This window comes from Microbulbifer rhizosphaerae (genome assembly GCF_014191725.1).
GTDB lineage: Bacteria > Pseudomonadota > Gammaproteobacteria > Pseudomonadales > Cellvibrionaceae > Microbulbifer > Microbulbifer rhizosphaerae.
Genome location: NZ_JACHWZ010000014.1, coordinates 57,348 through 114,880 on the forward strand (window position 1 = coordinate 57,348; position 57,533 = coordinate 114,880).

Annotated in this window: 54 protein-coding genes (2 of these 54 cut by a window edge); 33 read left to right on the forward strand and 21 right to left on the reverse strand. The window is 61.0% G+C overall.

Annotation, left to right across the window (positions count from 1 at the left end; translation table 11 throughout):
- Positions 1 to 914: the 5' portion of a UDP-glucose 4-epimerase GalE gene (gene galE, locus FHS09_RS14865; RefSeq protein WP_183461292.1), read on the reverse strand. 115 nt of this gene lie to the left of the window's left edge; only the first 914 of its 1,029 coding nucleotides appear in the window; it begins with the start codon at positions 912 to 914; its stop codon lies off the left edge, out of view.
- 374 nt (positions 915 to 1,288) lie between these two features.
- On the opposite strand from galE, the gene FHS09_RS14870 reads away from it, so the two are divergent.
- From FHS09_RS14870 to FHS09_RS14880, 3 genes are all read left to right on the forward strand, one after another.
- Positions 1,289 to 3,211 (forward strand): PrkA family serine protein kinase, encoded by a 1,923-nt coding sequence (locus tag FHS09_RS14870; protein WP_183461437.1) that lies wholly within the window; start codon positions 1,289 to 1,291, stop codon positions 3,209 to 3,211.
- A gap of 211 nt (positions 3,212 to 3,422) precedes the next feature.
- Entirely contained in the window at positions 3,423 to 4,703 is a 1,281-nt protein-coding gene (locus tag FHS09_RS14875; RefSeq protein WP_183461294.1) for a YeaH/YhbH family protein, read from the forward strand.
- Positions 4,703 to 6,280, forward strand: coding sequence for a SpoVR family protein (locus FHS09_RS14880; RefSeq protein ID WP_183461296.1), 1,578 nt, complete (start codon positions 4,703 to 4,705; stop codon positions 6,278 to 6,280). The genes FHS09_RS14875 and FHS09_RS14880 overlap by 1 nt, the downstream gene beginning before the upstream one ends.
- A 67-nt stretch (positions 6,281 to 6,347) precedes the next feature.
- Here the strand turns inward: FHS09_RS14880 and FHS09_RS14885 are convergent, their stop codons facing one another.
- Entirely contained in the window at positions 6,348 to 6,914 is a 567-nt protein-coding gene (locus FHS09_RS14885) for a response regulator (RefSeq protein ID WP_183461298.1), read from the reverse strand.
- Positions 6,915 to 7,374: 460 nt separating this feature from the next.
- On the opposite strand from FHS09_RS14885, the gene FHS09_RS14890 reads away from it, so the two are divergent.
- The 7 genes from FHS09_RS14890 (at position 7,375) to FHS09_RS14920 (ending at position 13,127) form a co-directional block, all read left to right on the forward strand.
- Entirely contained in the window at positions 7,375 to 8,595 is a 1,221-nt protein-coding gene (locus tag FHS09_RS14890) for a multifunctional CCA addition/repair protein (RefSeq protein WP_183461300.1), read from the forward strand.
- Complete coding sequence (locus FHS09_RS14895) at positions 8,588 to 9,316, forward strand: pteridine reductase (protein WP_183461302.1); 729 nt, start codon at positions 8,588 to 8,590, stop codon at positions 9,314 to 9,316. Before FHS09_RS14890 ends, FHS09_RS14895 begins: the two co-directional genes overlap by 8 nt.
- A gap of 16 nt (positions 9,317 to 9,332) precedes the next feature.
- Entirely contained in the window at positions 9,333 to 9,935 is a 603-nt protein-coding gene (locus FHS09_RS14900) for a phosphoribosyltransferase family protein (protein WP_183461305.1), read from the forward strand.
- Positions 9,936 to 10,040: 105 nt separating this feature from the next.
- The gene (locus tag FHS09_RS14905) at positions 10,041 to 10,730 is read left to right on the forward strand and encodes a response regulator (RefSeq protein ID WP_183461307.1); all 690 of its coding nucleotides are present in this window, start codon (positions 10,041 to 10,043) and stop codon (positions 10,728 to 10,730) included.
- Positions 10,720 to 11,301 carry a hypothetical protein gene (locus FHS09_RS14910; RefSeq protein ID WP_183461309.1) on the forward strand — a complete coding sequence of 194 codons (582 nt, stop codon included), beginning with the start codon at positions 10,720 to 10,722 and terminating at the stop codon, positions 11,299 to 11,301. Before FHS09_RS14905 ends, FHS09_RS14910 begins: the two co-directional genes overlap by 11 nt.
- Positions 11,302 to 11,311: 10 nt before the next feature.
- Complete coding sequence (locus tag FHS09_RS14915) at positions 11,312 to 11,971, forward strand: sensor histidine kinase (RefSeq protein WP_183461311.1); 660 nt, start codon at positions 11,312 to 11,314, stop codon at positions 11,969 to 11,971.
- Between the two features lie 73 nt (positions 11,972 to 12,044).
- A complete protein-coding gene (locus FHS09_RS14920; RefSeq protein ID WP_183461312.1) occupies positions 12,045 to 13,127 on the forward strand; it encodes a type 1 glutamine amidotransferase domain-containing protein in 1,083 nt (360 codons plus the stop codon).
- Between the two features lie 153 nt (positions 13,128 to 13,280).
- On the opposite strand, the gene folK is transcribed toward FHS09_RS14920, so the two are convergent.
- From folK to tsaD, 3 genes are read right to left on the reverse strand one after another with little or no spacing between them, the layout of a single operon-like run.
- Positions 13,281 to 13,772 (reverse strand): 2-amino-4-hydroxy-6-hydroxymethyldihydropteridine diphosphokinase, encoded by a 492-nt coding sequence (gene folK / locus FHS09_RS14925; protein ID WP_183461314.1) that lies wholly within the window; start codon positions 13,770 to 13,772, stop codon positions 13,281 to 13,283.
- A gap of 2 nt (positions 13,773 to 13,774) precedes the next feature.
- Positions 13,775 to 14,179: a dihydroneopterin aldolase gene (gene folB / locus FHS09_RS14930; RefSeq protein ID WP_183461316.1), complete on the reverse strand. Its 405-nt coding sequence runs from the start codon at positions 14,177 to 14,179 to the stop codon at positions 13,775 to 13,777.
- 18 nt (positions 14,180 to 14,197) lie between these two features.
- Positions 14,198 to 15,226 carry a tRNA (adenosine(37)-N6)-threonylcarbamoyltransferase complex transferase subunit TsaD gene (gene tsaD, locus FHS09_RS14935; RefSeq protein WP_183461318.1) on the reverse strand — a complete coding sequence of 343 codons (1,029 nt, stop codon included), beginning with the start codon at positions 15,224 to 15,226 and terminating at the stop codon, positions 14,198 to 14,200.
- 172 nt (positions 15,227 to 15,398) lie between these two features.
- Between tsaD and rpsU the strand changes: the two genes are divergently transcribed.
- The 8 genes from rpsU to FHS09_RS14975 all read left to right on the forward strand — a co-directional run bounded on the left by rpsU (position 15,399) and on the right by FHS09_RS14975 (position 23,646).
- Positions 15,399 to 15,614 carry a 30S ribosomal protein S21 gene (gene rpsU, locus FHS09_RS14940; RefSeq protein WP_183461320.1) on the forward strand — a complete coding sequence of 72 codons (216 nt, stop codon included), beginning with the start codon at positions 15,399 to 15,401 and terminating at the stop codon, positions 15,612 to 15,614.
- Between the two features lie 257 nt (positions 15,615 to 15,871).
- Positions 15,872 to 16,318 carry a GatB/YqeY domain-containing protein gene (locus tag FHS09_RS14945; RefSeq protein ID WP_183461321.1) on the forward strand — a complete coding sequence of 149 codons (447 nt, stop codon included), beginning with the start codon at positions 15,872 to 15,874 and terminating at the stop codon, positions 16,316 to 16,318.
- Between the two features lie 36 nt (positions 16,319 to 16,354).
- Positions 16,355 to 18,298: a DNA primase gene (gene dnaG, locus FHS09_RS14950; RefSeq protein ID WP_183461323.1), complete on the forward strand. Its 1,944-nt coding sequence runs from the start codon at positions 16,355 to 16,357 to the stop codon at positions 18,296 to 18,298.
- A gap of 206 nt (positions 18,299 to 18,504) precedes the next feature.
- Positions 18,505 to 20,361, forward strand: coding sequence for an RNA polymerase sigma factor RpoD (gene rpoD / locus FHS09_RS14955; protein WP_183461325.1), 1,857 nt, complete (start codon positions 18,505 to 18,507; stop codon positions 20,359 to 20,361).
- A gap of 84 nt (positions 20,362 to 20,445) precedes the next feature.
- Positions 20,446 to 20,832 carry a diacylglycerol kinase gene (locus tag FHS09_RS14960; protein WP_183461328.1) on the forward strand — a complete coding sequence of 129 codons (387 nt, stop codon included), beginning with the start codon at positions 20,446 to 20,448 and terminating at the stop codon, positions 20,830 to 20,832.
- Positions 20,833 to 21,006: 174 nt separating this feature from the next.
- The gene (locus tag FHS09_RS14965; RefSeq protein ID WP_183461329.1) at positions 21,007 to 22,599 is read left to right on the forward strand and encodes an autotransporter family protein; all 1,593 of its coding nucleotides are present in this window, start codon (positions 21,007 to 21,009) and stop codon (positions 22,597 to 22,599) included.
- A gap of 350 nt (positions 22,600 to 22,949) precedes the next feature.
- A complete protein-coding gene (locus FHS09_RS14970; protein ID WP_183461330.1) occupies positions 22,950 to 23,162 on the forward strand; it encodes a ChaB family protein in 213 nt (70 codons plus the stop codon).
- Between the two features lie 31 nt (positions 23,163 to 23,193).
- Positions 23,194 to 23,646: a VOC family protein gene (locus FHS09_RS14975; protein ID WP_183461331.1), complete on the forward strand. Its 453-nt coding sequence runs from the start codon at positions 23,194 to 23,196 to the stop codon at positions 23,644 to 23,646.
- Between the two features lie 57 nt (positions 23,647 to 23,703).
- Here the strand turns inward: FHS09_RS14975 and FHS09_RS14980 are convergent, their stop codons facing one another.
- From FHS09_RS14980 to FHS09_RS14995, 5 genes are all read right to left on the reverse strand, one after another.
- The gene (locus tag FHS09_RS14980) at positions 23,704 to 24,990 is read right to left on the reverse strand and encodes an MgtC/SapB family protein (protein WP_183461332.1); all 1,287 of its coding nucleotides are present in this window, start codon (positions 24,988 to 24,990) and stop codon (positions 23,704 to 23,706) included.
- A 152-nt stretch (positions 24,991 to 25,142) separates the two neighbouring features.
- On the reverse strand, positions 25,143 to 25,853 hold the full coding sequence (locus FHS09_RS14985) for an MBL fold metallo-hydrolase (RefSeq protein ID WP_343057497.1): 711 nt from the start codon (positions 25,851 to 25,853) through the stop codon (positions 25,143 to 25,145).
- Complete coding sequence (locus FHS09_RS22575; protein WP_221192023.1) at positions 25,795 to 26,079, reverse strand: hypothetical protein; 285 nt, start codon at positions 26,077 to 26,079, stop codon at positions 25,795 to 25,797. Before FHS09_RS22575 ends, FHS09_RS14985 begins: the two co-directional genes overlap by 59 nt.
- Before the next feature lie 61 nt (positions 26,080 to 26,140).
- Positions 26,141 to 26,641: a transcription elongation factor GreB gene (gene greB / locus FHS09_RS14990; protein ID WP_183461333.1), complete on the reverse strand. Its 501-nt coding sequence runs from the start codon at positions 26,639 to 26,641 to the stop codon at positions 26,141 to 26,143.
- A gap of 4 nt (positions 26,642 to 26,645) precedes the next feature.
- The gene (locus tag FHS09_RS14995) at positions 26,646 to 28,595 is read right to left on the reverse strand and encodes a S9 family peptidase (RefSeq protein ID WP_183461334.1); all 1,950 of its coding nucleotides are present in this window, start codon (positions 28,593 to 28,595) and stop codon (positions 26,646 to 26,648) included.
- 329 nt (positions 28,596 to 28,924) lie between these two features.
- Between FHS09_RS14995 and FHS09_RS15000 the strand changes: the two genes are divergently transcribed.
- Complete coding sequence (locus FHS09_RS15000; protein ID WP_183461335.1) at positions 28,925 to 31,429, forward strand: hypothetical protein; 2,505 nt, start codon at positions 28,925 to 28,927, stop codon at positions 31,427 to 31,429.
- A 133-nt stretch (positions 31,430 to 31,562) separates the two neighbouring features.
- Here FHS09_RS15000 and yciH read toward each other — a convergent pair whose 3' ends face one another.
- On the reverse strand, positions 31,563 to 31,886 hold the full coding sequence (yciH, locus tag FHS09_RS15005) for a stress response translation initiation inhibitor YciH (protein ID WP_183461336.1): 324 nt from the start codon (positions 31,884 to 31,886) through the stop codon (positions 31,563 to 31,565).
- 102 nt (positions 31,887 to 31,988) lie between these two features.
- Here yciH and FHS09_RS15010 point away from each other — a divergent pair, with 102 nt between their 5' ends.
- Genes FHS09_RS15010 through FHS09_RS15020 form a run of 3 tightly spaced genes read left to right on the forward strand, consistent with a single transcriptional unit; the run spans position 31,989 to position 34,692 of the window.
- A complete protein-coding gene (locus FHS09_RS15010; protein WP_183461338.1) occupies positions 31,989 to 32,807 on the forward strand; it encodes an ion transporter in 819 nt (272 codons plus the stop codon).
- 4 nt (positions 32,808 to 32,811) lie between these two features.
- A complete protein-coding gene (locus tag FHS09_RS15015; protein ID WP_246395058.1) occupies positions 32,812 to 33,975 on the forward strand; it encodes a sensor histidine kinase in 1,164 nt (387 codons plus the stop codon).
- Between the two features lie 24 nt (positions 33,976 to 33,999).
- Positions 34,000 to 34,692, forward strand: coding sequence for a response regulator (locus tag FHS09_RS15020; RefSeq protein ID WP_183461342.1), 693 nt, complete (start codon positions 34,000 to 34,002; stop codon positions 34,690 to 34,692).
- A gap of 53 nt (positions 34,693 to 34,745) precedes the next feature.
- Here FHS09_RS15020 and FHS09_RS15025 read toward each other — a convergent pair whose 3' ends face one another.
- From FHS09_RS15025 to FHS09_RS15040, 4 genes are all read right to left on the reverse strand, one after another.
- Positions 34,746 to 36,209: a potassium transporter TrkG gene (locus FHS09_RS15025; protein ID WP_183461345.1), complete on the reverse strand. Its 1,464-nt coding sequence runs from the start codon at positions 36,207 to 36,209 to the stop codon at positions 34,746 to 34,748.
- A gap of 114 nt (positions 36,210 to 36,323) precedes the next feature.
- Positions 36,324 to 37,601 carry a TrkH family potassium uptake protein gene (locus FHS09_RS15030; protein WP_221192024.1) on the reverse strand — a complete coding sequence of 426 codons (1,278 nt, stop codon included), beginning with the start codon at positions 37,599 to 37,601 and terminating at the stop codon, positions 36,324 to 36,326.
- A gap of 89 nt (positions 37,602 to 37,690) precedes the next feature.
- On the reverse strand, positions 37,691 to 38,341 hold the full coding sequence (locus tag FHS09_RS15035) for a potassium channel family protein (protein WP_183461349.1): 651 nt from the start codon (positions 38,339 to 38,341) through the stop codon (positions 37,691 to 37,693).
- Between the two features lie 183 nt (positions 38,342 to 38,524).
- Positions 38,525 to 38,989 carry a PaaI family thioesterase gene (locus FHS09_RS15040; RefSeq protein ID WP_183461351.1) on the reverse strand — a complete coding sequence of 155 codons (465 nt, stop codon included), beginning with the start codon at positions 38,987 to 38,989 and terminating at the stop codon, positions 38,525 to 38,527.
- 126 nt (positions 38,990 to 39,115) lie between these two features.
- On the opposite strand from FHS09_RS15040, the gene FHS09_RS15045 reads away from it, so the two are divergent.
- The 8 genes from FHS09_RS15045 (at position 39,116) to FHS09_RS15080 (ending at position 45,324) form a co-directional block, all read left to right on the forward strand.
- A complete protein-coding gene (locus tag FHS09_RS15045) occupies positions 39,116 to 40,261 on the forward strand; it encodes a serine hydrolase domain-containing protein (protein WP_183461353.1) in 1,146 nt (381 codons plus the stop codon).
- Positions 40,261 to 40,485, forward strand: a complete 225-nt coding sequence (locus FHS09_RS15050) for a SlyX family protein (RefSeq protein ID WP_221192026.1) — start codon at positions 40,261 to 40,263, stop codon at positions 40,483 to 40,485. Before FHS09_RS15045 ends, FHS09_RS15050 begins: the two co-directional genes overlap by 1 nt.
- A gap of 642 nt (positions 40,486 to 41,127) precedes the next feature.
- Positions 41,128 to 41,778 (forward strand): YiaD family glycine zipper/OmpA-like lipoprotein, encoded by a 651-nt coding sequence (locus FHS09_RS15055; protein ID WP_183461357.1) that lies wholly within the window; start codon positions 41,128 to 41,130, stop codon positions 41,776 to 41,778.
- 241 nt (positions 41,779 to 42,019) lie between these two features.
- Entirely contained in the window at positions 42,020 to 42,472 is a 453-nt protein-coding gene (locus tag FHS09_RS15060) for a hypothetical protein (protein ID WP_183461359.1), read from the forward strand.
- Positions 42,473 to 42,630: 158 nt separating this feature from the next.
- Positions 42,631 to 43,155, forward strand: coding sequence for a MauE/DoxX family redox-associated membrane protein (locus tag FHS09_RS15065; protein WP_183461367.1), 525 nt, complete (start codon positions 42,631 to 42,633; stop codon positions 43,153 to 43,155).
- A gap of 342 nt (positions 43,156 to 43,497) precedes the next feature.
- A complete protein-coding gene (locus FHS09_RS15070; RefSeq protein WP_183461369.1) occupies positions 43,498 to 43,950 on the forward strand; it encodes a hypothetical protein in 453 nt (150 codons plus the stop codon).
- A gap of 66 nt (positions 43,951 to 44,016) precedes the next feature.
- Positions 44,017 to 44,385, forward strand: coding sequence for a SpoIIAA family protein (locus FHS09_RS15075; protein ID WP_183461371.1), 369 nt, complete (start codon positions 44,017 to 44,019; stop codon positions 44,383 to 44,385).
- Between the two features lie 135 nt (positions 44,386 to 44,520).
- Complete coding sequence (locus FHS09_RS15080) at positions 44,521 to 45,324, forward strand: class I SAM-dependent methyltransferase (RefSeq protein ID WP_183461373.1); 804 nt, start codon at positions 44,521 to 44,523, stop codon at positions 45,322 to 45,324.
- A gap of 294 nt (positions 45,325 to 45,618) precedes the next feature.
- On the opposite strand, the gene FHS09_RS15085 is transcribed toward FHS09_RS15080, so the two are convergent.
- From FHS09_RS15085 to FHS09_RS15100, 4 genes are all read right to left on the reverse strand, one after another.
- Positions 45,619 to 47,004, reverse strand: a complete 1,386-nt coding sequence (locus FHS09_RS15085; protein WP_183461374.1) for an L-serine ammonia-lyase — start codon at positions 47,002 to 47,004, stop codon at positions 45,619 to 45,621.
- A gap of 207 nt (positions 47,005 to 47,211) precedes the next feature.
- Complete coding sequence (gene cmoB / locus FHS09_RS15090) at positions 47,212 to 48,189, reverse strand: tRNA 5-methoxyuridine(34)/uridine 5-oxyacetic acid(34) synthase CmoB (RefSeq protein WP_183461375.1); 978 nt, start codon at positions 48,187 to 48,189, stop codon at positions 47,212 to 47,214.
- A 99-nt stretch (positions 48,190 to 48,288) separates the two neighbouring features.
- Entirely contained in the window at positions 48,289 to 49,026 is a 738-nt protein-coding gene (gene cmoA / locus FHS09_RS15095; RefSeq protein ID WP_183461376.1) for a carboxy-S-adenosyl-L-methionine synthase CmoA, read from the reverse strand.
- Between the two features lie 22 nt (positions 49,027 to 49,048).
- A complete protein-coding gene (locus FHS09_RS15100) occupies positions 49,049 to 51,961 on the reverse strand; it encodes an insulinase family protein (protein ID WP_183461377.1) in 2,913 nt (970 codons plus the stop codon).
- 256 nt (positions 51,962 to 52,217) lie between these two features.
- On the opposite strand from FHS09_RS15100, the gene FHS09_RS15105 reads away from it, so the two are divergent.
- On the forward strand, positions 52,218 to 52,931 hold the full coding sequence (locus FHS09_RS15105) for a DUF599 domain-containing protein (RefSeq protein WP_183461378.1): 714 nt from the start codon (positions 52,218 to 52,220) through the stop codon (positions 52,929 to 52,931).
- A complete protein-coding gene (locus FHS09_RS15110; protein ID WP_221192027.1) occupies positions 52,912 to 53,223 on the forward strand; it encodes a MazG-like family protein in 312 nt (103 codons plus the stop codon). The genes FHS09_RS15105 and FHS09_RS15110 overlap by 20 nt, the downstream gene beginning before the upstream one ends.
- An 85-nt stretch (positions 53,224 to 53,308) precedes the next feature.
- On the opposite strand, the gene FHS09_RS15115 is transcribed toward FHS09_RS15110, so the two are convergent.
- Both FHS09_RS15115 and FHS09_RS15120 read right to left on the reverse strand, forming a co-directional pair.
- The gene (locus FHS09_RS15115) at positions 53,309 to 54,517 is read right to left on the reverse strand and encodes a PepSY-associated TM helix domain-containing protein (protein WP_183461382.1); all 1,209 of its coding nucleotides are present in this window, start codon (positions 54,515 to 54,517) and stop codon (positions 53,309 to 53,311) included.
- Between the two features lie 199 nt (positions 54,518 to 54,716).
- On the reverse strand, positions 54,717 to 56,852 hold the full coding sequence (locus FHS09_RS15120) for a TonB-dependent siderophore receptor (RefSeq protein ID WP_221192028.1): 2,136 nt from the start codon (positions 56,850 to 56,852) through the stop codon (positions 54,717 to 54,719).
- 158 nt (positions 56,853 to 57,010) lie between these two features.
- Between FHS09_RS15120 and FHS09_RS15125 the strand changes: the two genes are divergently transcribed.
- On the forward strand, positions 57,011 to 57,533 hold the 5' portion of the coding sequence (locus FHS09_RS15125; RefSeq protein WP_183461386.1) for a methyltransferase domain-containing protein. Its footprint extends 254 nt past the window's final position; the window shows 523 of its 777 coding nt (coding positions 1–523); the start codon lies at positions 57,011 to 57,013; its stop codon lies off the right edge, out of view.

Consider the following 57,533-nt stretch of genomic DNA (forward strand, 5'->3'; position numbering starts at 1 on the left):
TCGGCGTAACATTCCGCAATGTCGCCGGGGCGGCGCGGGGCTATCTGATAGGGGATCTCGCGGCTGCTGGCCGTCTCGAAGGCACGCACGATTTCCAGGACCGAACTACCGCGGCCGGTACCCAGGTTGTAAGTGTAACAACCCTCGGCGGTCTCCTCCCGGCGCAGTTTCTCCAGCGCCGCCAAGTGTCCGCGGGCCAGGTCCACCACGTGGATATAGTCGCGCACGCCGGTGCCGTCGACGGTGCTGTAGTCGTCGCCAAACACCTGCAGTCGGGGCAGCCGACCCACCGCCACCTGGGCCACATAGGGCAGCAGGTTGTTGGGGATGCCCCGCGGGTCCTCGCCGATAGTGCCGCTGGCGTGGGCACCGATGGGATTGAAATAGCGCAACAGGCTCACCTTCCAGGAGCTGTCCGGCGCCGCGCACAGGTCCCGCAGGATATTCTCCACCGCCAGTTTGCTCGCTCCGTAAGGGTTGGTGGCGCCGGTGGGAAAGTCCTCGCGGATCGGCACACTGGCCGGGTCGCCGTAGACGGTGGCGGAGGAGCTGAAAATCAGCCGGCGCACGCCGAATTCCTCCATCACCTGACACAGGGCCAGGGTGCCGGCCACATTGTTCCGGTAATAACGGAGCGGCTGGGAAACGGATTCCCCCACTGCCTTGAGACCGGCGAAATGAATTACTGCATCGATGGAGTGTTCGCGAAAAATATTGCGCAATCTATCGGCATCACAGATATCCACGCGGTAGAAAGGCACATTGCGCCCGGCGATCGCCTCCACCCGCCGCAGCGCCTCTTCGCTGCTGTTGCTCAGGTTGTCCACCACCACGGGCTGTTGCCCGGCGGCCAGCAGTTCGACGCAGGTATGGCTGCCGATATAGCCGACTCCGCCGGTAACAAGAACTGTCATAGCTATTCCCTATAAACACGTGGCGCTTTTCGAAGGTGTCAAGTAGAGCGCAAAACTGCCACGCAATTCAACCTCTATTGGACGCCCCAGGCGACAGGAAAGCTATGCTCAATAGACGGGAGGAAACCCAGTTTTCCCCGCGCATGGAACGGCGGCGGCGCGCCGCCGGCGATAAAGATAGAGTTTCCCGCGCGCGAGCGCCCTCCAGTATTACGGGAGTCCGGTCTCCGGAACCCGGTCGAGACGCCAGCAAGGGAAGTTGGCACTGCAGCCTGGCCAAGGGCCTCAGCGAGATTCATAAGTGCAGTTGTACAGATGGCGCTCCGGGAATGGACGCCGTGAGCTGCCGAACACGCGACAGGGAGTTTACCGTCATGACGATTTTCAACCACTACCTGGAAAGGTATGAATCCATTCAGGAAGAGGAACTCAGTATCCAGGAGTACCTGGAACTGTGTAAAACCGACCGCAGCGCCTACGCCTCACCCGCCGAGCGCATGCTGATGGCAATCGGCGAGGCGGAATTGGTAGACACCTCCCGCGACTCGCGCCTGTCTCGCATTTTTTCCAACAAAGTGATCCGGCGCTACGAAGCTTTCAGCGAATTCTACGGCATGGAGGAGGCGATAGAACAGATCGTCTCCTTCTTCCGCCACGCCGCCCAGGGGCTGGAGGAAAAGAAACAGATCCTCTACCTGCTGGGCCCGGTGGGCGGCGGGAAATCCTCCCTGGCGGAGCGGTTGAAAGCGCTGATGGAAAAAATTCCCATCTACGCCATCAAGGGTTCGCCGGTATTCGAATCCCCCCTGGGCCTCTTCTCCCCCAATGAGGACGGCCAGATCCTGGAAGAGGACTACGGTATCCCCCGGCGCTACGTCAACACCATCATGTCTCCCTGGGCGGTAAAACGCCTGCACGAATACCAGGGGGACATCAGCCAGTTCCGGGTAGTAAAAGTTCACCCATCGATACTCGACCAGGTGGCCATCTCCAAGACCGAACCGGGGGATGAGAACAACCAGGATATCTCCTCACTGGTAGGCAAGGTGGATATCCGCAAACTGGAGGATTTCCCGCAGAACGATCCGGATGCCTACAGTTTCTCCGGCAGCCTGTGTCGTTCCAACCAGGGGCTGATGGAATTCGTGGAAATGTTCAAGGCTCCGATCAAGGTGCTGCACCCGCTGCTCACCGCCACCCAGGAGGGCAATTACAACAGCACCGAGGGCCTTGGCTGCATTCCCTTCAACGGTACCATCCTGGCGCACTCCAACGAGTCCGAGTGGCAGACCTTCCGCAACAACCGCAACAACGAGGCCTTCCTCGACCGTATCTATATCGTCAAGGTACCCTACTGCGTACGGGTGCAGGAAGAGATCCGTATCTACCAGAAACTGCTGGAAAACAGCTCGCTGTCCAAGGCGCCCTGTGCGCCGGACACCCTGCGTATGCTCGGACAGTTCTCGGTGCTGTCGCGGATCAAAAACCCGGAAAACTCCAGCATCTACTCCAAAATGCGCATCTACGACGGCGAAAACCTCAAGGACACAGATCCCAAAGCCAAAACCATCCAGGAATATCGCGACAACGCCGGTGTGGACGAGGGCATGAATGGCCTGTCCACCCGCTTCGCGTTCAAAATCCTGTCCAAGGTATTCAATTTCGACGCCACCGAAGTCGCCGCCAACCCGGTACACCTCCTCTACGTACTGGAACAGCAGATAGAGCAGGAGCAGTTTCCCCCGGAAGTGCAGGAAAACTACCTGGGATTCATCAAGGAATACATGGCGCCACGCTACGTGGAGTTTATCGGCAAGGAAATCCAGACCGCCTATCTGGAATCCTATGCGGAGTACGGCCAGAACCTGTTCGACCGCTATGTCACCTACGCAGACTTCTGGATCCAGGACCAGGAATACCGCGACCCGGAAACCGGCGAGATTCTCGACCGCGGAGCCCTGAACGAAGAACTGGAAAAGACCGAAAAGCCCGCCGGCATTTCCAACCCCAAGGACTTCCGCAACGAGATCGTCAACTTCGTACTGCGCGCGCGCGCCAACAACCAGGGAAAGAACCCGGACTGGCGCTCCTACGAAAAATTGCGCGCTGTGATCGAGAAGAAGATGTTCTCCAACACCGAGGACCTGCTGCCGGTAATCTCCTTCAACACCAAGGCCTCCGTCGACGACAAGAGAAAGCACGCGGATTTTGTCGCGCGGATGGTGGAGAGGGGCTATACCGAGAAACAGGTGCGGTTGCTTTCTGAGTGGTATCTGAGAGTGCGCAAGTCGCAGTAATGCGTTAATGCGGTCATAGGAGAATGGCACTTAGTTAAACGAAACGTAATGCGAAGGCCATGGTGTCGGGGGCTTTTTTGCGGGACTGTCTGCGAGAGGGACCTCGCGGACAAGCCCCCAGGGATGGGTTTACGGCGTGTCCTGCAAAAAAGCCCCCGGCAGCATGGCCGCCACGCCCCTAACTAAGTCCATCCCGATCAGAGGCAGTAATATGAGCTATATCATCGACCGCCGCCTCAACGGCAAGAAGAAAAGCACTGTCAACCGGCAGCGGTTTCTGCGCCGCTACAAGGCCCATATCAAGAAAGCTGTGGGAGAGGCGATGAACAGCCGCTCCATTACCGATATGGACAAGGGGGAGCGCATCAGCATTCCCACCCGCGATATCAACGAGCCGGTATTCACCCACGGCCCCGGCGGTCATGTGGAGCGGGTGCTACCCGGCAACCGGGAATTCATCGCCGGCGACCGTATTCCCCGCCAGGGACAACAAGGCGGCGGGGGAGGCAGCGGCAGTGGCGCCAGCGACAGCGGCGAGGGAATGGATGAATTTGTCTTCCAGATATCCCAGGAAGAATTCCTCGATTTCATGTTCGAAGGCCTGCGCCTGCCCAACATGATCAAGCGCCGCTTGGCCGGCAACGAATCCTTCCAGGTGGTACGCGCCGGCATCAGCAATGAGGGCACCCCCGGCCGGCTCAATGTGGTGCGTTCCATGCGCGCCGCCAACGCCCGCCGCATAGCGCTCACCGGCAGCAAGCGGCGCAGCATCCGCGAGCTGGAAAAGGAACTCGCGCTGGAGGAGAGCAAGGACCCTACCCTGCGCGACCAGCGCATAATCGACCAGTTGAACAGCAAGATCGAAGAACTGCACGCACGCATCGGCCGGGTACCCTTTCTCGACGATTTCGACCTCAAGTACAACCTGCTGATACGCCAGCCAAAACCCCGCTCGCGCGCCGTCATGTTTTGCCTCATGGACGTTTCCGGCTCCATGAACCAGGCCACCAAGGATATGGCCAAGCGCTTTTTTCTGCTGCTGTACCTGTTTTTACAACGCAGCTACGAGTACACCGAAGTGGTGTTTATCCGTCACCACACCAGCGCCAAGGAAGTGGATGAAGAAGAATTTTTCTACTCCCGGGAAACCGGTGGCACCATTGTCTCCAGCGCACTCAAATTAATGCGCCGCATCATGCGCGAGCGCTACCCCGCCAGCGAGTGGAATATCTACGGCGCCCAGGCCTCCGATGGCGACAACTGGAACGACGACTCCAGTACCTGCCACAAGATACTGATCGACGACATCATGCCCCAGGTGCAGTACTACTCCTACGTGGAAATCACCCCGCGAGACCATCAGGCATTGTGGGAGGAATATGAGAGTGTACGGGCGGTATTCCCCGATCACTTCGCCATGGAACAGATTGTCGACGTGCAGGACATCTACCCGGTGTTTCGCCAACTGTTCAGCCAGAAGGTGGCCGCCTGATGCTCGATACCTTCACCACCTCAGAACCCACCGAGCGCCGACCTATCTCCACCAGTTCCGAGTGGACCTTCGAACTGATCCAGGAGTACGACCGGGAAATCTCCGCGCTGGCGGAAGAGTTTGGGCTGGACACCTATCCCAACCAGATCGAGGTAATCTGTTCCGAGCAGATGATGGACGCCTACTCCTCGGTGGGCATGCCGGTGGGCTACAACCACTGGTCCTTCGGCAAGCAATTTATCAGCGTGGAAAACAACTACCAGCGCGGGCTCATGGGTTTGGCCTACGAAATAGTGATCAATTCCAATCCCTGCATCGCCTACCTCATGGAAGAGAACACCATGACCATGCAGGCGCTGGTGATCGCCCACGCCAGTTACGGCCACAACTCCTTTTTCAAGGGTAACTACCTGTTCCGCAGCTGGACCGATGCCAGCAGCATCATCGACTACCTGATCTTTGCCAAGAACTACATCGCCCGTTGCGAAGAGCGCCACGGAGTGGACGAGGTGGAAGCAATCCTCGATTCCTGCCACGCGCTGATGAATTACGGCGTGGACCGCTATAAGCGCCCCTATCCCATTTCCGCGATAGAAGAGGAGCGCCGGCAGAAAGAACGGGAGGAATACCGCCAGCGCCAGCTCAACGATCTGTGGCGCACCATCCCCAACCTCAGTGGCGCGGAAGAGGAAAAGGAACAGCAGCGCTTCCCCGAGGAACCCCAGGAGAATATTCTCTATTTCGTGGAAAAGCATGCACCGCTATTGGAAAACTGGCAGCGGGAACTGGTGCGCATCGTGCGTAAACTGGCACAGTATTTTTACCCGCAGCGGCAGACCCAGGTGATGAACGAAGGCTGGGCCACCTTCTGGCACTACACCCTGCTCAGCGAACTGTACAAGCGGGGCCGGGTGACCGAAGGTTTCATGATGGAATTCCTGCAGAGTCACACCAGTGTGATCTACCAACCGCCCTTCGACAGCCCCTATTACAATGGCATCAACCCCTACACCCTGGGGTTCAGTATTTTCACCGACCTGCGGCGCATCTGCGAAAATCCCACCGAAGAGGATCGCCAGTGGTTTCCGGACATCGCCGGCAGCAACTGGAAGGAAACGCTGCAATTCGCCATGCGCGACTTCAAGGACGAGAGCTTTATCCTGCAGTTTCTCTCGCCCAAGGTAATGCGCGACATGAAACTCTTCTGCATCAGCGACGACGACCGCGAAAACGAAATCGTAGTCAACGCCATCCACGACGAAGACGGCTATCGCCAGCTGCGGGCCAACCTCGCGGGGCAGTACAACCTGGGCAACCGCGAGCCGAATATCCAGGTGTTCTCGGTGGATACCCGCGGCGACCGCTCAATGACCCTGCACCACACCCAGCACCGCCGCCGCCCCCTGGGCAAGGACACCGGCGAAGTGCTGCGCCACCTGCACCGGCTGTGGGGGTTCGACGTGCACCTGCACAGCCTGCACGGAGACGAAATCACCGCCAGCCACCACTGCCCGGAACTGGGTCGCGACAGACTGGAAGGGGAAGAGGAATCGATGATGGTACCTAAGCCGATTTGACCATGACCAACGACTAATGACCAAAAGCGGTGAACCGGCTATTGGCCATTGGTCACTGATGGACTGATTACACTTCCAGCAACAACCTGGCCTTGGCCGCCAGCTCACTGCGTTCCCCCGGGTGCGCCACCAGCGCATCGGCACCGGCATCGAGCCAGCGCTGCCGGTCTGACTCCCCGGCGGGGGTTATCACCAGTACGCGCACCGTGGAGTACTCGCTACGCGAGCGCAGGTAGTCCAGTATGCGGAAGCCGTCCGCCCCCACCAGTCCGGCGTCCAGAACCAGAAGCGCCGGCTTGCAGCCGGCCATCAGGGTGCCGGCCACAAAGATGTCACCGGCGACATCCACATCACAGCCCGCTTGTTGCAGCGCCTGGCGCCCGGCGGCGGTCAATTCCGGATCGCTCGCCAGAATCAGCACCTTGCGACTGGCCGCGGCCAACTCGTTCGGCACCGGCATGGCGTTGTCGCGCAGAAAGCCGACAAAGTCCTCGACACAGATACGGTGGTCGCCGCGCCCAGGCAGTTTGTAGGCCTTCAGCTGGCCCCGCTCGATCCAGCGGATTACGGTGCGAAAGTTCACCCCGCAGTATCTGGCTGCCTCTCCAGTGGTGAGCACGTGCAGTTCGTTCATCTTATTATTTCTCCCCCAAACATCCCACGATTGCTATGTAAGTCATTGCGATAGTATTTTTTTGCACCAAATGACCAAAATCGGCACTTTGTCACAAAAAATTCTGTTATTTCGCACAAACCTTATAAATTATGCTGCTCAATACTGCAAAACCAGTCTTTAACTCGGCCTTGCTATTTGTGTGACGAACAGAAAGCCAAGCCCCTCAAAAAAACCTCGAAAGATAGAGTTGACAGTTATGACAGGTTAAATAGAATAGCCTATATTGAACGGCGAGTGGATATTCCCCTAACGATTACCCTAAGACCTGGGCCCCCTTGCAATTTCGGGGCCTTTTTTTTATCTTGCCGCATTCTTCCAATTTCCTCCCTTCGCCCCTCTGGGGCGCCAGCACCAACGAATCTATGGCAGTTCACAGCGCTACCCGGCAAACCACTCCCTCCGGCGGGACTCCCGCAACATGAAGATCTACCTGGTGGGCGGCGCAGTGCGCGACAAACTCCTCGGGCGCCCAATACATGAGCGCGACTGGGTGGTTGTGGGCGCCGACGAAGAGCGGATGCGCGACCTGGGCTTTACCCCGGTCGGCCGCGACTTCCCGGTATTCCTGCACCCGGACACCGGCGAGGAATACGCCCTGGCGCGCACCGAGCGCAAGAGCGGCCACGGCTACGGCGGCTTCACCGTGCACGCCGCAGCGGACATCACCCTGGAACAGGACCTGCTGCGCCGCGATCTCACCATCAACGCCATGGCGGAAGGGGAGGACGGCGAACTGATCGACCCCTACGGCGGCCGCGCCGACCTGGAGGCACGCCTGCTGCGCCACGTCTCCCCCGCCTTCGCCGAAGACCCGTTGCGCATCCTGCGCGTGGCCCGTTTTGCCGCCCGGTACCACCACCTGGGCTTTACCATCGCCGACGACACTATGACGCTGATGCGGCGCATGGTGGATGCAGGGGAAGTCCAGCACCTGGTGGCGGAGCGGGTTTGGAAGGAAGTTAGCCGCGCCCTCACCGAGCCCGACCCGGACGTATTCATCCGCGTACTGCGGGACTGCGGCGCGCTGGCAATCCTGCTGCCGGAGGTGAACCGCCTGTTCGGCGTCCCCCAGCCACCACAGCACCACCCGGAAATCGACACCGGAGAACATGTACTCCTGGCCCTGCGCGCCGCCCCCGCACAACTACCGGTGCGCTTTGCTGTACTGCTGCACGACCTGGGCAAAGGCATCACCCCCAGCGACATACTCCCCAGCCATCGCGGCCATGAGCGTGCCGGCCTGCCACTGGTGCGGGATGTATGCCGGCGGCTGCGCGCACCCGGGCAGCTCACCGCCCTGGCCCTGGGTGTGTGCGAATACCACCTGCACTGCCACAAGGCCTTCGAACTGCGCCCACAGACTCTGCTCAAGATCCTACGGGCCCTGGATGCCTTCCGCCGCCCCGAGCGTTTCGAGCAGTTCCTGCTCGCCTGCGAAGCCGACGCCCGCGGGCGCACAGGACTGCGGGACCGGGACTACCCGCAGGTGGACTACCTGCGCGCGGTGCGCGAGGCCGCCGCGGCAGTTTCCGCGGAGGGGCTGATGGCGCGGGGTTTCGAGGGCGCCGAACTGGGCAAAGCTCTGGACCGGGAGCGCATCGCCGCCCTCACCCGGCTGAGGAAAACCTACGATGCGTAACGCCCTTGTCACCGGAGCCGCCGCCCGCCTTGGCCGCGCCATGGCCCGTGAGCTGCACCGGGATCACCGGGTAATTGTGCACTACCGCCGCTCCGTCGCGGCCGCCCGGGGACTGGTGGACGAACTCAACGGGATTCGCCCCGACTCCGCCGCGGCCCTGCACAGCGAACTGGCCGGCGCCAGTGACTGCGAGCGACTGGCCGCGGAAGCGGTGGACCTCTGGGGCGGAGTAGATACCCTGGTCAACAATGCCTCCGCCTTCCACCCCACACCAATCGGCGATGCGGACGAGAAACAGTGGGACCAGTTGATCGGGAGCAACCTGAAGGCACCCTTCTTTCTCTCCCAGGCCCTGGCAGAGACGCTGGCCCGGGACAGCGGCTGCATCGTCAATATGGCGGACATCCACGCCGAACGCCCCATGCCCCGCCACACCCTCTACTGTGCCGCCAAAGCCGGCTTGGTGATGCTGACCAAAAGCCTCGCGCTGGAACTGGCCCCCCGGGTGCGGGTCAACGCCATCGCCCCCGGTGCGATTCTGTGGCCAGAGCAGGAAAATGTAGACGGCGCGGCCAGGACGCGAATACTCTCACGCATTCCCCTCGCCCGCACCGGCGATGAAGAGGATATAGTCCGCACCCTGCGTTTCCTGGTGAGCGAGGCGCCCTATATCAGCGGCCAGGTCATCGCGGTGGACGGCGGCCGCAGCCTCAATATTTGAAGCGGGAGCAACCGGAGTGAACAGCAAAACCTTTATCGACGCCCAGACCCTGCTGGAAGACTCCTACGGCCTGGCCCTGCAGGTATTCGAGAGCGGTTTCCGGCCCGACTATATCGTCGGCGTCTGGCGCGGCGGCGCACCGGTGGGCATCGCGGTGCAGGAAATGTTCGACTACCTGGACATGCACGCCGACCATATTGCCATCCGCACCTCCTCCTACCACGGCATCGACCAGCGGCGGAAAGAGGTCCGGGTGCATGGCCTCACCTACCTGATCAAGCGGGTGCAGTCCCACGAATCGCTGCTGATCGTCGACGATGTCTACGACACCGGCCTGAGCATCCAACAGGCCATCAGCGACCTGCGCAGCGCCTGCAAGAAAAATACCCCGGATATCCGTGTGGCCTGCCCCTACTACAAACCCGGCCGCAACCAGACCGGCCGCGTGCCCGACTACTACCTGCACCGCACCGACGAGTGGCTGGTGTTTCCCCACGAGCTGAAGGGCCTGACTCCGGAGGAAATCGCCCGGCATAAGCCCGCGTTGAACAAGCATCTGGACAAGCTGGCCGCATTGAAAGGCGAGGTGGCAACCGTGGAAGAGGAACCCGCGGCCTGAAGCGAGGACCACGGGGCAAAATTCACTTCAATTTCACCCGGAACCGGCCACAATGGCTCGGCAGCCTGTCGGACTCAGGGCTGCCGGCCATTGAGAGAAATTCCGGTGAACCCCCTCAAGATACTGCTGATCGAAGACAACCCCACCATCGCCCGCCAGATTGGCGAATTCCTCCAGGCGCACGGCTGGCAGCTGGACTTCGCCCACAATGGGCGCCAGGGCATCGGGCTGGCCCTGGACCAGATCTACGACCTGGTCATCCTCGATCTCAACCTGCCGGATATCGACGGCCTGGACGTCTGCCGGCAGATCAGGGAGGGAGCCCAGGTGAACATACCGGTGCTGATGCTCACCGCGCGGGACGCCTTTGCGGACAAGGCGCAGGGCTTTAACACCGGCGCCGACGACTACCTCACCAAACCATTCGATCCCAGGGAATTGGCGCTGCGCTGCCGCGCCCTGGCGCGCAGGAACCAGTTACACCGGAGCAACCGGATCTGTATCGGCGAATTGACCATTCGCCACCGCGAACAGTTTGCACACAGGGCCGGACGGCCGCTGAAACTCACTGCCACCGGCTTCCGCATACTGACCATCCTCGCCCGCGCCTACCCGGAAGCGGTGAGCCGCTCGGCCCTCACGCACCAGCTCTGGGGGGACAATCCGCCGGAAACCGATGCGCTGAAATCCCATATCTACAGCCTGCGCCAGTCCCTGGACAAACCCTTCGCCAAACCCATGCTGAAAACCATCACCAATGTGGGCTACCAACTGGAAACAGCCGGTGAAAATTGACCGCAGCATCCAGCGGCGCGTGTTCGCCACCTTCGGCGCTTTCACCCTGCTGCTCTGCCTTGTCTACACCGGCATCTGCGTGCTGGTGGCCTATGTCATCGAGGACCAGGTGCTGGACAACCTGCTAGCCGATGAGGCCCGCTCTATCGAACAGCGGTTTCGGGCCAGCGGGGAAATTCCCCGGCCGCGGCTTCCTTATATCGAGCTCTACTCCGAGAGCAACCCACCCCCGGCCGGTGCCCTCGCGGCACTGCCCGAAGGCGCGACAAAAGCCGAGTGGTTCAGCGACGGCAAGCGGCACTTCCACTTGCGAAGGCTGAGCCTGAACGGCGACACCTCGCCGATACTCGCCGCGGAGGTCAGCCGGCTGCTGACGGTTTCCCGCCAATCCGGCGAGCTGCTATGGCTATTGTTTGCCGCGCTGCTGGCGACCTCGGCGCTGGCACTCTGGATGGCCTACCGGCTGTCATCCAGAACCATCCGACCGGTGATCGCGCTGGCCGGGGAAGTCAAAAACCAGCAGTACGGGCGACGTGCCGCTGTCCCTGCCTTCCTGTTCCGCAGGGGATGAGATCGGTTTTTTGGCCAGGACCCTGGAAAGATCACTCAATCAACTGAAACTCGCACTGCGGCGCGAATCCGAATTTACCCGCGACGTCAGCCACGAGTTGCGCACCGCGATCACCATCGTCAGAAACACCCTGGCGCTCTCCCACCTGCGAAACCTGTCACCACAGGAGACGAAAGAGCTGCGCACTACCGTGGAAGCCATGGAGAACACCATCTCCGCGCTGCTCGCACTGGCGCGCGCCGAGTCCGTCGAACAGGGGCCATTCGACCTCCGCCCGCTGCTGGAAAACCGCATACTCGCCCTGCACCGCAGAGCTCCGGAAATGCGGCTCCAGGTGCGACTGGAGATACCGGACAACTACCCGGTTGCCGGCAACAGCCACTTGGCGACCCTGCTGATCGACAACCTGCTCAACAATGCCGTCCGGCACGCGTCCCGGCCGCAATTGCGCGTCCGGGAAGATGGACATGCCCTGATTTTTGAAAACCCGATTGGCGAGCCTTTCGATACGGATAACTCCCTGCTCCCGGGAGAAAAAAGTGAACAGAGTGACGGAATGGGCCAGGGCCTTTACCTGGTCAAAAGAATAGCCGGTGCACTGGGCTGGGACTTGTCCACCAAGTGCGATGAAGAGCTGTTCACCTGCGCTGTCTATCCGGCTGCGGCTTGACAGGCATCCATCTTTCACCGGAATTTTACCCGGCGGTTTGTAAAGTTCTCCTGTCAATCAGGAGAACTACACCATGGGTAAAAAACTGCTTTTAATATTTTCCTCTTTTGTTCTGTTGCTGCTGGCAACCGGGTTCTGGCTGAAGAGCCTGATCCCGCCGCCGCAGGATCACCACGCACTGGCGCAAACCGTCCCCGCGGACCTGGATTATCTGCGGCAGAGGCCCGAAGAAAACCGGGGCAAAATACTCGCGGTAGTCACCAGTACCGCCACCCTGGGCGACAGCGGAAAGTCCACCGGCTACGAGCTGACCGAACTGGCCCGGCCCTACTACGTGTTTGTTGCCAACGGCTTTGAAGTGGATATCGCCAGCCCCAGAGGCGGGCTGCCGTCCGTCGTTATCGACAACGACGATATGGGCCCGTTCGACTACGCCTTCCTCAACGATCCGCAAGCGCAAGGGAAATTGCACAACAGTATTCCGATAGAGCAGGTAGCCGACGAAAATTACCGGGCGGTATTTTTTGTCGGCGGCAAGGGTGCCATGTTCGATTTTCCCGACAACCCGGCGATCCAGCGCCTGGTGCGCGAGCTATACCGGGACGGCAAGGTGATCGGCGCCGTGTGCCACGGCCCGGCGGCGCTGGTGAATGTGGTGCTGGATAATGGCCGGCCACTGGTGGCCGAGCGGCGGGTCTCGGGTTTTACCAATGAAGAGGAGCTGTTTCTGATTCCCGATGCGCGGAAAATATTTCCCTTCCTGCTGGAAGACAAATTGCGCAACCGGAACGCAGTCTTCGAACCCGGCCCCGCCTACCTCCGCCAGGTCAGTATCGACGGCGGGCTGCTCACCGGGCAGAACCCTTGGTCCGTGTGGCCACTGGCCGAGGCCATGGTCCGCACTCTGGGCTACAACCCGGCTCCGAGGCAGATCACCGCGGCGGAAAATACCGTGGAAATACTGCTCGCCTACGAAACGCAGGGACTGGATTCCGCAGGCGAACGACTGTCTTCACTCGCACAGCGGGACGGGAGAGAAATTGACCGCCGGCTTATGGCAATGCACGGCATTGTTGCGGTTATACGCGGCGAGATAGGGAGGTCACTGGACCTTGTTCGGCTGCTGGCGCAGGCCAAGAAATACGAAGCTCGGTAATTCCTGTAGGAGCGGCCGTTGGCCGCGATCAGGCTTGGAGCAAACCTGAAATATCGATCGCGGCCAACGGCCGCTCCTACAGAAAATGGGGCCCGACCTGGCCCTCTCCCCCGGCCCCCCTCCCATAAATGGGAGAGGGGAGAAAAGACGAGGCTACGGCCAGATAAATTCCACCGGCCAGAGTTTCTGCTTCGACTTGTCGTACTCCGCCCACATCCGCGCAAAGGTTTTGTCGGTCAGCGGGTGTACGACCTCCGGCGCCAGCTCCGCCAGCGGCTGCAGTACAAAGGCGTTTTTCTCGATTTCAGCGCGGGGCAGTTTGACGCCGTCGACCGTACCGCTCAGGTCGTCGTAGGTGAGGATATCGATGTCCAGGGTGCGCGCGCTGAACTTGGGGCCGCTGCGCAGGCGGCCGTTGGCGTCCTCGATCTCGCGCAGGCGCAACGCCAGCTGCCCCACCGGCAGGTCCGTGTGGATACCCACCACCAGGTTGTAAAAGTTGTCGCCTTCGAAACCCACCGCCTCGCTCTCGAAGACGCGGGAAATCTGCAGTTCGCCGAACCGCGCTGCGAGCGCGGTCAGCCCCGCGCGGATATGGCGCTCGCGGTCGATATTGCTGCCCAGACTCAGAAATATTTGTGCCACGGTTATCCGGCCCCGGTCGGTTTGGCGTCTGCGGCCGATAAAGCGCCCGCGGCTGATAAATAGCCGCGCTCGATAAGTACCCCCACATCCCGCGAGCCGCGCACGGCGCCGGGCTTGGACAGGCGCAGGCGCAGCCAGGGTACCTCGAACTCATCGCGCACTATAGCCGCGATCTTTTCCGCCATGGTCTCCACCAACAGGAACTCGCTGCCCTCGATAAAGGCGATCAGGCGCTTGGCCACCGCCTTGTAGTTGAGCGTGTGTTCGATATTGTCGGTGCGCGCAGCCTCGGCAATATTGAACGCCATCTCCAGGTCCAGACTCACCGTCTGGCGCACTTCCCGCTCCCAGTCGTAGATACCGATAATGGTGTCCACCTTCAAATCGCGTATATAGACGATATCCAACTCAACTCTCCATCCAACTCAACTCTCCGCCAGTTCCGTCAGCGGCCAGCGGGGCCGCACTGTAATGTCCAGGTTCTCGCGCTGGCCCCCCTTCAGGCGCAGGCAGCCGGCGTAGGCGATCATCGCGCCGTTGTCGGTGCAGAATTCGTGGCGCGGGTAGTAGACGCCTGCACCCTCCTGCGCCAGGCGTGCCTCCAGCCGCTCGCGCAGCAGCCTGTTGGCGGACACGCCGCCGGCCACCACCAACGTCTTGCGCCCGGTGGCCCGGATCGCCCGGCGGCACTTGATCACCAGGGTATCCACCACCGCCTCTTGAAAAGCGGCGGCGATATCCGCACAGGTCTGCGGGTCCGGCAGGCCGTCTTCGAGGACGTGATCGCGCACGGTGTTCAGGGTGTAGGTCTTGAGCCCGGAGAAGCTGAAATCCAGGCCCGGCCTGTCGGTCATCGGGCGGGGGAAGGTAAAACGCCGCGGGTCACCCTTTTCCGCCAGCGCCGCCAGGCGCGGGCCGCCGGGGTAGTCCAGGTCGAGCATCTTGGCGGCCTTGTCGAAGGCCTCGCCGGCGGCGTCGTCCAGGGATTCCCCCAGAAGCCGGTATTCCCCCAGGCCGCACACGTCCACCAATTGAGTGTGGCCGCCGGAGACCAGCAGAGCCACAAACGGGAAGCCGGGGGGATTCTCCTCCAGCATGGGCGCCAGCAGGTGGCCCTCCATATGGTGCACCGCCACCGCCGGCAGGTTCCAGCCGTAGGCCAGGGCACGGCCGGCACAGGCGCCCACCATCAATGCGCCGATCAGGCCCGGCCCGGCGGTATAGGCGACGCCGTCCAGGTCACCGGGGCGGGTTCCGGTCTGCTGCATCACCCGGCGCACGAGCGGCAGCAGCTTGCGCACATGGTCGCGGCTGGCCAGTTCCGGCACCACACCGCCGTAGTCCGCGTGCAGGTCCACCTGACTGAACAGCGCGTGACCGAGCAGCCCCTGCTCGCTGTCGTACAGCGCGACGCCGGTTTCATCGCAGGAGGTTTCAATACCGAGGACTCGCACTTCGACTCCGTTGGGGACCATTTTCGAGGCCGGCTATCATACCCGAAATGAGGCTTGCGATCGCCGGGGCGAGTGTATAGAATTTGCGCCCTCGCTGTGGACCGGCCTCCGGAATGCAGCTGCGAGACGCAATTGCCGGAAAGGCCGAGAGAAACGAATTACAGGTAAACCAATGCCATCAGTACGACTGAAAGACAACGAACCTTTTGATATCGCCCTGCGCCGCTTCAAGCGCTCCTGCGAAAAAGCCGGTGTACTGTCTGAAGTGCGCCGCCGCGAGTTCTACGAAAAGCCCACCGCTGTGCGCAAGCGCAAGGCGGCCGCGGCTGTGAAGCGCCACGCCAAGAAGCTGCAGCGCGAGAACCGCAAGTTCCAGCGTCTCTACTAAAAGAGGCTGCAGGCGCCATTAAAAGGGTCTGCTGACGCCACTGGCCAGAAGCCAGAGGCCCGGAACAGAACACAGAACGGCGCGCGGGCCGAACCCGCGCGCCGTTTTTTGTTGGGAAAAGCGTTATTCTTGGCACTTTACACACCCAGCCCCCGTAGGAGCGGCCGTTGGCCGCGATCGATCTCGCTTCTAAACCGCTATCGATCGCGGCCAACGGCCGCTCCTACAATAGGGAAACATCACCAGGGAAAAGACCAATGAGCACACTGAAGGACTCCATCACCCAAGCCACCAAGGACGCCATGAAAGCCCGCGCCAAGGAGCGCCTGGCCACCCTGCGCCTGATCAATGCGGAGATCAAGCGGGTGGAGGTGGACGAGCGTATCGAGCTGGACGACGCGCGTATTCTCGCCCTGCTGGACAAAATGACCAAACAGCGCCGCGATTCCATCGCCCAGTATGAGAAAGCCGGCCGCACGGAACTGGCGGCGGTGGAACAGGCGGAAATCGACGTGATCCAGGAGTTCCTGCCGGAGCAGCTCTCCGAGGCGGAGATCAGTGAAATCGTCGCCACCGCGGTAAAAGAAACCGGCGCCAGCGGCATGGCGGACATGGGCAAGGTAATGGCCCTGGTTAAGCCCCAGGTGCAGGGCCGCGCGGACATGGGCGCGGTGAGCAGACTGATTAAGGCGCAGCTCGGCTAGGGACGCAACTCTTTTACTACACGACATCGAGAACCTATGGCCGGCAAGATCCCCCAGCACTTTCTCGACGACCTGCTCGCGCGGGCGGATATCGTCGAGGTGATCGACAGCCGGGTCAAACTACGCAAGACCGGGAAAAACTATTCCGCCTGTTGCCCGTTTCACGATGAAAAGACCCCGTCTTTTACCGTCAGCCCGCAAAAGCAGTTCTACTACTGCTTCGGCTGCGGCGCCAATGGCAACGCGGTCGGTTTCCTGATGGAGTACGACCGCCTCGGCTTCCCCGAGGCGGTGGAAAAACTGGCCGCCAGCCAGGGGCTGGAAGTCCCGCGAGAGCAATTGGCCCCGGGTCAAGAGCAGCGCCAGCGCCGGAGCCAGTCGCTGTACCAGATCACCGAAAAGGCTGCGGACTACTTTCGCGCGCAATTGCGCGAGCATCCGGCCGCCGGCCGCGCGATCGCCTATCTCCGACAGCGCGGCCTGTCCGGCGAGATAGCCCGGGACTTCGGCATCGGCCTGGCGCCGCCGGGCTGGGACAACCTGCTCAACCACCTGGGCGACAGCGCCGAGAAGGCCGACCAACTGGAGCTCGCGGGCCTCGCCATCCGCCGCCAGGACAGCGACGGGACCACCAAACCCGGCACACGCCACCACTACGACCGCTTCCGCAACCGCATCATGTTCCCGATCCGCGACCGCCAGGGGCGCGCCATCGCCTTCGGCGGGCGGGTGCTGGGAGACGAAAAACCAAAATACCTGAACTCCCCCGAGACCCCCATCTTCCACAAGGGGCGCGAACTCTACGGCCTCTGGGAGGCCCGCCAGGCCAACCGCGAACTGGAGCGTTTGATCCTGGTGGAGGGCTATATGGACGTGGTGGCCCTGGCCCAGTTCGGCATCTGCTGCGCCGTGGCCACCCTGGGCACCGCCTGCGGCGAAGAGCATATCCAACTGGCCTTCCGCCACGCACCGGAGCTGGTGTTCTGCTTCGACGGCGACCGCGCCGGGCGCAGCGCCGCCCGCCGCGCCATGGAATCCGGCCTGCCGCAAATGCAGGACGGGCGCAGCCTGCGCTTCCTGCTGCTGCCGGAGGGCGAGGACCCGGACACCCTGGTGCGCCAACTGGGCGGGGAGCGCTTTACCCGGCTGATCGAAGAGCAGGCGCGCCCCCTGGAGGACTTCCTGTTCGACCTGCTAGCCGAGGGCATCAACCTCCAGACCATGGACGGCCGCGCGCGCCTGTCCAAACTGGCCGCGCCACTGCTCGACCTGCTGCCCGCCGGCGTTTACCGACAACTGATGTTCCAGCAACTGGCTGCGCGCACCGGCCTGGACAGGGACACCCTGGAAGAAGTGATCATCGCGGAAAAGGCCAGGGCCCAGGCGGCCCAGGCCCGGCGCGAACCGCAGCCGGAACAGACCGGGGCCGAGCCGCCCCCCAACCCCGAGGACCACGGCGATATACCGCCGCCGGCGGAATACGAACCGGCCCGCGAGCCCCGGCGATCACCCTCCCCTGAACCCCGCCGCAGCGGCCAGTACCGACTGCCCGCGGAGCGGATGCTGATTGCCCTACTGCTGCACCACCCCCAACTGGCACAGCAGATCGGCGACAGCCGCCGGTTTCTCGACAGCGATCACCCCGACCTGCAACTCTTCGGCGAGGTGCTCCAGGTCATGCACCAGCGCCCGGACTGCAACCAGAACCAGTTCTTCGGTCACTGGATGGCACACAAGGACAAGCAGTCACTGGATATCCTGACCCGGCTGTCCTCCAGCCACCCGATTGCCGGGAACCACGGCAGGCAGATGGAATACGATCCCCAGGCGGAGTTCTCCGACTGCCTGCGACGCCTGGAATTCGCCGAGCAGAAGCAGCGCAACCGCGACCTGCTGGAGCAGTTGAAAGGCGGTAGCGGCCACCTCAGTGCGGAGGAGCAGATGGCACTGCTGGCAAACTGGCGGCGCAGTCGCGAATAACTCCGCGGCCCCCCTTGAAAACCCGCGGCGCAACACCATATCCAGTCGACCCCGGACGGGGCCGGGAAACCCGAGCACTCCAGACACCGAACCCAGACGTCACTTGACAGTCAGAGTGGTTATTGCTATCGCAAATACGCTATAATCCCGAGTCTTTGTCCCGTTATTATTTCGTTATTAGCCCACCAAATTTTTCAGGGTTGTGCATGACCGACAACACCCAACAGCAGACTTCCCGTATCAAGGAACTGATCGCCCGCGGCAAAGAGCAGGGCTATCTGACCTACGCAGAAGTAAACGACCACCTGCCGGAGGACATTTCCGATCCGGATCAGGTGGAAGACATCATTGGCATGATCAACGACATGGGCATCAAGGTGTACGAAACCGCACCGGATGCCGAAGAGTTGCTGATGGCCGAAGGCGACAGTTCCGCCGATGAAATCGCCGCCGCCGAGGCAGCCGCCGCCCTGGCCGCGGTGGAATCCGACGTGGGCCGCACCACCGACCCGGTGCGCATGTACATGCGCGAAATGGGCACCGTGGAACTGCTCACCCGCGAGGGTGAGATCGCCATTGCCAAGCGTATCGAAGAGGGCCTGCGCGAGCTGATGGCCGCCCTGGCCTACTGGCCCGGCGCCGTGCAGCAGGTGATCGACGAATACAAGCTGATCGAGAAGGAAGAGCGCCGCATCCCCGACGTGATCGCCGGCTGGCTCGACCCGGCTGAGGACGTGCCCCCGGGGGCGCAGACCGGCCAGGGCGCCGACACCAGCAGCGCAGCCGAGGACAGCAGCTCCGACGACGATGACGACGACTCCACCCAAGAGGAAGAGGAGAACACCGGCGGCATCGACCCGGAAGAGCTGGCCGAGCGCATGAAGAAGCTGATCGCCGCGCAGAAGAAAGCCGACGCCGCGATCAAGAAGCACGGCCGCGACTCCAAACAGGCCGGAGAGGCCCTGGAGGACGTGGGCGAGGTATTCCGCTACTTCAAGCTGGCCCCGCGCCAGTTCGACCCGCTGTACAATGAAGTGCGCAGCATTCTCGACGACGTGCGCGAGCAGGAGCGCACTGTGATGAACCTGTGCATCAAGCGGGCGAAGATGCCGCGCAAGACCTTCATCAAGGAGTTCCCCGGCAACGAGACCAACGAGGACTGGATCCCGGGCATCATCAAGAAGAAGCGCGACTACTCCGACGCCCTGCGCCAAGTGGCCGAGGATATCATCCGCGCCCAGCGCAAGCTGACCCAGTGCCAGGAGCGCGCCGGCCTGGAGATCGGCCAGATCAAGGAGATCAACCGCCGCATGTCCATCGGCGAGGCCCGCTCCCGCCGCGCCAAGAAGGAGATGGTAGAGGCCAACCTGCGCCTGGTGATCTCCATCGCCAAGAAGTACACCAACCGCGGCCTGCAGTTCCTGGACCTGATCCAGGAGGGCAACATCGGCCTGATGAAGGCGGTAGACAAGTTCGAATACCGCCGCGGCTACAAGTTTTCCACCTACGCCACCTGGTGGATCCGCCAAGCCATCACCCGCTCCATCGCGGACCAGGCGCGCACCATCCGCATCCCGGTGCACATGATTGAGACCATCAACAAGCTCAATCGCATCAGCCGGCAGATGCTGCAGGAAATGGGCCGCGAACCGACCCCGGAGGAGCTGGGCGAGCGCATGGAGATGCCGGAGGACAAGGTTCGCAAGGTGCTGAAGATCGCCAAGGAGCCCATCTCCATGGAGACCCCCATCGGCGACGATGAGGATTCGCACCTGGGTGACTTTATCGAGGACCAGAACCAGTCCTCGCCGATAGACACCGCCACCCAGACCGGCCTGCACGATGCCACCCGCTCCGTGCTCTCCGGTCTGACCGCGCGCGAGGCCAAGGTGCTGCGCATGCGTTTCGGAATCGACATGAACACCGACCACACCCTCGAGGAAGTGGGCAAACAGTTCGACGTCACTCGCGAGCGCATCCGCCAGATCGAGGCCAAGGCCCTGCGCAAGCTGCGCCACCCGTCCCGCTCGGAGCACCTGCGCAGCTTCCTGGACGAAGGTTAATCCGCCATTCGGACCCTCCCCTCTCCCGCTTGCGGGAGAGGGGCTGGGGGAGAGGATGGTAGGGATGAGCACAAAGAAATGCCCATGCAAGAACAGTTCGTCAACAAACCCGGCAAAACCGGCGTCGCCCGCCTGATCGACGCCACCAGCTACTCCTGGCACGGCCTCGCCGCCACCTGGCGCAACGAGGCCGCCTTCCGCCAGGAGGTAACCCTCGCAATCTTCCTGATCCCCATGGCCCTGTGGCAGGGAGAGAGCGGCCTCGAGCGCGCACTGCTGGTCGGCGTCACCCTGCTGGTGATGATTGTGGAACTGCTCAACAGCGCAGTGGAAGCGGTGGTGGACCGGGTGGGCCCGGAAAAGCACCCGCTGTCGAAAATCGCCAAGGACACCGGCTCCGCCGCCGTGTCCCTCTCGCTCCTGCTGTGGCTCACCACCTGGGGCTGCATCCTGCTGCCGCGCTGGCTCTGAGCCGTAAATCGTAGGGTGGATAAGCGAAAGCGCATCCACCCTACCCCGACTGAGCGCCACCCGGTCCCGCCCCAACCCAGAGCTTTACCCGCCGACACGACCACCCCCTTCCCCGACTCCACTAGACTTTCCTGCACCAAAGTACCAATACCGATATAAACCAGGGACAGGTTTATGACGCGCCCGCGTATTTCCCGTATCCGCCGCGCCGCCGCTCTCCTCTTAACGCTCTGCGCCGGCTACTGCGCCCCGAGAATCGCCCTCTCCACCGACAGCGACTCCCCGCCCACTCGACTGATCGTCGACCCCGGCAGGGTACTGCGGGTGCCGGAAATCAACGCCCGTATCGACCCCCCCATCGGGCGGCGTCTGGTGGTGGAAAATCGCGGGGGCATCGATCTGCGGGGAAATACCGCGAACCATCTCACCATCGGCGGCGACTACATCGGCAGCGGCACCCTGCACCTGGACGCGGTGCTCCTGGGCGACGATTCCCCGGCGGACAGACTGATTATCGATGGCGGCCGTGCCACCGGCAGCACCGAAATCCAGGTCGACTGGGCGGGCGGCACGGGAGCGCAGACGGACACCGGCATACTCCTGGTAGAGACTACCGGTGGCGGCGCCACCGCAGACGGCGCCTTCCGCATGCAGGGCTCCTTGTCCGCCGGCCCTTACGAATACTTCCTGTTTCGCGGCGCCGGAGAGAACCGGTCTCTGGAGAACAACTGGTACCTGCGCTCCAGCGTGCTAGCGGGCAGTGCACCGCCCGCCACGGGAGCGTCCTCCCCTCCCCTGGTGGCACCGGCACCACCACCGGGCGCGGACCCACTGCCACTCTACCGCCCGGAAATCCCTCTCTACGCCCAGGCCAAACCCCTGGCCCACCGGGTCGCCCTTGAGGAGGTCGGCAGCTACCATGACCGCTGCGGCGACCAGGGCAACTGGACCGAAGCGAACAGCTGCGCCTGGCTGCGCCTGCACCACAGGGACGGGCGGCTCGGCTGGGGCGGCGCGGTGGAAAATCGCTTCGACGGCCGTACCAGCGGTTTTCAACTGGGGGCCAATCTCTTCAGTTGGCCCACCGACGCCGGCCTGCGGGAGTGGGGCCTGTTTTTCGGCGGCAGCCGCACCGGCGGCGACGTGCGCGGATTCGCCCGAGGTTTCAAAGACTACCACGCAGGCCGCAACGAACTGGACAGCTACTACCTGGGCGGCTATATGACCCACCACCGGGCGGACCGCGGCTACCTGGACATAGTATTCAGGGCCGCCCTACTGGAACTGGAAAGCCTCTCCACCCGGGATATCGGCGACACCGTCCGCGGCCCCCAGCTGACGATCTCGGTGGAGAAAGGCTTCACCTTCGCCGCCACCGACCGCATCAACCTGGAGCCCCAGCTCCAGGCGGTGGCCAACTACACCAACCTCAGCGCCTTCCAGGACGGCATCTCCCTCGCGGAGCCGGACATGACCCCGGAAGCCACCCTGCGCGCCGGCCTGCGCGGCTACAACAGCCGCGGGGACAACCGCTACTACTTGTTCACCAACCTCTGGCACACCCTCGGCGGCAACGACGAACTGCTGTTCGGCAAGACCCGCCTGGACGGCGAGCGCCGCGCCAGTTGGGCGGAGATTGGGGCAGGCTTTGTATGGCTGGAAAGGCGCGGCGGCAGCGCCTTCGCCAATATCGGCTACCAGCGCTCCATCGACGACCTGGACTGGGAGGGGGGGAGCGCCAATCTGGGCTTCGACTGGCGCTGGTAGCCGTGGCGATACCGGAGGGCCGGGCTAGTGTGGTGTAAGGTACTAAATGCGGTTATCAGAGCCCCCCAAAATGTTCACAGCAAGGCGCCGCTCGCAGGGAATGGCTCGCCCTTTTCAAGAGCGGCAACGCGGCTGTGGGCATTTTGGGGGGCTCCCTTCGGGCGGGCCGCATTTAGTGCCTTACACCACACTGGTTCTCTATTGTAGGTGTGCCTTTTATCTTCCAATTCAATTCGCGACAGATCATCTCTCTCCCGCCTCGCTCTGCGGAATCTGTGGGCTAATCTCCTTGCTATAGCGTTGTTTCAATATTTCCCTTTTGTCAGAAACCAACCAAGTCAGGTAAGACCATGCCCTATCAATCCATTAACGAACTGCCGAAAAATGTCAAGAATCCCCTGCCAAAGCACGCCCAGGAAATCTACAAGGAGGCGTTTAATAGTGCGGAGCAGCAGCACAAGGGTAAATCCGACACAGAAGAGCGTGCAGCCAAGATTGCCTGGAATGCGGTCAAGGAAAAATATGAAAAAGGTGACGACGACAAATGGCATAAAAAGCACTGAATGATATCCCGGCCGGCGCGAGGAGAAAGCTATGAGCGAAAGCGGAGAGAGAGCCAGAGCTGTGGGCATCAATCATGTCGCCCTTGATGTCCGGGACCTGGATGAGGCCATCGATTTTCTCGATGGCCTGTTTCAGTTCAAGTTGCGCTCCAGGAGTAAAGGCATGGCCTTTATCGAACTGGGTGACCAGTTTATCGCGCTTTTTGAAAATCGGGATACCGGAAAAGACGAGCACCGGCACTTCGGTCTGGTGGTGGATGACAAAAGCAAAGTCAAGGCGCGCCTGGATGCGTTGAACATTCCTATTCTCGGGGATCGGTTTCTGGACTTTCGGGATCCTTCGGGCAATCGCTGGCAAATTGTGGAGTATTCACAGATCGAATTCATCAAAGCTCCGCAGGTGCTGGAATTCATCGGTGCCAGCGGACTGGAGAAGGCTGACGATGCCAGGGAGGATTTGCGCAAAAAGGGCATCGAAATATAGCCCCGACGGTTGGCAAGAGGAGACGCCCGAAATATCCAGGCTTCCCGGAACTTGCTCTCAGCCATCAGGCCACAGGACTATCACCAGTATCCCCGCCACAAAAGGCACCGTGAACAACACCGCCACGCGCCGGAACAGCGCCCGCCCGCCCAGGGCAGCGGCGGCTCCTGCCTTGAATACCAGGTTGGCCAGGGTGGCGATCACCATAGCCCGCCAGGCGGTGGATGTTTCGAGCAGGCCGTCGCCGGCGAGATTGGCGGTGGACAGGGTGATCGCGTCCACATCGGTAAAACCCGAAATCAGCGCCACCACATAGATGCCGCGGCTACCGAAGTAGTCCTTGGCCGCTGCCACGGCTAGGGTGACCAGGGCGTAGAGGGCGCCGAAAACCAGCGCCGCGGAGAGCTCCGCGGGGTTGCTTTGGGTCGGCATCTCGCTCGCGTGATGCTCGGCAAAGCGATAGCCAAAGGCACAGGTCACCACACTGATCAGCAGCAGTGTGGCCAGCGGTGGCAACAGTGCAGCAGATACGCGCGGGGCCACCACGGTGATTTCCACAAACATGCGGATAAACATACTGGTGGAGGCGATCAGGATTACCAGTGCCGCGAGTCCCGCCATGCCTTTTTCCAGTTTTGCCCGGCGCGCGTAGCTCACTGTGGTGGCGGTGGAGGATATAAGCCCACCGATCAGGCCGCTTAGTAGGGTACCGGCGCGGGCGCCCACCAGTTTGTAGGCACCGTAACCGCCGAGCCCGATGCCCACGATCAGTACTACCAACAGCCAGATCTTGAAAGGGTTGAGTACATCGTAGGGGCCGAAGGTGCGGTTCGGCAGAACCGGCAGGATGATCATCGAAATCAGCGCGAACTGCATGATTGCGCGCAGATCCTGTTCCGGCAGGCGCTCGGCGAAAGCGTGCATACTGGGCTTCAGATGCAGCAACACGGCAATGGTACCGCCGACCACGACTGCCACCGTGAGTTCTCCCAGCACCAGGAAAGCGCCCAGTAAATACATCAGCAGGGCGGAAACCTCGGTGGTAATACCGGTACCTTCCTCCTCGCCGCGCAGCCGCTCAAGGTTGCCGAGCAGTATCAGTATCGTCATGCACAGCAGCCCCGTCGGTACCAGCCACGGAATATCCTGAATATCGCTCAGTCTTGCGGCCAGGGCACCGAACAGGGCAATCAGCGGAAAGGTGCGGATTCCGCCCAAGCGGTCTGCGGTGCGCTCCCGCTGCAGTCCGATCAGAAGCCCGAGGCCCAGGGCGATGCCGAAGGCGATCAGGCTTTCAGAATCGACAAACGCCTTCAGCGGGTCGGGGATGTCGTCCTTGGGCATTTCTGCATCATACTCCTGAGCTGTTTACCACTTCCATGGACACTCCGGGGACGATGTGCTTCCGGTAGCGGATTGCCTCTACATAATAGGTCAACCCGGTTTCTCCCGGCCCTGACGTTTACTTCATCGTTCAGCCGCACGGATCGCAGTTTCTACAATCCCAGTCGCTTAGCCACCCAGGTCAGTATTCTCTCAATCTTGCTTACAGGGCGAACAATAAACTTGTCCCGCACCCGCTTTTCGGGTTCCTTACCAATTTCCGAAAGCGTCGCGTCAAGAAGCAGCAGGTCCTCCGGCAAAAGCGCCAGTCCGGCCTCATCGGGCTGATAGCTGCTGCCCATCGGATAGTCCTGTCCCTGAGTTCGGGACATTTCGATATGGGTACCCATCAGCGCCGATATCCGATGGGTTTTTGAGAAGTCCACCAGACGCGCGATGCTGGCCCGATAGCTGTCCCATTCCCATATATACAGGCGGCCGGGATAGAAGGTATCCCCGCTCAGCAGCCAGCGGGTGTGCGGGTCGTACACGGCAATACTGTCTTCCTTGTGACCCGGAATTGGGAGAACGGTGAGCTTGCGGCCGCCCAGGTCGATGGTTGCGGTGCCGTTTGGCCAGTCCGTGAAACCGAAATACTCCCGTACCGACGGGGCGCCCGACTCCACCAGCGTCACACCGGGCTTTCCCCGGAACTGTGAATCGCCGGCAGTATGGTCCCCATGGCCGTGTGAGTGGGTGACCAGGAGCTTCAGTTCCCGTCCCGGTGTTGCCTGCTTGCGGCTGACAATCAGGCGTTGGAGGGTCTCATAGAGGAAACCGCCCGGCGTCTTCGGTGGCGCCGGTGTCCTGGACGAATACCGTATGTTCGCCGAACAATACGTAGATAAACGGTGCCTCGGAGTCCAGGCACTTGTTCTGACGCAGGATATAGCTCGATTCGTCGTACTGGAATGTTTCTATCGCCGGGTCCGTATTGGTGGCACAGTCTTCCGATCCGTGAATCCATGTGTGCCCGTTGATTTTTTCTACCGCGTCGGCATGGGCGGAGAGTGTGGACGTGGCCAGTATGATGGTTGCCAGGTACATCATATCGATCCCTCATTGTTTTTATATACGCTTCGTGCGGCGTCGGATATTTTCAGGAGCGGGGTTATTCCTGGTATCGGATATCCACCACATAGTAGGTCACCCGTTTTTCCCCCATATGGATATTCACCTCGTCGTCCAGCCGACGCCCGAGCAGGGCACGGGCCACCGGGGAATCCATGGAAATCAATCCCTGCTTTACATCGAACTCATCCGGGCCGACGATACGGTAGGTGAGGGTGTTGCCGTCGTCATCCTCAATGGTGACCCAGGCGCCGAAAAAGATTTTCTCCCGGTCGTCCGGAATGCGGTCCACCACGGTGACTTCCTCCAGCCGCTTGGTGAGAAAGCGCACCCGGCTGTCAATCTCGCGCAGGCGCTTCTTGCCGTAGATATAGTCGGCGTTTTCCGAGCGGTCGCCGAGTTTGGCTGCCTCGCTCACCGCTTGCGTGACCCGCGGGCGCTCCACTTCCCAAAGGTGTTTCACTTCCGCGCGCAGGCGTGCGGCACCTTCGGGGGTGATATAGCGGGAACCGCGCGGGCGCGGTGGTCTCCATCTTCCCATCGGCTTATTCCAGGTTCTCTATGGTAATGCCGGGCCCGGGTTCGGCCAGAGGGAAATTGAATATGCGGCTGTAGAATTCCAATTCGCCCTCCAGAGCTAACTTGATGCTGTCACCGCCACGGAAGCCGTGCCCTTCGTTGGTGAAGGTGATATAGGCCACGGGAATTCCTTGTTGCTTGAGGGCGTTGACCATGGTTTCCGCCTGGCTGGGGGGTACCACCTTGTCTTCCAGGCCCTGGAAGAAAATCACCGGGCAATCCAGCTGGTCGACATAATTGATCGGCGAGCGCTCGCGATAGGTGTCTTCCGCCTCGGGCCAGGGGCCCACCAGTTTGTCCAGGTAGCGGGATTCGAATTTGTGGGTGTCCCGCGCCAGGGTGGTGAGGTCGCCGATGCCGTAGTGGCTGGCACCGGCCTTGAAAGTACTGTGGAAGGTGAGGGCGGCCAGCACTGTGTAGCCGCCGGCGCTGCCACCCTTGATCAGCAGCCGTTCCGGGTCGGCCAGGTCTTTGGCCACCAGGTATTCGGCGCCGGCACAGACGTCCTCCACGTCAAGGACGCCCCAGAGGCCCTTCAGGCGCTCGCGGTATTTGCGGCCGTAGCCGGTGCTGCCGGAGTAGTCTACATCGAGGATGGCGAAGCCCCGGCTGGTCCAGTACTGAACCTTCAGGTTCAGGCCCGCTGAGGTGGCGCCGGTGGGGCCGCCGTGGCTGAATACGATCAGCGGCGGTTTTTCGCCCTCTGGCGCCTGAAAATCGGGATTGTTGGGCGGGTAGTAAAAGGCGTGCACCTGCCGTTTGCCCGCGGGGAACTCGATGGCCTGGGCCTGGGAAAAAATCCCGCTATCCAATCGGCTGCGGTTACTGCTGGCAATGGTTTCAAAGTTTTTCTTGTGATTGTCGTAGGTAATTACCGCGGGGAACCTGTCGGCGCCGGCGCCTATAAATACCGCCCTGTGGCTCTCGCAGCGTACGCCCTCGATATCGCAGAAGGGCTGCTCAAGGATTTCGTGGCTGCGGTCTTCCAGGTCGATGGTGGCCAGGTGCCAGCGGCCGTTTTCGGTAAAGGTACAGAGGATTTCGTCGGAGGTGAGAAATCCGTAGGTAGACATGCCGAACACCCATTGGGGGGTGGCGAACTCCGCGTTTTTTTCCCACAGCGGTTTCTCTTCCCCCTGGCGGTAGATATTCCACCAGTTGTTCCGGTCGGAGACGTAAAACAACTCGCCCTCCGGGGACCACTGGGGCTGGAATATGGATTCCTCCCCACCACCGGCGACTACTTTTACTGTTCCCGGCCGGCCGCTGTCGTCCAGCTCTGCCAGGCAGAGCTCAGTGGCGTCCCAGGGCATGTCGGGATGAGACCAGCGGAGGAAGCTGAACCGCATGCCATTGGGGCTGAGGCTCGGGTTGGAATAGAAATCCGTGCCCTCGGCGAGAATGCGCGGCGGGTTTTTCTCCGGGGCTTCCAGGTGGATGGCGACAATGCGGGCTATCGCCTCTCCGCCAATCGCTTCCGGGGAGCTGTCTTCCTGCACGCAGAGCAGCTGTTTGCGCCGGCGGTCGAGGAACAGATCCGCGTGGCGGTAGGGGCCTTCGGGGGTAATCGCCTCGGGCACCTGGCTGTCCAGGTTCATGCGGTAGATGCGCTGGTCGTCGGCGAGGACGAAATAGGCGGTGTTATCGCTAATCAGGTAACTGGCGCCCCCGTATTCGTGGGCTTTTGAGCGCACACTCAGCGGAGCGGGAGTGATATCCCTGCGCCCGTCCTTCGGACAGTGCCGGACCAGTACCGAGCGCCCTTTTTCCGCCGGGCGGGATTCCAGCCAGTAGATGCAACCGTCCACCAGCCTGGGTTCGCTCAGGCGCACACTGTCCTGTACCAGCAGGTCGGCGCTGATCTGCGATTTCCAACTGCCGTAGGGGGCCACTTTTTTTGCCGGGGCGTCGCTCATGGGCGGAGTTTCCTTTCTCATCATTCCTGTCTTGGTAGACGCGCATTTTGCCGATTGCAACAGGGGGGCACAAGCGCGCCTGTGGCGGCTGCGGGTTGCTGTTGGAGTGGGCGCCCTGTGGACCAAGTACTGCGGGGACTTCGCGCCAGGGTGGAATAACTGAGACGCCGTTCACACACCAGTCGTGCACGCATCCACCCTTTATCTCCGTTCTATCAATTTCGCATCCCCGGTGAGAACCAGTGCGCGCCGCGCCGCGCGGTAATCTTTTACGCTCCGCCAACCTTATCGATACCGCCGATTTTTCAGCTGACCCACTGGGGTGAACTATGTCCGGCCAGCAAATGTTCCAGATTGTTTCCGCGGGAAAAACCCTGCGCGCCAAATCGCCGGCGCAGGTATTGCAGGATGCGGCGGCGGCCTTTTCAGTGCCTGTTCCCCAGGCGCGCAGACTGCTGCTCAAGGGCTGGGTGATCAAGGACCAGCTCTCCTCCAAGCAGGTACTGGAATACCGCGCGCGCCTGCAACAGGTCGGCCTGCGCGTGGAGGTCCACCCGGCGGGCAAGTTCGACAATCGCGCGTTGCTGGCCAAGCTGCAATTTGCCGAGAAGCGCCGCGAGCAACCATCCAAAACGGACACGGACAATCGAACGGAGAGAAAGGAGAGAAACGCGCAAGTCGCCAGGTTGCCGACGACTGTTGCCGAGGCAAAGCCCACAACTGCTGCCAACAGCAAGGCGAGGACCCAGTTGGAGTCCCTGTTCGGCGACTTGCCGGCAGCGCCAGGTGAATCCTCCGCGGATCGGGCCCAGTTGATTCTGGGCGTGCTGTTGGCCGCCCTGGTGCCGGGGATTTTTGTCCTGTTTGCAGCGCTGTGTATATACAGCGCCGCCCGCGCGCTCTGGCAGATTCCGCAGGCAATGATAGCCGGAGAGTTTAGCGCTTTCGTTCTATTGGGCAGCCTGCTGTCGCTGGGATTGATCGCTGCACTCGCGGCTCTGCTGCTTTGGCCTTTTTTTACCGCTGGGCGTTTTGCCGCGGAGTTTGAAGTGGCGTCGCTGCCACTGTCGAGAGATGGTGCGCCGGGCCTCCATCTGCTGCTGAGGGTTTTGGCGGAAAAGACCGGGTTGCCACAAGTGAGCCAACTGTCGGTTTCCGCCGGTGCCGAGGTGATGGCCGAGCCGACGCCGGAAGATATCAAGGCGCAGCAGTTACCGCTGCGCCTGGGCCTGGGTGCGGTGTGCACACTGTCCGGCAATGAACTGCTGGCAATGGTGGCCCGCGCCCTCGGCGGCTATAAGGGAAAACTGCGGGGGACCACCGCTTGGCTGGTTCGGGATATTGCCAGACGACTGCAGTGGACGCAGTGGGCGCTGGAGAATGAACGCAGCGCGGTGTCGCCCGGCGGGCAGGTGGCGCCGCCGTTGAAGCCGCTGCACCGTGTACTGACGCTGGGAGGGCGTGCCGCCATTCCCCTGGTGGACAAGCTGCTCGATCTGCACCGTAGCCTCACCGGGCCCACCGCGCGACTTCTGGAGCGTCAGGGGGATGCCTGGGCGGCGCAGATCATCGGCAGCGAGGCCTTCGCGCCCTTTGCCGACAAATGGCATCAGCTGGTGCACGCGGAGCTGGTGGTGGCGGAAGTGAACCGGGAGGCTTCCCTGGCCGGTCAGCGGCTGGCAAATTATCCCGACGCCATCGCCTGGACACTGCGCAACCTGGACCGGGAAACCCGCTCGAATATCGAACTGGCGATGGCGCAGGCCTCGGATTCCTGGGACTGGACTCAGGCTGCGGACAACGAGCGCATCGCCTGGGCCGAGGAACTGTCTCTGGCACCCCTGGTGCAGCAGGATTTTTCGGTACAGAAACTCTTTACCGATTTTGGCGCACTTTGCAGTTCCGCCAGCGCGGCGGTTGCCGCAAAGGACAGCCAGGCGGTGGATAACATCCGCTTGCTATGTGCCAGCAAGGAGTCCGAGCAGGCGCAGCAGGTGTTGGCCGAGTATTTCAACCAGCTGCCGCCGCGCCGGTTTCTACCACTGGAGCTACCCGCGAACGGGGAACTTCAGGCCATGGATTTGCAGCAGGCTATCGACTGGCTGCGGGGCAAGCTGGTGGAGCTGCGGGAGCAGGAACGCCGCCTGGACGACCTGCAACTGCGCGAAGCGGCCATGCAACTGGGAGCGGCGCTGGTCAGGGCCCAGGTAAAAATCGAGCCGGAGGCATTCTTCCTGTCGGGGGCCACCCCCGCGGTGGCGGATGAGAGCCTGCGGGACAACCGCAGCCGTCGCGAGGAACTGGAGCGGCAGCGGAGGGAGATTTTCAGTGTTTTCTACCTGCGCATCACCCGCACGCTGGAATCCATGCCCGCCGCGGAGCAGAGGGACCGACAAAGCCGTCTGGAGCAATTGTCCGCCTACCGCCCGCTGGCGGCGAGACTGGAAAAGCTCGACGCCTACGGCGATATCTTCGGCCTGATGATCGACCGCCTGTCGCTGGACGGCAGCCAGCGAGAACTGCTGCAGAAATTCTATGCCCTGGCCGCCGGCGAGTTGCGGGCCTTGTGCGAAGCGGCGGGCAATACCGCCGTTCTGCGCGAGAGCGGGATGCCGCAAATGCTAGAGGAACGCATCGGTTCCAGCCAGGTGCCGGAACTGCCGGCGGACCGGCAGCGATTGCGGGATACGTTGCAGGCGATGGAACTCAAATGCAAAAACGCCAGCGCCGCGGTGTGCGAGCATTACCGCATCCAGCTGGCGCAGCTGTTGCAGCCCTGCCTGGAACGGGAGCGGGCCCTCAAGGTGAGGCCCTTGCGGTTGGTAAGAATGTAGAAGCGGCCGCTGGCCGCGACCCCGGGAGCGCGGAGCTCCAGCTCCGCAACGGGCCGCAGGCCCGCCATAGATGGACTTCAGTTAAAACTGGGGGCTCCATCGCGGCCAACGGCTTCTACAACGGGTTTCAAGCCTATCCTCCGGCCAGTTTCACCTTGTGGCCGTGCGCCTCCAGCAGAGCCTTGATCTCCGCCCGCTTGTCCCCCTGGATCTCGATTACCCCATCCTTGAGCGCGCCGCCGCAACCGCAGCGCTTTTTCATTTCCGCCAGCAGCAGCTTCAGCTCACCGTCGGTGCCCGGCAGGCCGCGCACGCAGGTGACACCTTTGCCCTTGCGCCCCTTGGTTTCCCGCTGGATGCGCACGATGCCGTCGCCCTCGCGGCGGGCCTCCTGTTTCGGTTCCTCTTTGATGCGGCCGCGGTCGGTGGAATAGACCAAGCGGTTTTCTTTTGCCATATCAACCTCCGCTTCATTTGGCGGGATTGTGGGGGGCGGCTTGGCCTTTGTCTAGCGGGGCCCCCGCCGCAGCGCTATAGTTGGCCGCAAACGGGAGGATCTATGGCATTGAGCGGAAGACGGAAGTGGCTGAACGAGGTGATCTTCGGCACGGATACGCCAGCGGGCAAGTTGTTCGATGTGTTCCTGATCTGGGCCATTCTGATCAGCGTGGCGCTGGTGCTGCTGGTGTCGGTACAGGAGATCGCCGTCCGCTACGGCGAGTTGTTTTTTATCCTGGAGTGGATTTTCACCGGTCTGTTCACTATCGAATACCTGCTGCGTATCTACTGCTCGGTCAACCGTCGCTCCTACGTTTTCAGCTTCTACGGTGTGGTGGACCTGCTGGCAATACTGCCCAGCTACCTGGCGCTGCTCCTGACCGGCGCCAGCACCTTGCTGGTGGTGCGCCTGTTGCGGGTGCTGCGTATTTTCCGGATCCTGAAGCTGGTGCGCTATCTGCGCGACGCCAATCTGCTGGCGCGTTCATTGTGGCAGTCGCGCCGCAAGATCATGATCTTCTACGCCGGTATGCTGGTGCTGTGTGTAATTTTCGGTGCCGTCATGTTTGTGGTGGAGGGCCCGGCCAATGGTTTTACCAGTATTCCAAAAAGCATCTACTGGACCATCGTTACCATTACCACCGTGGGTTTCGGCGATATCACGCCGCACACGGTTGTCGGCCAGGCTATTGCGTCCCTGGCAATGCTAATCGGTTACTCGATTATCGCCGTTCCCACAGGGATAGTGACTGCGGAGCTGGCCGGTGAGCTGGGCAGGGATAAGTCGAGCTATCGCTGCGACAACTGCAGCCGGGCCGGCCATGACAGCGATGCAGAGTACTGCAAGCACTGCGGTTACAAGCTGGAGCAGGTGGAGTAGACGTTTGCGAACCCAAAAGAAAATCATAGGGCTTGAACTGGAGCCGCGATATCTCCGGGGCGAGCCGCTGGGCAGCGGCTACCTCTTTGCCCTGCTGGCGGTGGCTGGGGTCACCGGGCTTGCGGTACTGCTTGAATATTGGGTAAAAAATTACAACCTGGTGTTGCTCTATGTGCTGGCGGTGGTGGCCACCGGGCTCAAGTACGGATCGCGTCCGGCGATTCTCGCCGCGGTGCTGTCTTTTCTCAGTTTTAATTTTTTCCTTACTGAGCCGCGATACACCTTTGTGGTATCGCAGAGGGATGAACTGGCTACCCTGATATTTCTCTTTTTGATTGCGCTGATCTGCGGCCCTGCTGCCTCACGCATTCGGAGCCAGATCATGTTGTTGCGTGAGCGGATTGAACTGACCAGAGACCTGGAATCCGCGCGGGTAAAAACTGAAGTGGAGCAGCTGCGTTCAGCACTGCTGTCTTCAGTTTCTCACGATCTGAGGTCCCCGTTGGCGGCAATGATGGGTGCCGCCGAAAGCCTGAAACTCCTGGACAAGAGGTTGGCGCCAGAGGATCGGGACGAATTGGTGGATACCATACTTCAGGAGAGCCGGCGCTTGGACAGCTATATCCAGAACCTCTTGGATATGACCCGTATTGGCCACGGCAATCTGAAGATCGAGCGCGACTGGGTCTCCATCTCCGATATCATCGGTAGTGTGCTGGAGCGCCTGAGGCGATATTTCCCCGGTGTGAAAACCGAATACTCCGCAAAATCGCCCCCGCCACTGTTGTTTGCCCACGCGGCGCTGATCGAGCAGGCGCTATTCAACATACTAGAAAATGCGGCCAAGTTTTCCCCTCCTGGTGAGAGCATCAATATCAGCGTTGACTCGGCAGGCAACAACTGTGTGATAGAAATAGAGGATCGGGGACCGGGTATTCCGGAGACATTGCGCGAGCAGATCTTTGATATGTTTTATGTGGTTTCCGAGGGTGACCAGAAAAAACAGAGCACAGGCATGGGGCTGGCAATTTGTCAAGGCATGGTCGGCGCGCACGGCGGTTCCGTGCACGTCTATTCGGGTTCGGACAACAAGGGAGCCCGCTTCGTGGTGGAGTTGCCGGTTGAATGTCCGGACAACCCCGCGCTGCAGGGGGGCGATTTCTTGTGATTGTCCACGGAATGAGGTGAAAAAATGAGCGCAAAGATAACCATCGTCGACGACGAGACACAAATCCGGCGCATGTTGCGAATCGCATTGAAAAGCGAGGACTATGAGGTTGCCGAAGCCGATAACGGCAGCGACGGCCTGGCGCTGATCGCTAGGCAGCAGCCAGACTTGGCGGTGCTGGACCTGGGCCTGCCAGATATGGACGGTCACCAGTTGCTTGGCGATCTGCGCGGATGGTCTTCGGTGCCGGTGATCGTGTTGTCGGTGCGGGCAAGTGAACGGGAAAAAGTTCGCGCGCTGGATGCCGGTGCCCAAGACTATGTAACCAAGCCATTCAGTATCGAGGAACTGATGGCCCGCATCAGGGCAGTGTTAAGGGATCGCATAAAACCGGATCAGCCGCCGGTGCTGGACGATGGTTACCTGTTGATCGATCTGAGCAAGCGGCTGGTCGGAGTTGGTGGCAGCAAGGTGGGGCTAACCCCCAAGGAATATGCCGTTCTGTCGCGCTTGGTCAGATCGCCGAACTGCGTGATCACCCAAACCCAACTATTACAGGAAGTCTGGGGGCCGGGCCATCAAAATGATACTCACTACTTGCGTATCATTGTCAGCCATCTGCGGCAAAAACTTGGTGAGGACCCCACCGAACCCAAATATATCAAGACCGAGGCCGGTATTGGTTACCGATTCCTCTATCCCGAACCTGCTATTTGAAGAGCGTGCAAGCGGTACGCCGGACGGGCAAAACACAGAGCCCGGATTTGCAGTCAATAACGCCAGAAAATCCGCGAAAAGACAATCAACAGCGGAAATATCTCCAACCGGCCGAATAGCATGGCCGCATACATGAGCCATTTCGCCTGGTCCGTGAGGCCTCCGAAGCCGGAGGCTGTGTCCCCGTAGCCCACGCCCATATTGTTGAGACAGGCAGCAACGGTGCCAAAAGCAGTCTTCAGGTCGTGCCCGCTGGCGACGACTCCCCAGATAAAGAAGCAGGCGAGAAAGACATACAGGAAGAAGAGTCCCCACACGGAGCGGATCACCCGCTCGGATATCACGGTTTTGCTGACTTTGGGCAGGCTGAGGGCGGTCGGGTGCACCAGCTGCTTGATCTCCTCCTTGCTTTGGCGGTAGAGCACCAGGAAACGCATGGCCTTGATGCCGCCGCAGGTCGAACCGACGCAGCCGCCGAAGAAACTGGAGCCGATTAGCAGGATTGCCACATGCTCAGGCCAGTTCGGATAACCAGCCGCGGTGAGGCCGTTGTCGGTCATGATGGACAGCGCCTGGAAAAATCCGTGCACTAGCGCCCCCTGCGCGTCGAAGGTGCCGGCGCGGTACAGCTCTATACAGGTGAAACTCACCAGCAGGAACGCGATGGTGAAAAAAAAGCGGAACTCGGAATCCCTCAGGATGGGTTTCAGGCTGACCTTGGTGATGACGAGGAAATAGAGTGCAAAATTGACGGCTGCCAGCAGTGTGAAGACACCGCTCACCAGTTCGATCGCCATACTATTGGTATAGAAGCCCAGGCTGTCGCCATGAGAGGAGAATCCGCCCAGCGACACTGTAGACAAGCTGTGGCACACGGCGTCAAACCAACCCATGCCGGCTATGCGGTAGGAGAGGGCACAGAGCCCGGCGAGCGAGAGGTAGATAAACCACAGATGCTTGGCAGTATCTGCGATGCGCGGGGTGAGCTTGGTCTCCTTCAGCGGGCCGGGCATTTCAGATTGATACAGCTTGGCACCACCGATACCCAGCAGCGGCATCACCGCGATGGCCAGCACGATAATCCCCAGGCCGCCGAGGAAGTTTAGCTGCGCGCGATAGTAGAGTATGGAGAGCGGCAGCCTGTCGATATCCTGCAGAACCGATGCACCGGTGGTGGTGATACCGGAGATACCCTCGAAAAATGCATCGGTCAGCGTCAGATCGAGGCGGCTGTCGAGGATAAACGGGGTGGCGCTGGCGATGGAGAAAATGACCCAGAAGAGTACCACCACCAGAAAGCCGTCGCGGGTTCTTAGGCTTGTCGTTCGGTGTTGCGTACTCAAATAGCCCACGCCCCCAAAGACCAGGGTAACCGCGAAAGTGATCAGGAAAGCGGAGATATCCGTTTCGTCATACAGCCAGCCGACGAAAGCCGGGACCAGCATTGTCAGGCTGTAGAGGAAAACCAGAAAGCTGCACAAATGAAAAATGGTGGTTATTCGCTGGTACTTTTGCATCGAACTGCTTGGAACTGCCTGCTACCCGGTAGTGCGGTGAGATGCTAGAGAATTACCCCGTAATGATTCCAGTAGGTTTTGCTCCAAGGGCGTAAAAAAAACGTAAATTTCCGGTCAGCCCACTTGCACCAGCTCTTCTACATAGCGCACCCGCCTGCGCCTCGGTCGGGCCAGGGAAAAGGCCAGGGCCAGGGGGCCAATCCGGCCGGTGAACATCAGTACCATCAGCACCATTTGCCCAGGCAGGGAGAGTTCGCCAGTGATACCCCGCGACAGGCCCACAGTGCCAAACGCTGAAAAGCCCTCAAACACCAGATCCAGCAGCTGCAGCCGCGGTTCGAAAACCACCAGCAGGAAAGTGCCCAGTAGCACCATCATCAGACTCAGCACCACCACGCTGTTGGCCCGGAATACCACATCGAGGGCCACCGTGCGCCGGAAGGCGCTGGGCTGCGGCCGACCGAGCAGAAAGGAGCGGGTGGCGAGAAGTATCACCATAAAGGTGCTCACCTTGATGCCCGACGCGGTGGAGTTGCTGCCGGCACCGATAAACATCAGGAGAATGATCAGCAGGGTGCTGGGTACTATTAGCCCCGCGGTATCCACGGTGTTGAAACCGGCAGTACGCGGTGTCACAGCGGTAAACCACGCCGCCCAGGGGCGCTCGCCTGTGGGAAGGGAACCCAGGGTGTGCGGGTTTTGCCACTCGAACAGCATAATCAGCAGCCAGGCGCCCAGGGCCAGGATAGCAGTGCCAGACAAGGTGAGTTTGCTGTGCAGGTTGAGGGCGGAAAAGCGCCGATGGCGGCGCAGGTCCATCAGCACGGTAAACCCCAGGCCGCCGACAATAAACAGCGCGGTGATCACCAGGTTGATCAGCGGGTGGCCCGCCCAGGCGCTGAGGCTGTCTGCGCGCAGGCCGAAGCCGGCGTTGTTGAACGCGGAGACCGCGTGAAAGAAGCTGAACCAGAGCCCCTCCCAAAAACCCATTTCCGGCACCCAGACCACTGCCATCAACACTGTGCCCAGGGCTTCCAGGGTAAAGGCCAGCAGGGCCACCTGGCGCACGAGTGTGAGCATATCCCCGGGCGAGGTCTGATTCATGGCTTCGCGCACCAGGTGCTGGCCGCGCAGGCCGAAGCGCACCCCCAGCGCCATCACCGTCAACGCGGCGAAAGTCATCAGGCCCAGGCCGCCCAGGTGGATCAGCACCAGCACCACGATCTGACCGAACAGGGTCAGGGCGCTGCCGGTATCCACCACCACCAGCCCGGTAACGGTAACCGCGGAGCAGGCGGTAAACAGTGCTTCGGAAAACGCCAGTCCCCCGTGACTGGAAATGGGCAGCCATAGGAGCAGGGCGCCGAGGGCGATCAGAACCAGGAAACTCATTGCGAGAATGGCCGGCGGGCTGTAGCGCCACGCGCGATGCAGCCCGAGTCTCATCGTGCTTCGGGCGTGGAGGCCCGGGAACCAGATTCTCATAGTTCTTCGGAGAAACGGCGCAGGGTGTCTTCGTCGCCCACCAGCACGAGGTGGTCATTGCGGCGCAGGATCTGGTCCGGGTCGGGCTGGAGAATCAGCTCCTGCCCGTGCTTGAGCGCCAACAGGTGGATTTTTTTACGGTCGAATTTCAGCTCCGAAAGCGGCCGGTTTTCCAGGGCTTCGCCGGGACGGATCTCGATCAGGAAATAGCTGTCTCCCAGGCTGATGTAGTCGAGCATATTGGGATGAGCCATGCTCTGGGCCACGCGCAACCCCATTTCGTATTCCGGATGCAGGATGCGGTCGGCGCCCAGCTTCTGTGCGATGCGGTGATGGATGCTGGTGATGGCCTTCACCCAGATTTCCTTAGCTCCCAGTGACTTGACCAGCATGGTACACAGGGTGCTGGCTTCAATGTGCTCACCGATGGCGATCAGCACCGCATCAAAGCGTTGCAGATCCAGCTCCTCCAGAGCCTCCTCATCAGTGGCATCGGCAATCACCGTCTGGGTAAGGCTGTCGGCGATGTGTTCGGCTTTCTCCTCGCTGGAATCCACTCCCAGCACTTCGTGACCCAGGCGCATCAGTTCCAGTGCCACGGCCGTGCCGAAGGCGCCGAGGCCGATGACTGCGAATTGTTTTTTCATCTTCGATCCTTCTTTTCGGGACTGCGTGCGTTTTCGTCGTTCCGGCGCAGGCCGGAACCCGGGGGCCGCTGAACTGAATACCGGTGCCGGATCAAGTCTGGCATGAGATTTCTGCACCGATGTGGCGAGTAGATGGCTTAATTTCAAACAAAAATGTCTACATCGGGAGCGCGCCGCGCATTTTCACCACTTGTCCGGCACCCGCACCGCCACCACGTCCGCGGTGGCGCTCAGGCGGCCGCCGCTGGAAAGGGTGCAGTGCAGGACAGTTTTTCTCTCGCTGCGGTCGACGATTTTTGCCTCCAGTATGACAGGCTTGTCGATAGGGGCTGGAGCCTTGTACTGGACATCCAGCCTGCCGGTGGCAAACCAGATTTTCTCTCCATCGCCCACTTCCCGGCCGGCCTGGCGGTAGCCGTCGGCAATGGCGGTGCAGATGGTGTGGCAGTCGATAGCGGTAGCGATAATTCCGCCGTTAAGGTAGTGAGTGGGGCCGGCGCAGTGGTGGGATTGGGGAGTGAACTCGCAGCGGGTCTCGTCGTCACCGGTCCAGTAACTCTTGACCTGAAGTCCCTGCCGGTTGTCTGGACCGCAGCCGAAGCAGTGGTTGTCGGGTATCCGGTCCTGTATCGCAATCTGTTCAGCCACAATCTTCTCCAATCCTGGTGCCCGGTACGGCCGGCACTATTGGCCGGCAATGCTAAACGATTTGCGCGGATCAGGGGAAGGAACTACCCTTGCGCCTGATTTTTTTCCCGATAAAAGACCACGCCCATGGAAATCCACGGCTTCTGCGCCCCCGGCTTCGAATCCCTCTACGACACCTTTGCCGCGAACTTCCGCGATTGTGGCGATACGGGCGCCGCTTTCGCGGTGCGCCAGCACGGCGAACTGATCATTTCTCTGTGGGCGGGCAGCGCAGATGGCGAGAGCCGGGAACCCTATATGGAGGAGACCCTGGCCAATGTGTTTTCCTCCTCCAAGGGTGTACTGGCACTGCTGGCGCTGCAGCAGGTGGCAGACGGCGCGCTGGAACTGGACCGCCCGGTAGCGGATTACTGGCCGGAATTTGCAGCCGCCGGCAAGGAGGAGATCACTCCCCGGCAGCTGTTGTGCCATCGTGCCGGGCTGATCGCCTTTCGCGAAAAGGTTGCAGATGATCTCATTTACGACTGGGCTGCCGCCTGCGCTCAGGTGGCCGCCACCGACCCCTGGTGGACACCGGGCAGCCGTCAGGGTTATGCCCCGTTCCTGTTCGGCTGGAGCCTTGGGGGGCTGCTGGAGAGAGCAACCGGGCAACCTCTGCCGGAACTCTATCATCTCGGGCTGGGTAAACCGCTGGACCTGGATGGTGGCTTCGGCGCACTGGGCCACAAGTCAACCCGGATCGCGGATGTAGCTCCGCTGAAAAAGCCGTTGCCGGAGCTGCGTGAAAACGCTGTTGGTCGCGCCATCAAGGAGGACCGCGGAGGCCCCGTGGCCATGGCATTTACCAACCCGGTGAGCCTGATGATGGGCACCAACAGTCGGGAGTGGCGAGGCGCGGTGATTCCCGCGGCCAATGGCCATTTCAGCGCGCGGGATCTCGCCGCCATCTACGGTGACCTGGCGCTGGACTCTCCCACTTGCCTGCCAGCGGAACTGGTGCGCGAGGCCGGGCGCGAACAGAGCCGCGGGCGTGATGCCATACTGCAGGCGGAAGTGAGTTTCGGCGCCGGCTTTATCCTGCGCGGCGGTTCCGCCGACCTGCGCTTTGGCGGTCCCCGTGGTTTCGGTCATCCGGGAGCCGGCGGCAGTGTGGGCTTTGCCGACCCGGAGAGGGAGCTCGGCTGCGGTTATGTCACCACCCGTTTGGGCCAGAGCCTGTTTATGGACCGGCGCTCGGCGAACCTGGTGGAACAACTGTACGGGATTTTGTGATGGATAGGCTGGCGGAACTGAACACACGAGTGGAGGAACTGGAGAGTCGCCTGGCTTTCCAAGAGGATACCCTGGCCCAACTCAACGATGTGATCGCGGCCCAGGATGTGAATATCCGCGCCCTGGTGGCCCGATTGAAGGAGCTGGGTGACAAGTACCGGGACCTTTCTTTCGAGCTGCAGAGCGGGGACGAGAAGCAGGACGAAAAACCGCCCCATTACTGAAATTCTGTCGCAATATTTGGTACGTCAGTACCCTAATTGCTGTGCCGCAGGCTTCCATTTCGGTTAATTAGAAACTTTTCTAAAAAAAGCCTTTCCCTTCCCAATATCAAGTATTGACAAACTTTTTTCCACATGCCGAGGGGGACTGGGCGATAGGCTTGGTTACTCTGGTGAAATTGGTACGCTAGGGCTTGAAATCCCTATAACTTATTGTTTTTTAAAGAGAAAAATAAGAAGTTTAAAAAGTGGGCAAATTGCTGGGGACGAGAGTTCGCGCCGCTTGGCGTTCCCTTTTCCCGGTTCATTCACAGAGTTATCCACAGAAATTGTGGAAGACAGCCGTTCGAGCGACCACTGTGCCACCCGCGGCGGCATACTCACCGGCCTGACCACTTCCAGACATTTTCCTTTCAATAATTGTGGGCTGGCCGGTAGACCTGCTTCCCATTTCCGCCTAGTCTTCTGTTCCGAAAAAAGGGGGCCGGATTCAGCTTACAGACAGCTGGTTGCGGCAATACTCCCTCCCGGATCGGGGAGGCTAACAGCCTGTCAAACTTGGGACTGTCCCAAGTTTGACAGGCTGTTACTCTTCCCAAATCTCGACACCCGTTCACCGATAGCAAGTGTTTAGGAGAACCTTACATGAAAAAATGGGTAGCAATTTTCGCATTGGGCTCACTGGTGGGCTGTACTACGCTGGACCCTTATACAGGGGAAAGCAAAACCAGCAATGTGGCCAAGGGCGCCGGCGCTGGCGCCGTAGCGGGGGCCATCCTCGGTGCAGCTACCGCGAGCAAGAAGGACCGCAAAAAAGGCGCGATCACCGGCGCCGTGGGTGGTGCGGCTATCGGTGGCGGCATCGGCTACTATATGGACCGCCAGGAAGCGGCCTTGCGCCAGCGTCTGGAAGGCACGGGTGTGCGGGTGCAGCGCGAGGGCGACAATATTCGCCTGATTATGCCCGGCAATATTACCTTTGCCACTGACCGCGCCGAAATCCGTACCGACTTCTACGACACCCTGGACTCCGTGGTGATCGTGCTGAAGGAGTTCGACCAGACCGCCATCCGTGTCAGTGGCCATACCGACAGCACCGGCTCCGATGTCTACAACCAGACCCTGAGTGAGCGTCGTGCAAACTCTGTCTCCAGCTTCTTCAGCGGTCGCGGTGTAGCCAGTGGCCGTGTACAAGCGGTGGGTTACGGCGAGCGCTATCCCATCGCCAGCAACGACTCGGAATCCGGTCGCCAGGCGAACCGCCGGGTGGAGCTGGAGTTGCTGCCGCTCAAATAATGTGAGACAAAACGGCAGGACAGCCGTTTTGGACGCCGAAGGCGCCCGAAGGGCGAGGGCTACGGATGGCCCGAGTCACTAAACGGCAGGGCCGAAGGCGCCGTGAATGCCTGGAGCGGCCGGAACGCCGTTTTGGACGCCGAAGGCGCCCGAAGGGCGAGCGGTTCGGCGCTCCGAGCCATGGATGGCCCGAGTCACAAAGGGTATCCTACAGATGCTTTTTTGTTTGGGAGGAAACAGAGTGGCGAAGACAATACCGGCCGCAATAGCCGCGATTGCACTCAGCCTGTCGGCGCTCTGTATCTCGCAGGAATCTCTGGAGGCAGGGGAAGAGCGAGGCGACACTTTCGCCGAGCGCTTTGCGGAGGCGGAACTGGTGGCTCAGGTGCAGATCGCCGGAGTTCACCGCGATGTGGACAGCGCCCTCTCCGAACCGGGCATGGTGGCGCTTCTCGGCTATGTTTACTCCGCGGTTTCCCATCAAGTGTGGAAAGGTGAAGCCAATCGCCTGATTGCCTTTCGGTTGGGGCTGGACGCCTGTGAACAAAAACTGGAAAAGGGCGCCCGCTATCTCATTTTCGCTCGCCCGGATAGCCGTGGCCGCCTCCAACTATATAGTTGTGACGCGGTAATCCCCGAGGCTGAAGCCGCCCCCTTGCTCGCCCGTCTCAAGGAATTCGATCTGCAGGGCTGATAACGGCCCGGTCTTGTTGTAGATACTCTGTTTCAAATCAACTTCTTGATCTCCGGCCTCATTGTGGGGGCGCCGGCATAAGTGTCTACACTCCGGTGATGACTGGAAACAATCCTCAAGGTTGGCGAGCGTCGTAGGGATTGCAAGGAGGCTTCCAAATGGCAAAAGATCCGGCTTTTAAAAAGCAGGATGAAAACAGGGGCACTGAGATCGCGGATTATTGGCCGCTGTTCAGCCTGATCCTCGTCTCCCTATTGGCTGGAGTGGCTATCGCTGTCTCCACCCGCGGTGACATGATTGCCGGCATGCATTACGCGATGGGGTTTTTCCTGTGCGTTTTTGCACTCTTGAAGCTTTTCCACCCCACGGCTTTCGCCGACGGCTTTGAAATGTACGACCTGCTCGCCAAACGAAGCCGGCTGTACGGCTATCTGTACCCGGTGATCGAGCTCATTCTGGGCCTTGGCTTTCTGTCGATGCTATTTCCCCAGGTTGTCTATGCCGCAACCATCCTGATACTGGGTTTTGGCGCCATCGGCGTAATCAGCGCCCTCCGCCGGGGGCTCGATATCAATTGCCCCTGTATGGGCTCCATCCTCGACGTGCCGCTCAGCACAGTAACCCTGACAGAGGACCTGGGCATGGTGGTAATGGCCATCATCATGTGGTCGATGCGGCTGTAGAATAGGCGGCCGGGTAGCACTTCAATTCCCATGTGCCCACTCCAGAGCCCCCTGCTTCCGGCCACTTGCTCATGCATTGTGGAAGCGATTCTGCCGAAGAGGCCTATAAAACCTTCGGTTCTACTCCCGCCTACATTTACAACAATCCAAACTTAGCAGAGGAATAATGTTCCTTGAAGAACCCCAATCACGGGTTATTCTTATCAATATGGCGTCGTCTTCTTCCGCCGTTGTGCATTTGGTGAAGAATGGATTGGCACCAAAGGGCTCGGGCAGGGGCGTATTGTTTCGCCAAAACTGAGCCTCCGTACACGCAACAGCCAGGGGTCAACAGGTGGGTTTATGAAAAAGCTACTGCTTCCGCTGATTATTTTGCTGCTGATTATCGGCTATTTTATGTCGCGTGATCGCGACGATTCCGCGAAGGATGCCTACGACTCGCTCGAAACGCCCGAGAGTGAACAGATGACACCGCCGGATAACAGATCCCCCGACGAGGGAACCATGCCCCGCGAGGAAAGCACACCGCCGGATAGGGATACGCCCCGGGAACCCGACCAACCCGATACCACACCGCCGGGCGACGATACCAGCGACTCCCTGATGAATAAGACCGAAGATGCCGCCACCGATGCCGGGGAGGCATTGGGAGACGTGACGGAAAAGGCGGGCAGTGCAGTTGAAGAGGCCGGTGACGCGGCTAAGAAGGCGGCTGAACGGGCGGCGGAAAAGTTACGCGGTGAAGATGCCGCCGAAGAGGATTCCTCCTCGGAGGAAGAGCCGCAGGGCAATTGATGGCACTAGTGCTGAGTGGAGGTCGCGACAGATTCGCGGCTTCTACCCGGTAGCCGGTGACAATTGATGATAGAACACTACTGGCACTGCGATCACTCGGTGCTCGAAATTTGTCCCCTGGGGCCGCTGCAGGAAACAGATTTCCAGGCCCTGGAGGCGCAGGTGGATCCGGTGATCAGTGAACACGGCTGCCTGGCCGGATTGCTGATCAATGCGGCCCATTTTCCCGGCTGGGAGAGTTTTGCCGCACTGATCTCACACTGCGTCTTCATACGCGACTATCACAAGCGTATCCATAAAATTGCCGTTGTATCCGATCACACATTATTGGGCTTTATGCCCCGGCTGGTGGACCACTTTGTCGGCGCCGAGGTGCGGCCTTTCCCCGCCGATGGCTACCAGCAGGCGCTGAACTGGCTGGCCGAACCGGGGTAGGAGCGGTCATGCCGGCGAACGAGGCCGGCCATTACTCCACCGTCCATCGCCACACGGCGGACCCAAAACACAGGTTTGGCCTTGCCCCGATAGTCAGTTAGCATCCCCGTCCTCTAAGACAACCCGGAACTTTCCTTGATCGATCAACTGGCTATAACCGCTAGCGCCGCCGAGTGGTTGCCGGCCGCGCGACAGCTGGCGGGCGAATTGCAATTGCGCTGTCTGGATTGCGCGGAGCCGAGCCGGCTGGATGCGCCGGCTTTCGTATTGCAGCGGGGCGAACGCCTGCAGCTGTGCGCCACCGGGCGCAAGGCGCCCGGACCGGTTTTCGTGGATTTTGTCGGCGGCACCGCCGCGCACCGGCGCAAATACGGTGGGGGTAAAGGTCAGCAGATTGCCAAAGCAGTTGGCCTGCGCAGCGGATTTTATCCGGGCGTGGTAGATGCCACCGCAGGGCTCGGTCGGGACGCCTTCGTACTCGCCTCGCTCGGCTGCAAAGTACATATGCTGGAGCGCAATCCGGTGGTGCGCGCGCTCCTGCGCGACGGCCTGGAGCGATTGCAGAATGCCGCCCTGGAAGACGTCGAGCTGGCCCCGATAGCACAGCGCCTCGGCCTTGAAGAGAGCGACGTTTCTGCGCGGGACTGGCTGCAGGATCAGGCGCCGGAATCGATTCCGGTGGTCTACCTGGACCCGATGTTTCCGGAGCGCGGCAAGAGCGCCGGGGTAAAGAAGGAAATGGCGGCCTTCCACCAACTGGTGGGCAGCGATGAAGATGCGGACGGCCTGCTGGAGCCGGCCCTGGCAGCCTGCTACTACCGCACGGTGGTAAAGCGGCCGCGGCTTGCACCCTGCCTGGCGGGGAGAAAGCCGGCGTTATCGTTGGAGGGGAAGTCGGGTCGTTTCGATATCTACACCAAGCACGGCGTACCGGGGTAAGCAACTGGGCGATCCTGCTGCCGAGGGCTTTTGCGGTACACGGGCTGGGTGTCCCCCTTAAATACAATCCCTGCACGGCATCCATGCCTCACAAATCTGCCGGAGCAGATTTGGACGCCGAAGGTGCCCGTAGGGCGAGCGCCAGGGATGGCGCGAGTCATACGGTCCCGCAAAAAGCCCCCGACATCAGGATCTTCTCATCACGGTTATATTGCTTAACCGAACGGCATTAGAGGCTGAACCCGTGGCTTTTAGGAGGGCGAATACAGGATTCCCCAGTGGGTCATTGAGTGATTAACAGTTGACGGCGTTGACCGCCAGCCCCCCCAACGATGTCTCCTTGTACTTGCTCTGCATATCCACACCGGTCTGGCGCATGGTCTCGATCACGCTGTCGAGCGGCACGATATGTGCGCCGTCGCCGCGAAGGGAGAGTCGGGCGGCGTTGATGGCTTTGACTGCGCCCATGGTGTTGCGCTCGATACAGGGTACCTGCACCAGGCCGCCGATGGGGTCACAGGTGAGCCCCAGATTGTGTTCCATGCCGATTTCCGCGGCGTTTTCGATCTGCTGGTTGCTGCCGCCCTGGACCGCGGCCAGGCCAGCGGAGGCCATGGAGCAGGCCACGCCGATTTCGCCCTGGCAGCCCACTTCCGCGGCGGAGATGGAGGCGTTCCTTTTGAAAAGCATGCCGATGGCCCCGGCAGTGAGCAGAAATTTCGCTACTTGGTCCTTCAGCTCGCCGTGCTTTTCCGGGTTGTGCACGAACTGCACATAGTAGGCGATCACCGCGGGAATCACCCCAGCAGCGCCGTTGGTGGGAGAGGTGACGATACGCCCGCGGGCCGCGTTTTCCTCATTCACCGCCAGGGCGAAAAGGCTGACCCAGTCGAGAATCGCCAGCCCCTGGTTGCGCTCCTCCTCGGGCTGTTTGCTCAGTTCGCGATAGAGTTCCGCCGCGCGCCGGCGCACATTCAGGCCACCGGGCAGTAATCCCTGCTCGCGGCAGCCGCGCTGGATGGAGGAATTCATTACCTCCCAGATATTCCACAGTTGCTGTTTGATTTCCTCTTCGCTGCGGAAAGCCTTTTCATTGGCCATGGCCAGTTCGGCAATGCTCCAGTGATGTTTTTCGCACAGCTCCATCAACTGCTTTGCGGAGTTGAAATCGTAGGGCAGCAGGGTGGCTATCTGATCCTTGTGGGCGAAATCCTCCTCCGACAATACGAAGCCACCGCCGATGGAAAAATAGCTGCGCTCGAAAAGCAGTTCGCCATCGGCATAGGCCTGGCAGGTCATGCCGTTGGCATGCTGGGGCAGAAATTCCTCCATGTGTAAGACCAGGTCGCGGTCGCGAACAAATCTGATGTTTTTATCGAGGTTCAGCCGCAATTGCCGCTCCTGATCAATCTGTGCGAGCTTGTGGTCGATGGCGTCCACATCGATGGTGTCCGGAGCCTCGCCGAGCAGACCCATCAGCACGGCCATATCGGTGCCGTGGCCGATACCGGTAAGGGCCAGGGAGCCGTACAGGTGGACCTGTACCCGGTCGGTATTCTGCAGCTGTTGTCGGTCTGCCAGGTCCCGGACAAACTGCCGCGCCGCTACCATAGGGCCTACGGTGTGGGAACTGGAGGGGCCTACGCCGATTTTGAAAAGTTCGAAAACGCTGATGCTCATACAGTACACAAAGCCGGTTTGCTGTTTTGTAGGAGCGGCGGATGGCCGCCCGCCGCTCCTACAGGGGAGGGTGCTTGCACCATTTAGGGGCGAACTTTGCCGATATGGTAGTGACAATCAAGGCGTCCGGCGATATTCCACACAAAATTCTACAGGTGGGTTATCTGGCAGAATAAACGGGCTTCAATTGCCGCTGGAAGGCAGAAGCTACGGCGCATTCGCGACCAGAACAGCGCGTTTGGGAGCGGGGTGACCTTCCGCGGTCTTGTCCGGGGATTCCGGGTCGAGAAAGTCCGCCAGGGATTCGAAGCGCATCCAGTCCGTGCGGCGTTGCTCGCCGAGGTTGGTGGTGCCCACATCCACCGTGCGGGGATTTTCAAAGCCACACTTGCGCAACCAGCTCTCCAGGGTGGCGGTGCTGGGGATAAACCACACATTGCGCATCTTGGCGTAGCGATCTTTAGGGACAAGGCAATCACCGGGCTCACCGTCGATCACCAGAGTTTCCAGCAGCAGCTGACCACCGGGGCGCAGTGTGTCGCGCAATTCGCGCAGGTGATCCATGGGTGAGCGGCGGTGATAGAGCACGCCCATGGAGAAGGTGGTGTCGAAGGCATGGAGTTTGGGCGGCAGTGCCTCGATGCCCAGGGGCAGCAGGTCCACCGGCTGCTCCCAGCCCAGGTATTTTTTCAGCGCGTAAAACTGGGCGACGTATTTTGCGGAGGGGTCGATGCCGATCACCCGCCGCGCGCCGGCGCCGAACTGGCGCCAGCAGTGGTAGCCGTTGCCACAGCCCACATCCAGTACCAGGCGATTTTCCAGTGACTCCAGGTGCGGTAATACCCGCTCCCATTTCCAGTCGGAGCGCCATTCGGTATCGATAAAGAGATCGAAAATTTCCCAGGGGCCCTTGCGCCAGGGGTGCAGTTTGCGCAACTGTTTTTCCAATGCCTGCAATTGTTCCGGGGAGGCATCCGCGGCGCTGCCAATACGCACTTTTTCCCGCAACTCGACAGCGGATGGGGAAATATCCGGCAGCGCATCGAATGCGGCCCGCCAATCCGGGAGATCCCCCCAGCGCTCGGGGCTGAGACTGGCGGCGATCTGCTCCGGCAGCTGAGCCAGCCAGGGGCGCAGGGCGGGGATGTGTTGGATGCTGGCGTAGAAGTTGGTGTAGTCGATCATAGTTCAAAGTCGGTTGTAGGAGCGGCCTTTACTACGTAGCCAAGCCGATCGCGGCCATGGGCCGCTCCCGGCCGGACCGCTCCTACAGGGTGGTTTCGCTCAGGTTTTTGCCTTTATGGCAATCAGGGACGCAAAATTAAAACACTGGAACCATACATCCACGCTGGTAAAGCCGACGGCTTTTAAACGCTCGCGATGGGTGTCCAGGGTTTCCGGGATCAGCACGTTTTCCAGAGCGGTGCGCTTCTGGGCGATTTCCAGTTCGCTGTAGCCGTTGGCGCGTTTGAAGGCGTGGTGCAAATCGATCATCAGTTCCCGGTGGTCGGGATCGGTGAAGTCCACCTTTTCCGAGATAATCAGTATGCCCCCCGGCCGCAGGCCGTTGCAGATTTTCTGCAGAATGCCCTCGCGCTTCTCCACGGGAATAAACTGCAAAGTGAAATTGAGCACCACCACCGAGGCATTTTCGATTTTGACATTCTGCAGGTCGTCGCAGACCAACTGTACCGGAATCTGCCCGCTGTCCGCCGCCAGCACCTGGTGCGCGCGCTCGATCATCGCGCTGGAGTTGTCCACCGCAATAATTTCACAGTCCGCCGCGGGGATGCGGTGGCGCATGGCCAGGGTGGCGGCGCACAGGGAGCTGCCCAGGTCGTAGCAGCGGCTGCCGGCCTGTGCGTAGCGCTCCGCCAGGGTGCCGATCATCGCCACTATGGTGGTGTAGCCGGGCACCGAGCGCTGGATCATATCCGGAAAAACGTCGACCACCGACTGGTCGAACTGGAAGCCGGTGACGTCGCCCAGGGGATTGGCGTAGATATTGTCGTGTTTGGTCATGATTTTTTGCCGGGAGCACGCCCTACAGTTTTTCCTCCTGCAGGCCGAGTTCCAGGCCCGCTTCGCGGCCCTGTGCCCCGGTCACTACCGCGGTGCTGGCGTTTTCCGGTTTCAGGTAGGTGTCGGCGACGCGCTTCAGGTCCTCCAATCGCACCTCCGTCACCCGGCGGCGGAACTCCTCGCGCACGGCGTGGGTGCGGCCGTAGAGGGCGGAGTGGAAGGCTTTCTTGGCCTCGCCGGCGGGGGAGCTGGGTTTGTCCAGCGCGCCGACCACGCCCAGTATGGCCTCCTCCACCTGCTCGTCCTTTTGCCGGCCGCTGGCCAGCCATTCCAGCGAGGCGTCGAAGTCCGCCAGGGTTTCCGCCATACGCGGGTCCCGGTAGGAGTAGAAGCGGAAGACGCCGAGGTTGCTGTCGTGGCTGGCACCACCGCCGTAGGCGCCGCCCTGTTCGCGAATGCTGCGATGCAGGAAGCCGTTGCGCAGGAAGCCGCCGAGGACCGCCAGCGGCGCCGCATCTTCGTGGACCATAGGCACGGTGGCGTAGGCCTTGGCGCAGAAGTTGACCTGGCTGTTGGCCAGCCACAGCTCTCCGACCCGGTGCGGGTCGAAATCTTCCGATACGGCGGCGGAGGCCTTCACTGTTTCGCTGGCCAGGGGCGTCAGCGCCTGGGAGTAGTCCGGCAGTTTGTCCTCTTCGCCAATCAGCAGGAACTGGCGCGGCGCAGCGGCGATCTTGCGGTGGATGGCCTGGAACTGTGCGGTGAGTTTTTCCAGGCCGTCGTCGCCGTCCAGTCCGCGCACCAGGGCTTTTAACTGGCGCAGCCCCAGCAGGCCGCCGGTGGCGTGGCTCTCGAAGGCGGCGCGGTTGTAACCGGCGCTTGCCGCGGCCATGGCGAGGGCGTGACCGTTGCCCACCACGCCCTGTTCGCGGCGCGCCAGAGTTTGCAGCAGCAATTCCCTGAAGCGTGGCAGTTCGTCGAAACGTACCTGTTCCACAGTGGCCTGCATCAATTCGGTGAGCGGCGCCTGGTTGCGGGTCAGGGCCTTGCCGGAGAGCACGAAGTAGCTGGAGAGCTGCTGTAGGTCGTCGATGTCGGTGCGGCTGCTGGTATAGCTGTGCAGGGCGCCGGCCACGCTGGCCTGCCACTGCTGCACCTGCAGGTAGTCCTTGTCCCCCAGGCCCACTTCGGTGAGCGCCTGGCAGTAGTAGGGCAGCAGTTGCTTTTCCTCTTCGGTGAGGTCCGGGAGGGCGCAGATCAACTGTTGGTACGCCAAGCCGTTGGTGCCGGCGCTGTAGCGGGTGAGTTTCTGTTTGCCCAGGCGCGTTTCCTCGCCCTCGACTTTGGGCATCTCCGGCGGGATGTCCTCCACGCCGACCTTGGGCAGGATGGAGGCGTCGTCCTCGCGCTGCTGGCGATCCAGCAGCGCGGTGGCAGTCTGCACGATCTGCTCTTTTTCGCCGTCGCTCAGGCGGGCTTTGATTTCCGCCAGGCGGGCCTTTTCCGCGGCTTCGCGGCGCCCGGACAGCGCGTCGTCCGGCGACAGCAGCAGGCGGACACGGTGCTGGTTTTCCAGCAGCAATTTGCGCGCGGTGTCGGCGATAAAGCGCGGGTCCTTGATCTGCTCCCGGAGCTTTTCCAGGATGGGGTCGATGTTCAGCAGGCCGATGGCATCGCCGCGGTGGGTGGCACCGGTGAGGGCGGTGAGGATCAGTTGCAGGCCGTAGGGGTAGCCGTCGCCGGTGATTTCCCGTTGCTGCAGTTCCAATTGGTGCAGGGCGGCTTCCACCTGTTCGTAGGGCACGCCGTTTTCCGCCACGTCCTCCAATACTGCCAGCACCTGTTTTTCCAGTTCGTCGGCGCGTTCCCGCTCGCTGCCCTCGATGCCGCAGACGAACGCGAGTTCGCGCTGGGAGTCGTCGAGGCCGCAGAGGGGGGAGGGGGATGTGCCCAGGTCGGTGGTCTCCAGCAGTTTCATCAGCGGCGAGGCGCTATTGTCCAGCAGCACACCGGTGAGCAGGTGGGCGGTGAGGGATTCCTCCAGGTCGGTGACGTCGCCGAGTAGCCAGCCGAGCACGATGTGGGTTTTTTTCTCGAGTCCCTCGTCACCGCTGACGGGATAGTGTTCCTCCACCGATATCGGTGCCAGGTAGCGGGTCTCCCGCTCTACGCCGATGGTTTTGTCGAGCGGCTCGAATTTGTGCAGCGCCTTTTCCTCGAATACCGCCTGGTGCTCGGCGGCGGGGACGTCGCCGAAGGTCATGAAGATGGCGTTGCTGGGGTGGTAGTGGCTGCGGTAGAAGTTCACCAGCTGCTGGTAGCTGAGCTTGGGAATATCCGCCGGCTCGCCCCCGGAGTTGTGGTGGTAGGTGGTGGTGGGGAAGAGATATCTGCCGAGGGTGTGCCACAGCTGGGAGGTCACCGAGCTCATGGCGCCCTTCATTTCATTGAACACGACCCCTTTGTAGACCAGCTCGCTGTCCGTGTTGCCGGGTTCGGCGAACTCCAGCCGGTGGCCTTCCTGGGCGAAGTCCAGCGGGTCCAGGCGGGCGAAGAAGACCGCGTCCAGATAGACGTCGAGCAGGTTGTCGAAGTCCTTGCGGTTTTGGCTGGCGAAGGGATAGGCGGTCCAGTCGGAGCTGGTAAAGGCGTTCATAAAAGTGTTCAGGGAACGCCTTATCATCATGAAGAAGGGATCGCGCACCGGGTATTTTTCGCTGCCGCAGAGGGCGGTATGTTCCAGGATATGGGCGACGCCGCTGGAGTCCTGGGGAACGGTGCGCAGTGCCACCAGGAAGACGTTTTCCGGATTGTCGGCGGCGATATGCAGGTGTTGGGCGCCGGTTTTGTGGTGTCGGTACTCCTCCACCTGCACGCCGAGGGATTCGATGGTTGCGCTGGTGACCAGTTCGAAGGCGGGGTGTGCGTTGCTCAAAAGACTGCTCCGTAGGTTGTACTTGGGGCATTGGCGGCCCTGCTATCGAGGGCTTCGCATTTGGTTCATCACTCAGTCGGTGCTGTTTGCATCCGCCCCGGCAATTGGGGCGCTATTCTACCGCCAGGGCGAGCCGGAAAAACAGTGTTGACACCGGTGCCACCAGGGCAAACACTTCGTTGACTGCCCGGGCAGGGCATCAACCCGGTCCAATGCGCTCGGGTTAATAAATGTAGACGAATACGGAGACACACGTTTGACCTGGTTGGATATCGCCAGCGTAACTGGCTTTTTTGTCACCTGGATGGGGTACACGGTTTTCGCGCGCCGGAAGGCCAAAGTGGCCTGGTGTCTGGCGTCGTCCATGCAGTGGTACCGGGTGGAGTGGATGTTGCGCATGCTGGAGCGGGATATGCGCATGCCGGACGCGGCGATTATCGGCAATCTGGAGCGGGTGATCGGCTTCTTCGCTTCCACCAGTATCCTGATCCTTGCGGGCCTGGTGACCGCGCTCACCGCCGACACGGTGGCGGTGGAGATGATCAACAGCCTGCCGTTGGCGGAGACCACCACGGTGGTGCAATTCGAGCTGAAGGTACTGTTGCTGCTACTGATTTTTATCTTTGCGTTTTTCAATTTCACCTGGTCCCTGCGCCAGTATTCCTTTGCCAACGTGCTGATCGGCGCGGCGCCACCCGCGGAGGACGAGAGTTTTAGCGAGGAGGAGCGTCGCCGCTATGCGATCAGTACCGCCAAGGTGATCGACCAGGCCGGGCACAGCTACAACTACGGGCTGCGCTCTTACTATTTCGCCATGGCGGTGATGGGTTGGTTTATCCACCCGCTGTTGTTCGCGATCGGCTATCTGTTGGTGGCGCTGATACTTTTCCTGCGTGAGTTCCGTTCGCGCACTCTGCAGGTGCTGCTGGCGGCGGAGGCGCACAAGATCAATGGCGAGAGTATCAAATAGCATGAATACCGCCGCGGTGTTGGCCGCTTTCGACGAGATCGCCCGCCGGCGCAACTGGCAGTCTTTGCACTTGGCTATGGCGCTGTCGGTGGAGGTGGCGGAGCTGTGCCGCCATCTGCAGTGGCTCGATGATGGGCAGGTGGAGCGGATGTTGCAGAGCGATGAGGCGGAAAGCGTTGCGGCGGAGCTGGCGGATATCCAGATGTACCTGCTCAAGCTGGCCGCGGTCATGGATATCGATCTGAACGAGGCCCTGGCGGACAAGATCGCCGAGAACCGGCGGCGTTTCTGAATTCCGTTCTCCCCTGTAGGAGTGGCCGTTGGCCGGGAGCGCCGAGCCCCAGCGCGGCAAGCGGGCCGCGGGCCCGCCGAAGGAATCAGGAAAACAACACCGCAGTCATCCCAAAACACAATCCCACCAACAATCCCGCCAACCATTTCCAGCGCCCCATATCGCGCCAAGCGAAGTGCCAGCTGCCATTGACGGCGCGCGCGGAGTTAACCGTCCTCAGCCCGTAAAGATAAACGCCGCTGATCGACAAGGCGCTGAGCAGGGTGCCGAAGAAGAACCAGGTCCATTTGGTAATTCGCCCGCCGAAGGCGCCGAAGTGCAGCGGATCAGCGGCCTCGGAGATGCGCAGGTGAAAACCCAGCCGGTCGCCCCTGCGGGTTTCCAGGTGTTCGCCGGTGCGCGGGTCGAAGGCCAGGTGGTTAGCCCGGTTGCGGACCAGCAGCGCTTCCGCCTGGCCGGTGAGCTTCAGGGTATCTCCCGCGCTGCGGGGCAGCTGTATCGAGCGGATGCGCAGTTCCGGGTAGAGGTGTTTGGCGGCGGCCACTGTTCCGGCCAGGGTTTCCGCGGCGGGTTGTTCCAGGCTGGTGACGCTGGCTACGGTGAGCGGAGGAGGATATTGTGCATTCAGGCCCCAGAGCTCCAGCAGGTACCAGATGCCGGTAATGGCGATCAGGGCGATAAACCACAGGCTCCACACGCCGAGGAGCCGGTGCATCTGGCCCCAGAAGCGGCGGGATTGCCTGTCCCGCCTTTTGCCGGCGCGCGGTTGTTCCCGGCGGGGGATTTTCCAGAAACCTTTCCACCAGCCCCGGTAGCAGACGATGCCGGTGACCAGCGCGATCACCAGCAGAAATGACGTTGAGCAGACGATGGTGATGCCCAGGGCGAGTGGAAGCATCAGGTGGCGGTGGGCCTGGCGGAAAAAGCGCTGCCAGTTGTTCCAGCGGCCGGTGCCGGTGACCTGGCTGGTGGTGGGGTCCAGGTAAATGCGAAAGCGCTCGCCGGAGGAGTCCATTGCCACCGCCTCTGCGGCGAATTGGGAATCCACGGGTGCGTCGATGTTCAGCAGCTGCGCCTGGGGGTAGGCGGCGCGGGCGCTTCGGTAGAACTTTTCCCAATGGTATTCCACCGGCTCCACCGGTGGCTGGACGCGCATCGCCGGATTGAAGAGCCAGTCGATCTCGTGGGACACGGTGGCCAGGGTGCCGGTGACCAGTACGAAGCTCAGCAGCAGCGAGAGCTTCAGTCCGGCCCAGCTGTGCAGGCGGTACCATTTAAGGCGGTCGATAGCCATAACTTTTATTAGCCCCGAGTTCCCCGTTCGTTAGCAGGCACGGTGGCGGCCCTGCTGCCGGCATCAGGACCTTCACATCGAGGTTGGTTGTTCTTTCCCCGGTGGTAGGGTGGATGCGCTGTCGCTTCCTGTAATTTTTCAGGATCCCGACCGGCGGGCCTGCGGCCCGCAAGCGGAGCTGGAGCTCCGCGGTCCCGGGTTAAAAGTTCTGCGTGACCTGCACCACCAGTTCCCGCGGGTCCCCGGGGAAGTGGCCGTTGCGCTCGTTGAAGCCGCTGACCGCGTACTCCTTGTCGAGAAGGTTTTTCACGTTCACTTGCACCAGGGTGTCGTTCCAGGCGGTGCTCCAGCTCAGGTCGAATACCGTGAACGGTTTGACCCGCTGGCCGTTGAAGCTGAATTGTTCGCTGACGTAGTCGGCGCCGAAAGCGATCGACGAGTTGATCGAGGGGAAGTCGTAGCGGCTCCATAGTCCCGCTTGGTGCCGGGGGGCGTTAGCGAAGCGGTCGCTGAAGCGGTCGTTTTCGATGATGGTGTTGATTAGGTATTGTCCCTCCGCGCCCTTCACCATCCGGGTGTCGTTGTAGGCGTAGTTGGCGGTGATGGTCCAGCTGTCACTGAGGTCGCCCACCAGGGTGGCCTCGAAGCCCTGGCTCTCCACTTTGCCCACATTGATCAGCGCCGGGATGCCGTCGTCGAGGCCACCGTCATCGGGGTTGGCCATGGTCACGTCTTTTTTGGTGATGGTGTAGACGGCGAGGGTGGTCATCATGCTGCCGTCGAGCCACTCGCTCTTTATTCCCAGTTCTATCTGGTTGCCGGTTTCCGGGTCCAGACTGCCCTCTTCACTCACATCTTCCTGCTCACCCAGCCCGATGGGATTGAAGCTCTCGGAGTAGTTCAGGTAAAGGGAGGTGTGGTCCAGCGGCTTGAATACCAGGCTGGCGCGGGGAACCAGGGCATTATCTTCGAAGCGGTAGCCGGAGGCTTTGGCTGTATCCTCGAAGGTATCGTGGCGCACGCCGACCAGCGCCGACCAGAGCGGGCCCAGTTCCATCTGGTCCTGCAGATAGACGCTGTAGCGATCGGATTTTGCACCGTCGCTGCCCATATTCCGCAGGTTATAAGTGCTGGGGTCGGTTTCGCCGTAGTTCAGCTCGAAAATATTCAGGTTGACCACGCCGTCCGCTTCGTAGCGGGCGCGGAAGTAATCGTATTCGGTGTCCACCTTGTGATAGTCGCCGCCGAACAGTATCTGGTGGTCGATGGAGGCGGTGTCGAGGGCGTAGACGAAATCCGCGGTCAGGCTGGTCTCGGCGTTCTGCCGGTGTTGTTTGCGGTACTCGCGCTTGATGGTGCCGTCGTTGACATCCTCTTTGTCGTCGCCGTTCACATCCACCCAGCCGCGGGATTCGTGGTACTGCTGGTCGCGCTCGTTGTCCAGCTGGCGCAGGGTGGTGCTGAGGCTCAGATTTTTGCTGAACCAGTGGTCCAGGGTGGCCTGTAACACCAGCGCTTCCAGATCCTGGAAATCACCCTTTTCGTTGGCGTTATAGGAGCGGTCGACGAGGAAGTTGCCGTCGTCGTCCACCGGTACGCCGCGCAGCCGGTTGCCTCCCAGGTCCTGCTCAATGTAGTCGAAGGTAGTGGTCAGCCGGGTGTTCTCCGCCAGTTCGAACAACAGGCCGCCGGCCACTTCCTGATTGGCGGCGTCGGCGTTGTTGCGAAAGCTATCCTGTTCCTCGTAGAAAGTGCCGAAGCGGTAGGCGACGGATTCGCTCAGGCCGCCGGTGGTATCGACGGAGCCGCCAAGCCGGTCGTAGTTGCCTGCGGTCAGGTTGACTTCGGTGTTCTCCTCGAAGCGGGGCTTTTTCGACACATAGTTAATGGTGCCACCCGGTTCGCCTCCACCGTAGAGGGCGCCGGCGGGGCCCTTGAGAATCTCCACTCGCTCGAAGTTGAACAGCTGCGGCACGCCAAACCCGGAGTAGGGGTCGCCGCGTACACCGTCATAAAAGACGTTGGCGTCGTCGCGGAAACCGCGGAAGGTCACCCCGGAATAACTGAACTCGCTAACCCCGGCCACCGCGCGGTAGAGGTCGGTCACCTGGCGCGCCGCCTGGTCGCGCATTAGCTGTGCGCTGAGCACCTGTACGGACTGGGGAATATCCATGATATCGGTGGCCACCTTGGTGCCCACGCGGGTTTCGCTCTCCAGGTAGAACTCCTGTGCGCGGCCGGTGACCACGACTTCCTCTTCCACACTGTCGGCGGCGGCAGCGGTTGCACTGTGCAGGGCGATGGCAAGGGGCAGCAGGTGCTTTGCAGAATTCACTTGGAGTTGTCCTTGGTTCGTTTTTGGGGGAATTATTGAGGTGCGATAAATTAACATCAGATAATCTAAATGTAAATTATTATCATTTATTATCGTGGCGATTTTCAGCGGGGCGAAGCAGTCGTACACTCGGCGGCACTTCGAACCGGAGACAATCGATGACCGACCGCAATTTCGACGACCTGGCACACCGCTTCAGGCAGCGCATCTACGGCGGCCTCAAGGGGGATATTCGCCTGGCGGTGCTGAACCGGGACCTTGCGCCGCTGCTGAGCAAGGGGGCCGGACTGAAGGTGGTGGACGCCGGCGGCGGCCAGGGCCAGTTCGCGATGGATCTGGCGGAGGGGGGCCACCGGGTCTACCTGGCGGATATCTCCGCGCAAATGCTGCAACAGGCTGAGGAGCAACTGGCCGGCCGGGGCCTGGGGGAGCGGGTGACACTGCTGCACAGGCCGCTGCAGGCGTTGCCGGAACTGGAGGAGGTGCGCGGCAGCGACCTGGTCCTCTGCCACGCGGTACTGGAATGGTTGGAACAACCGCGTATGGCGCTGCAACAGCTGGCGACGCTGTTAAAGTCCGGTGGCCATTTGTCGCTCACCTTCTACAACCGCCGCGCATTGGAATTCCGCCTGCTGCAGAGGGGCAGTTTTCGGCAGTTAGATCGTAATATTCAAAGCGGCC

Coding starts and splice junctions, on each gene's coding strand:
- FHS09_RS14870 (WP_183461437.1), top strand. CDS start 1,289: ATGACGATTTTCAACCACTACCTGGAAAGGTATGAATCCATTCAGGAA.
- FHS09_RS14875 (WP_183461294.1), top strand. CDS start 3,423: ATGAGCTATATCATCGACCGCCGCCTCAACGGCAAGAAGAAAAGCACT.
- FHS09_RS14880 (WP_183461296.1), top strand. CDS start 4,703: ATGCTCGATACCTTCACCACCTCAGAACCCACCGAGCGCCGACCTATC.
- FHS09_RS14885 (WP_183461298.1), bottom strand. CDS start 6,914: ATGAACGAACTGCACGTGCTCACCACTGGAGAGGCAGCCAGATACTGC.
- FHS09_RS14890 (WP_183461300.1), top strand. CDS start 7,375: ATGAAGATCTACCTGGTGGGCGGCGCAGTGCGCGACAAACTCCTCGGG.
- FHS09_RS14895 (WP_183461302.1), top strand. CDS start 8,588: ATGCGTAACGCCCTTGTCACCGGAGCCGCCGCCCGCCTTGGCCGCGCC.
- FHS09_RS14920 (WP_183461312.1), top strand. CDS start 12,045: ATGGGTAAAAAACTGCTTTTAATATTTTCCTCTTTTGTTCTGTTGCTG.
- rpsU (WP_183461320.1), top strand. CDS start 15,399: ATGCCATCAGTACGACTGAAAGACAACGAACCTTTTGATATCGCCCTG.
- FHS09_RS14945 (WP_183461321.1), top strand. CDS start 15,872: ATGAGCACACTGAAGGACTCCATCACCCAAGCCACCAAGGACGCCATG.
- dnaG (WP_183461323.1), top strand. CDS start 16,355: ATGGCCGGCAAGATCCCCCAGCACTTTCTCGACGACCTGCTCGCGCGG.
- rpoD (WP_183461325.1), top strand. CDS start 18,505: ATGACCGACAACACCCAACAGCAGACTTCCCGTATCAAGGAACTGATC.
- FHS09_RS14960 (WP_183461328.1), top strand. CDS start 20,446: ATGCAAGAACAGTTCGTCAACAAACCCGGCAAAACCGGCGTCGCCCGC.
- FHS09_RS14965 (WP_183461329.1), top strand. CDS start 21,007: ATGACGCGCCCGCGTATTTCCCGTATCCGCCGCGCCGCCGCTCTCCTC.
- FHS09_RS14970 (WP_183461330.1), top strand. CDS start 22,950: ATGCCCTATCAATCCATTAACGAACTGCCGAAAAATGTCAAGAATCCC.
- FHS09_RS14975 (WP_183461331.1), top strand. CDS start 23,194: ATGAGCGAAAGCGGAGAGAGAGCCAGAGCTGTGGGCATCAATCATGTC.
- FHS09_RS14980 (WP_183461332.1), bottom strand. CDS start 24,990: ATGCCCAAGGACGACATCCCCGACCCGCTGAAGGCGTTTGTCGATTCT.
- FHS09_RS22575 (WP_221192023.1), bottom strand. CDS start 26,079: ATGATGTACCTGGCAACCATCATACTGGCCACGTCCACACTCTCCGCC.
- greB (WP_183461333.1), bottom strand. CDS start 26,641: ATGGGAAGATGGAGACCACCGCGCCCGCGCGGTTCCCGCTATATCACC.
- FHS09_RS14995 (WP_183461334.1), bottom strand. CDS start 28,595: ATGAGCGACGCCCCGGCAAAAAAAGTGGCCCCCTACGGCAGTTGGAAA.
- FHS09_RS15000 (WP_183461335.1), top strand. CDS start 28,925: ATGTCCGGCCAGCAAATGTTCCAGATTGTTTCCGCGGGAAAAACCCTG.
- yciH (WP_183461336.1), bottom strand. CDS start 31,886: ATGGCAAAAGAAAACCGCTTGGTCTATTCCACCGACCGCGGCCGCATC.
- FHS09_RS15010 (WP_183461338.1), top strand. CDS start 31,989: ATGGCATTGAGCGGAAGACGGAAGTGGCTGAACGAGGTGATCTTCGGC.
- FHS09_RS15020 (WP_183461342.1), top strand. CDS start 34,000: ATGAGCGCAAAGATAACCATCGTCGACGACGAGACACAAATCCGGCGC.
- FHS09_RS15025 (WP_183461345.1), bottom strand. CDS start 36,209: ATGCAAAAGTACCAGCGAATAACCACCATTTTTCATTTGTGCAGCTTT.
- FHS09_RS15030 (WP_221192024.1), bottom strand. CDS start 37,601: ATGAGTTTCCTGGTTCTGATCGCCCTCGGCGCCCTGCTCCTATGGCTG.
- FHS09_RS15035 (WP_183461349.1), bottom strand. CDS start 38,341: ATGAAAAAACAATTCGCAGTCATCGGCCTCGGCGCCTTCGGCACGGCC.
- FHS09_RS15045 (WP_183461353.1), top strand. CDS start 39,116: ATGGAAATCCACGGCTTCTGCGCCCCCGGCTTCGAATCCCTCTACGAC.
- FHS09_RS15050 (WP_221192026.1), top strand. CDS start 40,261: ATGGATAGGCTGGCGGAACTGAACACACGAGTGGAGGAACTGGAGAGT.
- FHS09_RS15055 (WP_183461357.1), top strand. CDS start 41,128: ATGAAAAAATGGGTAGCAATTTTCGCATTGGGCTCACTGGTGGGCTGT.
- FHS09_RS15065 (WP_183461367.1), top strand. CDS start 42,631: ATGGCAAAAGATCCGGCTTTTAAAAAGCAGGATGAAAACAGGGGCACT.
- FHS09_RS15070 (WP_183461369.1), top strand. CDS start 43,498: ATGAAAAAGCTACTGCTTCCGCTGATTATTTTGCTGCTGATTATCGGC.
- FHS09_RS15075 (WP_183461371.1), top strand. CDS start 44,017: ATGATAGAACACTACTGGCACTGCGATCACTCGGTGCTCGAAATTTGT.
- FHS09_RS15085 (WP_183461374.1), bottom strand. CDS start 47,004: ATGAGCATCAGCGTTTTCGAACTTTTCAAAATCGGCGTAGGCCCCTCC.
- cmoB (WP_183461375.1), bottom strand. CDS start 48,189: ATGATCGACTACACCAACTTCTACGCCAGCATCCAACACATCCCCGCC.
- cmoA (WP_183461376.1), bottom strand. CDS start 49,026: ATGACCAAACACGACAATATCTACGCCAATCCCCTGGGCGACGTCACC.
- FHS09_RS15110 (WP_221192027.1), top strand. CDS start 52,912: ATGGCGAGAGTATCAAATAGCATGAATACCGCCGCGGTGTTGGCCGCT.
- FHS09_RS15115 (WP_183461382.1), bottom strand. CDS start 54,517: ATGGCTATCGACCGCCTTAAATGGTACCGCCTGCACAGCTGGGCCGGA.